The sequence below is a fragment of the Mesorhizobium sp. M1169 genome, from assembly GCF_040318345.1.
Lineage (GTDB): Bacteria > Pseudomonadota > Alphaproteobacteria > Rhizobiales > Rhizobiaceae > Mesorhizobium.
Genome location: NZ_JAMYME010000034.1, coordinates 1 through 57671, shown reverse-complemented (window position 1 = coordinate 57671; position 57671 = coordinate 1). Strand labels below are relative to the sequence as shown.

General features: G+C 61.3%; 48 protein-coding genes and 6 pseudogenes (1 of these 54 running past the window's edge). 22 read left to right on the top strand and 32 right to left on the bottom strand.

The window, feature by feature from the left end:
* Positions 1-1054: the 5' portion of a CHASE2 domain-containing protein gene (locus tag NKH41_RS25955; protein ID WP_352934562.1), read on the bottom strand. 896 nt of this gene lie to the left of the window's left edge; 1054 of the gene's 1950 nt are visible here — the first part of the coding sequence; it begins with the start codon at positions 1052-1054; its stop codon lies beyond the left edge, outside the window.
* Positions 1055-1257: 203 nt separating this feature from the next.
* Between NKH41_RS25955 and NKH41_RS25950 the strand changes: the two genes are divergently transcribed.
* Both NKH41_RS25950 and NKH41_RS25945 read left to right on the top strand, forming a co-directional pair.
* Positions 1258-1437: a hypothetical protein gene (locus NKH41_RS25950; protein ID WP_352541904.1), complete on the top strand. Its 180-nt coding sequence runs from the start codon at positions 1258-1260 to the stop codon at positions 1435-1437.
* A 495-nt stretch (positions 1438-1932) separates the two neighbouring features.
* Entirely contained in the window at positions 1933-3474 is a 1542-nt protein-coding gene (locus NKH41_RS25945) for a caspase family protein (protein WP_352541905.1), read from the top strand.
* A 57-nt stretch (positions 3475-3531) separates the two neighbouring features.
* On the opposite strand, the gene NKH41_RS25940 is transcribed toward NKH41_RS25945, so the two are convergent.
* Positions 3532-3924 carry a hypothetical protein gene (locus NKH41_RS25940; protein WP_352541906.1) on the bottom strand — a complete coding sequence of 131 codons (393 nt, stop codon included), beginning with the start codon at positions 3922-3924 and terminating at the stop codon, positions 3532-3534.
* Between the two features lie 212 nt (positions 3925-4136).
* Here NKH41_RS25940 and NKH41_RS25935 point away from each other — a divergent pair, with 212 nt between their 5' ends.
* Positions 4137-4523 carry a hypothetical protein gene (locus NKH41_RS25935; protein WP_352780217.1) on the top strand — a complete coding sequence of 129 codons (387 nt, stop codon included), beginning with the start codon at positions 4137-4139 and terminating at the stop codon, positions 4521-4523.
* A gap of 1092 nt (positions 4524-5615) precedes the next feature.
* On the opposite strand, the gene NKH41_RS25925 is transcribed toward NKH41_RS25935, so the two are convergent.
* Positions 5616-7301, bottom strand: coding sequence for a winged helix-turn-helix domain-containing tetratricopeptide repeat protein (locus NKH41_RS25925; protein WP_352780215.1), 1686 nt, complete (start codon positions 7299-7301; stop codon positions 5616-5618).
* A gap of 88 nt (positions 7302-7389) precedes the next feature.
* Here NKH41_RS25925 and NKH41_RS25920 point away from each other — a divergent pair, with 88 nt between their 5' ends.
* From NKH41_RS25920 to NKH41_RS25900, 5 genes and pseudogenes are all read left to right on the top strand, one after another.
* A complete protein-coding gene (locus NKH41_RS25920; protein WP_352503419.1) occupies positions 7390-7761 on the top strand; it encodes a hypothetical protein in 372 nt (123 codons plus the stop codon).
* 148 nt (positions 7762-7909) lie between these two features.
* On the top strand, positions 7910-8140 hold the full coding sequence (locus NKH41_RS25915; RefSeq protein WP_352780213.1) for a hypothetical protein: 231 nt from the start codon (positions 7910-7912) through the stop codon (positions 8138-8140).
* Positions 8141-9451: 1311 nt separating this feature from the next.
* The gene (locus NKH41_RS25910) at positions 9452-9739 is read left to right on the top strand and encodes a hypothetical protein (protein ID WP_352780211.1); all 288 of its coding nucleotides are present in this window, start codon (positions 9452-9454) and stop codon (positions 9737-9739) included.
* A gap of 376 nt (positions 9740-10115) precedes the next feature.
* Positions 10116-10430 carry a type II toxin-antitoxin system Phd/YefM family antitoxin gene (locus NKH41_RS25905; protein ID WP_352780210.1) on the top strand — a complete coding sequence of 105 codons (315 nt, stop codon included), beginning with the start codon at positions 10116-10118 and terminating at the stop codon, positions 10428-10430.
* Positions 10351-10735, top strand: a pseudogene (locus NKH41_RS25900) (type II toxin-antitoxin system VapC family toxin). Before NKH41_RS25905 ends, NKH41_RS25900 begins: the two are co-directional and overlap by 80 nt.
* Before the next feature lie 38 nt (positions 10736-10773).
* On the opposite strand, the gene NKH41_RS25895 reads toward NKH41_RS25900, so the two are convergent.
* From NKH41_RS25895 to NKH41_RS25830, 14 genes are all read right to left on the bottom strand, one after another.
* Positions 10774-11604 carry a BtpA/SgcQ family protein gene (locus tag NKH41_RS25895; protein WP_352474307.1) on the bottom strand — a complete coding sequence of 277 codons (831 nt, stop codon included), beginning with the start codon at positions 11602-11604 and terminating at the stop codon, positions 10774-10776.
* A complete protein-coding gene (locus NKH41_RS25890; protein WP_352780208.1) occupies positions 11601-12509 on the bottom strand; it encodes a ribokinase in 909 nt (302 codons plus the stop codon). Before NKH41_RS25890 ends, NKH41_RS25895 begins: the two co-directional genes overlap by 4 nt.
* Positions 12510-12512: 3 nt before the next feature.
* Complete coding sequence (locus NKH41_RS25885) at positions 12513-13283, bottom strand: glutamine amidotransferase (RefSeq protein ID WP_352775811.1); 771 nt, start codon at positions 13281-13283, stop codon at positions 12513-12515.
* Between the two features lie 27 nt (positions 13284-13310).
* Entirely contained in the window at positions 13311-14399 is a 1089-nt protein-coding gene (locus NKH41_RS25880) for a phosphotriesterase family protein (protein WP_352780207.1), read from the bottom strand.
* Positions 14400-14403: 4 nt separating this feature from the next.
* Positions 14404-15408 carry an ABC transporter permease gene (locus tag NKH41_RS25875; RefSeq protein WP_352503424.1) on the bottom strand — a complete coding sequence of 335 codons (1005 nt, stop codon included), beginning with the start codon at positions 15406-15408 and terminating at the stop codon, positions 14404-14406.
* Entirely contained in the window at positions 15405-16202 is a 798-nt protein-coding gene (locus NKH41_RS25870; protein ID WP_352775819.1) for an ATP-binding cassette domain-containing protein, read from the bottom strand. The genes NKH41_RS25875 and NKH41_RS25870 overlap by 4 nt, the downstream gene beginning before the upstream one ends.
* Before the next feature lie 74 nt (positions 16203-16276).
* Positions 16277-17215 (bottom strand): ABC transporter substrate-binding protein, encoded by a 939-nt coding sequence (locus tag NKH41_RS25865; protein WP_352449198.1) that lies wholly within the window; start codon positions 17213-17215, stop codon positions 16277-16279.
* Positions 17216-17331: 116 nt separating this feature from the next.
* On the bottom strand, positions 17332-17943 hold the full coding sequence (locus tag NKH41_RS25860; RefSeq protein ID WP_352685658.1) for a cupin domain-containing protein: 612 nt from the start codon (positions 17941-17943) through the stop codon (positions 17332-17334).
* Between the two features lie 1180 nt (positions 17944-19123).
* Entirely contained in the window at positions 19124-20305 is a 1182-nt protein-coding gene (locus NKH41_RS25855; protein ID WP_352780204.1) for an arabinose transporter, read from the bottom strand.
* A gap of 40 nt (positions 20306-20345) precedes the next feature.
* Entirely contained in the window at positions 20346-20774 is a 429-nt protein-coding gene (locus NKH41_RS25850; protein ID WP_352780203.1) for a lipocalin-like domain-containing protein, read from the bottom strand.
* A gap of 58 nt (positions 20775-20832) precedes the next feature.
* Complete coding sequence (locus NKH41_RS25845; RefSeq protein WP_352780201.1) at positions 20833-21849, bottom strand: zinc-dependent alcohol dehydrogenase family protein; 1017 nt, start codon at positions 21847-21849, stop codon at positions 20833-20835.
* A 25-nt stretch (positions 21850-21874) separates the two neighbouring features.
* The gene (locus tag NKH41_RS25840; protein ID WP_352780199.1) at positions 21875-22270 is read right to left on the bottom strand and encodes a (R)-mandelonitrile lyase; all 396 of its coding nucleotides are present in this window, start codon (positions 22268-22270) and stop codon (positions 21875-21877) included.
* A 19-nt stretch (positions 22271-22289) separates the two neighbouring features.
* A complete protein-coding gene (locus NKH41_RS25835) occupies positions 22290-22760 on the bottom strand; it encodes a cyclophilin-like fold protein (RefSeq protein WP_352771172.1) in 471 nt (156 codons plus the stop codon).
* Positions 22757-23947 (bottom strand): MFS transporter, encoded by a 1191-nt coding sequence (locus tag NKH41_RS25830; RefSeq protein WP_352780198.1) that lies wholly within the window; start codon positions 23945-23947, stop codon positions 22757-22759. Before NKH41_RS25830 ends, NKH41_RS25835 begins: the two co-directional genes overlap by 4 nt.
* A gap of 152 nt (positions 23948-24099) precedes the next feature.
* Here NKH41_RS25830 and NKH41_RS25825 point away from each other — a divergent pair, with 152 nt between their 5' ends.
* Entirely contained in the window at positions 24100-24993 is an 894-nt protein-coding gene (locus tag NKH41_RS25825; protein WP_352780197.1) for a LysR family transcriptional regulator, read from the top strand.
* A gap of 12 nt (positions 24994-25005) precedes the next feature.
* Here the strand turns inward: NKH41_RS25825 and NKH41_RS25820 are convergent.
* A pseudogene (locus NKH41_RS25820) lies at positions 25006-25284 on the bottom strand (NAD-binding protein); the annotation flags it as partial.
* 87 nt (positions 25285-25371) lie between these two features.
* Between NKH41_RS25820 and NKH41_RS25815 the strand changes: the two are divergent.
* The 4 genes from NKH41_RS25815 (at position 25372) to NKH41_RS25800 (ending at position 28714) form a co-directional block, all read left to right on the top strand.
* Positions 25372-26031, top strand: a complete 660-nt coding sequence (locus tag NKH41_RS25815; RefSeq protein WP_352771167.1) for a L,D-transpeptidase — start codon at positions 25372-25374, stop codon at positions 26029-26031.
* 10 nt (positions 26032-26041) lie between these two features.
* Positions 26042-26554 carry an OmpA family protein gene (locus NKH41_RS25810; RefSeq protein ID WP_352771165.1) on the top strand — a complete coding sequence of 171 codons (513 nt, stop codon included), beginning with the start codon at positions 26042-26044 and terminating at the stop codon, positions 26552-26554.
* 316 nt (positions 26555-26870) lie between these two features.
* Positions 26871-27428, top strand: coding sequence for an OsmC family protein (locus NKH41_RS25805; protein ID WP_023679231.1), 558 nt, complete (start codon positions 26871-26873; stop codon positions 27426-27428).
* Positions 27429-27469: 41 nt separating this feature from the next.
* On the top strand, positions 27470-28714 hold the full coding sequence (locus tag NKH41_RS25800) for an NAD(P)-binding domain-containing protein (RefSeq protein WP_352474324.1): 1245 nt from the start codon (positions 27470-27472) through the stop codon (positions 28712-28714).
* Positions 28715-28790: 76 nt separating this feature from the next.
* On the opposite strand, the gene NKH41_RS25795 is transcribed toward NKH41_RS25800, so the two are convergent.
* The 3 genes from NKH41_RS25795 to NKH41_RS25785 are packed head-to-tail and all read right to left on the bottom strand — an operon-like array spanning position 28791 to position 30969.
* Complete coding sequence (locus tag NKH41_RS25795) at positions 28791-29240, bottom strand: CoA-binding protein (RefSeq protein WP_352771286.1); 450 nt, start codon at positions 29238-29240, stop codon at positions 28791-28793.
* A 5-nt stretch (positions 29241-29245) separates the two neighbouring features.
* Positions 29246-29617: a 2Fe-2S iron-sulfur cluster-binding protein gene (locus NKH41_RS25790; RefSeq protein WP_352474288.1), complete on the bottom strand. Its 372-nt coding sequence runs from the start codon at positions 29615-29617 to the stop codon at positions 29246-29248.
* Entirely contained in the window at positions 29614-30969 is a 1356-nt protein-coding gene (locus NKH41_RS25785) for a selenium-binding family protein (RefSeq protein ID WP_352771163.1), read from the bottom strand. The genes NKH41_RS25790 and NKH41_RS25785 overlap by 4 nt, the downstream gene beginning before the upstream one ends.
* A gap of 348 nt (positions 30970-31317) precedes the next feature.
* Here NKH41_RS25785 and NKH41_RS25775 point away from each other — a divergent pair, with 348 nt between their 5' ends.
* Positions 31318-32988, top strand: coding sequence for an FAD-dependent oxidoreductase (locus NKH41_RS25775; RefSeq protein ID WP_352771161.1), 1671 nt, complete (start codon positions 31318-31320; stop codon positions 32986-32988).
* A 55-nt stretch (positions 32989-33043) separates the two neighbouring features.
* Here the strand turns inward: NKH41_RS25775 and NKH41_RS25770 are convergent.
* Positions 33044-33292: pseudogene (locus tag NKH41_RS25770) on the bottom strand (glutathione S-transferase family protein); the annotation flags it as partial.
* A 272-nt stretch (positions 33293-33564) separates the two neighbouring features.
* Here NKH41_RS25770 and NKH41_RS25765 point away from each other — a divergent pair.
* Positions 33565-34582: pseudogene (locus NKH41_RS25765) on the top strand (MFS transporter).
* 412 nt (positions 34583-34994) lie between these two features.
* Here the strand turns inward: NKH41_RS25765 and NKH41_RS25760 are convergent.
* The 4 genes and pseudogenes from NKH41_RS25760 to NKH41_RS25745 form a co-directional block, all read right to left on the bottom strand.
* Positions 34995-35407: pseudogene (locus NKH41_RS25760) on the bottom strand (curlin).
* A gap of 168 nt (positions 35408-35575) precedes the next feature.
* The gene (gene csgH, locus NKH41_RS25755) at positions 35576-35977 is read right to left on the bottom strand and encodes a curli-like amyloid fiber formation chaperone CsgH (protein ID WP_352771160.1); all 402 of its coding nucleotides are present in this window, start codon (positions 35975-35977) and stop codon (positions 35576-35578) included.
* A gap of 69 nt (positions 35978-36046) precedes the next feature.
* Positions 36047-36484, bottom strand: a complete 438-nt coding sequence (locus NKH41_RS25750) for a curlin (RefSeq protein WP_352452314.1) — start codon at positions 36482-36484, stop codon at positions 36047-36049.
* Positions 36485-36887: 403 nt separating this feature from the next.
* Positions 36888-37967, bottom strand: coding sequence for an alpha/beta hydrolase family protein (locus tag NKH41_RS25745; RefSeq protein WP_352781245.1), 1080 nt, complete (start codon positions 37965-37967; stop codon positions 36888-36890).
* 606 nt (positions 37968-38573) lie between these two features.
* Between NKH41_RS25745 and NKH41_RS25740 the strand changes: the two genes are divergently transcribed.
* From NKH41_RS25740 to NKH41_RS25725, 4 genes are all read left to right on the top strand, one after another.
* On the top strand, positions 38574-39515 hold the full coding sequence (locus NKH41_RS25740) for a hypothetical protein (protein WP_352780519.1): 942 nt from the start codon (positions 38574-38576) through the stop codon (positions 39513-39515).
* Between the two features lie 298 nt (positions 39516-39813).
* The gene (locus NKH41_RS25735; RefSeq protein WP_352773079.1) at positions 39814-40203 is read left to right on the top strand and encodes a hypothetical protein; all 390 of its coding nucleotides are present in this window, start codon (positions 39814-39816) and stop codon (positions 40201-40203) included.
* Between the two features lie 592 nt (positions 40204-40795).
* The gene (locus NKH41_RS25730) at positions 40796-45313 is read left to right on the top strand and encodes an nSTAND1 domain-containing NTPase (protein ID WP_352780523.1); all 4518 of its coding nucleotides are present in this window, start codon (positions 40796-40798) and stop codon (positions 45311-45313) included.
* A gap of 754 nt (positions 45314-46067) precedes the next feature.
* On the top strand, positions 46068-48287 hold the full coding sequence (locus NKH41_RS25725; RefSeq protein ID WP_352780525.1) for an adenylate/guanylate cyclase domain-containing protein: 2220 nt from the start codon (positions 46068-46070) through the stop codon (positions 48285-48287).
* A gap of 42 nt (positions 48288-48329) precedes the next feature.
* Here NKH41_RS25725 and NKH41_RS25720 read toward each other — a convergent pair whose 3' ends face one another.
* Positions 48330-48842, bottom strand: coding sequence for a YHS domain-containing (seleno)protein (locus tag NKH41_RS25720; protein ID WP_352540684.1), 513 nt, complete (start codon positions 48840-48842; stop codon positions 48330-48332).
* Between the two features lie 27 nt (positions 48843-48869).
* Complete coding sequence (locus NKH41_RS25715; protein ID WP_352663153.1) at positions 48870-49406, bottom strand: ankyrin repeat domain-containing protein; 537 nt, start codon at positions 49404-49406, stop codon at positions 48870-48872.
* Between the two features lie 345 nt (positions 49407-49751).
* Between NKH41_RS25715 and NKH41_RS25710 the strand changes: the two genes are divergently transcribed.
* A complete protein-coding gene (locus NKH41_RS25710; protein WP_352618725.1) occupies positions 49752-49904 on the top strand; it encodes a DUF1330 domain-containing protein in 153 nt (50 codons plus the stop codon).
* Positions 49905-50370: 466 nt separating this feature from the next.
* Here NKH41_RS25710 and NKH41_RS25705 read toward each other — a convergent pair whose 3' ends face one another.
* Positions 50371-50727, bottom strand: coding sequence for a hypothetical protein (locus NKH41_RS25705; protein ID WP_352773070.1), 357 nt, complete (start codon positions 50725-50727; stop codon positions 50371-50373).
* Positions 50728-50784: 57 nt separating this feature from the next.
* The gene (locus tag NKH41_RS25700; protein ID WP_352618722.1) at positions 50785-52227 is read right to left on the bottom strand and encodes a LuxR C-terminal-related transcriptional regulator; all 1443 of its coding nucleotides are present in this window, start codon (positions 52225-52227) and stop codon (positions 50785-50787) included.
* A 184-nt stretch (positions 52228-52411) separates the two neighbouring features.
* Between NKH41_RS25700 and NKH41_RS25695 the strand changes: the two genes are divergently transcribed.
* The gene (locus tag NKH41_RS25695; protein WP_352618720.1) at positions 52412-52792 is read left to right on the top strand and encodes a hypothetical protein; all 381 of its coding nucleotides are present in this window, start codon (positions 52412-52414) and stop codon (positions 52790-52792) included.
* A gap of 359 nt (positions 52793-53151) precedes the next feature.
* On the opposite strand, the pseudogene NKH41_RS25690 reads toward NKH41_RS25695, so the two are convergent.
* A pseudogene (locus NKH41_RS25690) lies at positions 53152-53726 on the bottom strand (dienelactone hydrolase family protein).
* 728 nt (positions 53727-54454) lie between these two features.
* On the bottom strand, positions 54455-56200 hold the full coding sequence (locus NKH41_RS25685) for an adenylate/guanylate cyclase domain-containing protein (protein ID WP_352773068.1): 1746 nt from the start codon (positions 56198-56200) through the stop codon (positions 54455-54457).
* A gap of 1158 nt (positions 56201-57358) precedes the next feature.
* On the opposite strand from NKH41_RS25685, the gene NKH41_RS25680 reads away from it, so the two are divergent.
* Positions 57359-57671, top strand: a 313-nt coding sequence (locus NKH41_RS25680) for a hypothetical protein (RefSeq protein ID WP_352934548.1), incomplete at its 3' end; no start/stop codon positions are given.

The following is a 57671-nucleotide window of genomic DNA, read 5'->3' as shown; positions in this document are numbered from 1 at the left end:
GCAGCAGCATCGACGGCGCGACCATAGGTAACAGAATTCCGGCCTTGGCAAACGCGGTTGCTTCTAAGATCAAAACCGAAACGACTGCGCCGATGATGACCACAGGTTTCACCAACACTGATATGCGGAGCCAAGCGACCCAGATGCAGAGCGCCGTCGCGAGAACGAAGGGCGCAAACGCCGCCACCGCCTCTGGCGTAATGATTTTGTCGCCCTTGATCAATCTCGCCAGCGCATTGGCATGAATAACGACACCCGGCAGCGCTCCGGCAACAGAGCCGTTCAGCACGGCAAAGGGGGTTGCATGACGATCCTGCAGCGGGAGGTCAACGCCGATCAAAACGAACTTCCCGGCGAACCAGGCCGGGGGCGCGAAAGCGGCGGCGTGCGCCGGATATATTGTAAATCGTGCCGGATGAATGCCTGTAGCCCGATAGTAGACCATCTTCTCCGCAGCCTGCGATGACGATATGCCGGCGGTCTGCGCGAGCGCTGATGCAAAGCTAGGTTGCCAGTTGCCATTCACCAGGCGCCCTGGAAATTCTTCCCGCACAACTCCGTCGACCCTATCATGAGACAGGGCCGCCAGTCCGCGGATGGCGCTTGGCGCGAAGCGACTAAGGTACGACAGTTGCTTGTCGGTAAGGTCGTCCTCGCGTGATGCAGATGCGACAATTACGGGACTTTCGGCCGCCTCGATAACCTCAGCCAGGCGCCGATCCTTCTCCGCCTCGGTTGGCTGATCGAAAAGCAAGTCAATGCCTATTGTTCTCGGATGAGCTTTATCGATTCTCTGCACGAGGTCGGCCAAGGCACCCCGATCCAGCGGCGATCTATAGGGAAATCTTTCCAAGGTCTGCTCTGTGATCGTCACGATCACGATGTCTGTCGGGGGCGCAACGAAGGGCGAGATGGTCGTCATCAAGACGTCGCGCAGCAGTTTCTCGCCCGAGGGAGAGAATGTGGCAATGCAGGCTCCCAGAATGAAAAAGAATCCGAGCGATGCGAGAAGGCGCCCTTTTTGAACCTTTCCGATCGGCGTGAAGACGGCCAAGCTGCGTGCAATCCGTTTCGGTGTCTATCGGCGTGAGTTTACACAGCATAGACCGCCGGCGAAGTGAGGGCTAGCGGTAGGCCCTTCGCTAAGTCCGTTGGATTGTCCAGTAGTGGGTCAGTTTGAAATTTGAGGGCCTCGACGCGGCCGTCGCCTTCGGACGTTGGCTCATATATGCTTAGCGGAACGCATGGGAGGGAAGGATGCGTGTCACAAGCCTGTTTTTCCTATTAACCGGTCTCACGATGCCAATTGCAGCCTTCGCTCAAGGCGAAGTATCGGTCGAACGAGGGTTGCAGGTATCAATCATCGGCGGGTGTCACGATTGCCATACCGAAGGCTACAGCGAAACAGAAGGCAAGATTGATCCTGAAAGGCTTTAATGGGCAACTCGGTCGGTTGGCGCGGTCCTTGGGGCACGACCTATGCGACCAATCTTCGGATAGATGCTTCGGTAATGAGCGAGCGTGGATTCGTAGGGATGCTGAAGCGCATTAGAACGTCTCCACCGATGCCTTGGTACAATCTTCGAGCGATGGAGGAGAGCGATATGCAATCGCTCTATCAATACATTAGGTCGCTCGGCAAACACGGGAAGCCGGCCCCCAGCCGCATTCGCCCTGATAAGGAACCGACGACGCCATATGTTCAACTTGTGCCACCCCAAATGCCGAAGAACTGACAAATATGCCCAGAGCTGAGGAAGAACGGCGCCCGGTAAAAAGCGCAGCGTCAGATTTCAAACTGATCCACTACCGACTATCCGTTGGACTTGACACTGCGAAGCACCGGGCTCAGTCTCGCAAGATTGCTCCGGTTTTGTCCAGTCTATCGACTGGTGAACCCGCTGAATGAGCCGAGACTAAGGATATACAGCCATGATGGCGCTTCGCTTCGCCATTGCGCTTCTTCTAGTTTCGCTGAGCGCCCAAGCGTGGGCAGAACGGCGCGTCGCGCTGGTCATCGGTAATTCTGCCTATAGATACGCGGTTCCACTTTCCAATCCAAAAAATGATGCGGTGGATATGACCGCAAAACTGCAGGCGTTGGGCTTTGAGGTGGTTGCAGGCGAGGACCTCGATCTGAGCGGGATGCGCGGCACGGTTCGAGATTTCATCGGCAAGCTGGATGGTGCCGACATGGCGCTTCTCTTCTATGCCGGCCATGGCGTCCAGGTGAACGGCACCAACTACATGGCTCCCGTTGATGCGCGGCTATCCACATATAACGACCTCGACTTCGAAGCCGTGCCCATGGACCTCGTCTTGTCGGCCATGGAGCGAACCACGAAGGTCAACCTGGTATTTTTGGATGCTTGCCGGGACAGTCCTTTCTCACAGAACCTTGGGCGCTCGATGGGTACGCGATCAGGGTCGGTCGGTCGGGGCTTGGCAAAGCTAGGCACGGGCGTTGGATCGCTCATAGCCTTTGCAACGCAGCCCGGGAACGTTGCGCTGGACGGCGAGGGAAGGAACTCGCCGTTCACATCTGCGCTGCTGAAGAATCTTGGTACGCCTGGCCAGGACATCTCCCGCGACCTCATCAACGTCCGTAGGGATGTGCTTGAAGCAACCGACGGCAAGCAAGTGCCATGGGACAACTCCTCGCTGACGGGCGACGTCATTTTGCAACCGTTGTCCGGAAACACCGCTGTCACGGCGGGTGCGAAAGGAGGGGACGTAGAAGTCGCCTATTGGGAGACCATCAAGGAAAAAACGGACAAGCGCTTCTTTGAGGCCTATCTCAGACAGTATCCAAGCGGCGCCTTTGCGGCGTTAGCCAGCTTGAAGATCGACGAGATCGAACAGGCAGCAACAGATCGTGGCAAAGCCCCCTCGATTTCCATCGCGGGCGTGGCGGTTGCAGAAGCTCATCCTGATTTAGATGTGACGCAAGCTTTGGCTGATCCGCGCGCGTTGACAAAGGCAACGCAAACAGAGCTAACGCGAGTCGGCTGCCTTGTCGGACAGGCAGACGGCAAATGGGGACCGGGAAGTCGGAAAGCTCTTCAAGCCTTTGCCGAGCAGCGGGGATTGAAGCTTGCCAGCCTGGAGCCGACGAAAGAGGTGTTGCGCGCAATCAAGAATATCCCAGAACGTGTCTGCGCTCCGGTCAAGGTAAAGGCTTTTGATGGCGCGTGGGCACTGACGCGGCGCGCAGGTAATTCCGCCTGCGATTACACCGAACAGTCAACGACAATCTTTATCGATGGAACGGAAATTTCCGCGATGGTGCCTTTGGCCGGAACAATCACCGCCGACGGGGCATTCGACATCTATTTAAGTTTCGTCGATGACGATGGTGCGCCAAGGCAAAACCATATCATCGGCAGGCTTCAAGGTGCGAAAGGCAGCGGTGAGTTTTCTCGAGTCGGAGGCGAGTGTGCAGGTGTCGTAAGACTTGACAAGCGTACTGAATAGGGCCGGCATTTGCGGGTCCGTGCAAACGCCGACCAAACCATTCGGACGTGGTCCGTCTCATTGAACCAACGTTGAAGTCGCGTGGACTTTGCCGTCGTCGCGCACCTCGTAAAATTTGTCGTCGTCAATGTAGATAAGATGACAAACTGGTTTACCTTGGTCTTGTGAACAGGCCTTGTCGCCGTCGAAAGTCAATGGAACTTTGACCTTTATCTTAGTTTTGTTGTTCACCAAAGCTTCGCCAATTATCTGTTTTTTCTTCCAGTTCCAGACAAGAGTGGCAGTTATGGCAGCTCCAGCGTCGTATATAATTACATTTACCTTTTTCCCATTAGCAAAAGTCTTAAATTCTTCCATCGATGCTTTCTTCGCGCTACTTGGTAGATCCTCGGCCCAAGCGGACATAGCAAGTGAAAACGTAGCTACGACAACAAGCGATAACAGTTTCATCCTATCCTCCCCATCCCCCGCCGGTTTGACTGAAATGTCTATATATTCTTAAGCGAGGAGACTGAAAATTATCATGATAACAAGCTTTCAAGAAGCGGAAATCAGCGCGTCCTAGATGTCGTTGGGGACATTTGCTCAAGTTGAGCGAAGCCGCACATTCTAGCATGTTCCCTAGGATTTGCGCTTAAGCCAACGCGTTCTCGGTGTTTACAATGCGCAGACCGCCCGAGCGTGTGATGCGTGGTGTTTGGATTGCGAGCCTCTTTGCACTTACCGCCGCGTATGTTGCCGACCAAGCGGGCCTTGAGGGCATCGTCTCGAAGCGCGCCGACAGCCCGTATCGAAGCGGCCCGACGACGAATTGGCTGAAGACGAAGAGCTTCACAGTCCAGGAATACGAACTATTGGGCGTCGAGCGCGAGCCGGGCAAGGCGACATTCGCCTTGCTGGCGAAGCCCGGTACCGGAAAATATGCCGGTTCGGCTTTCATCACCTTGAACCAGGAGATGCGCGAACGGCTGTGGAAGCGTGTCCAAGAGCACGCCGGGCCACCGCCGAAGGGCAAAAACGGCCGGCGACCATGGGTCAGGCCGGGCTGAAAGCCCACGTCAAGCATCTACGGGGCGAGTTCGGATTTCGCCACGCCTCACTGCAGGATTCAGAGAGGAGTGATACCTCCAGCGAACACGGCACGAATTAGCCGGCAAACCGCGGCGGGCGGGTGCCTTGGGGACAAGATGGTAGATTGCCAATGCGTTTGCGGGTGTGGCCTTAAGTCGCAAACTATTGGCTTCAGAAGCAGGGCGTCGGGCTTCATTGACGGTGCTGCCAATACCATATGGTGATCCATAGCCTCCCAAACGAGAGAAGCTCGCCCCTGACGGGTCGCACTGCGGCCGTCACCCGGCAATTGCTGTGAACTAGGAAACCATCATGCCTGAAAATATCAGACTAACTTCGAGAGATGTCCCCCTCATTCAGCTAGGCCTCTATCAATGCCGCTTCCCGGTGAGCGAAGACCCGTCAGTACCCGGTGGTTATCGTTTTTGTGCTGGGCCAACTTCGCCGGATCGCGTCTACTGCGATCACCACCACAACATTGTGACCGCCGTGGACCCTCGTCGAGCCCGTTCGGGTCTCCACCTCGCTCAACGACGCGCTGCGTAAGTCTGACTGGCGGCGGCCTCCCGGCCAGGCGCTATGCGCTCCAAGGCCTTGGCTACGACCATTCCGTCGGCTCGGTCTGGCGCATCCTCCCTTATGCCGTCTTCGCCGATGTATCCCCCCGTCGCCCGATTGAGAACGACGACTTCTCGCCGAAGCGATCGCTTCGTAGCCCGACTGGAAGCTCAGTGTGCTTTTGTAGAGGTCGAGGGTCCAATCCAACGTCTGGACTCCACTGGAGTGCCTGCACTCGAGAGCGATTGGCTCTGCGGCAGCCGATAAGGACCAAATGCGCCATCTGCGGAAGTTCGAGGCATCGCCGATGAACGGCAGCCATCGGGCCCGTCGCAGAAGTTGGGGTGCGAGCGCACTATGGCGCAAGTCGGCCCCATTGCCGACTTTCCCGCACCCAATATTCCTATGAAGGATGATCTTGCTTTGAGGGCAACCACCGTCCACAACACAAAGGCTTCAACGGTTTTTATGCGGCCAATCGGACTTCTGCCGGGCCACAACCGGACAGCCGTTCACTCCGGCAACCCCGCGAACCGCATGTGTCCGATCCAGCGATCGAGGGCCCCGGGGGCGAGGTAGTTTTTCTCCCATTGCCTGCGTTGTTTGCTGATGGAGTCGCCGGGCGAGTCTTTGAGGAAAACCGCAAGTGCTTCCTTTGCTTCCCGCTTGTTTCCCAGACAAGCGTGGATCCCGGCAAGCATGCGCTGTGCGCCGCTCGGGATTCTAGACATTTTCCGCATCGCCGTCAGCGCAGCCCCGCAATCGTTCTTTTCGTAGAGCGCCCAGCCCATCTGCCAGTGGAACCAGTCAGGGTGGAAGGGATCGATGCCCTTGGCCTGCTCGATCCGATCAATCGCTTCGTCCGTGCGGCCAACGTTCAGCAGCACGCCTGCACTCATGACGAGGATATTCGAGTCGCTGGGGTTCAGGGCGATCGCCTGATCGTACCGGGCAAGGGCCTGCTCCATCTCGCCGGCTTCGGTGTGGATGCTGGCGCGGATGTTATGCGCCTCGGAATCGTCGGGAGCGAGTAGAATAGCCTTGTCGGCGTATTCGGCGGCCCGCTTCAACGCCTCGTCGGGGTTATTTTCCTGCTTGTGCCAGAATACCGCGTCATTGCGATAGGACCAGGCCATCCCGATATAGCCGAACTGGGCGTTCGGATCCGCTTCGATCGCCTTGAGGCTGAACTGCCTTAGCAGATCGTTCCCCGCGGCAGAGAAATTGATCTCGGCCCTTCCCATCAACTCGGCCCTTCCCATCAGGTAGTAGCGGAGCGCGCTGACCTGCGCGGCGTCACTCCTTGGCAGCGGGCGCTGGATTCTCTGCCCGACCCGATCCGCAAGCGTGCGGATGATTTCCTCCTGGACGACGAAAAAATTGCCAATCTCCCGGTTGTAGGTGTTGGCCCAGACATGCGATCCGTCATGCGCATTCAGCAACTGGGCGGTCACTTTCAGCCGGTCTCCGACCTTCTGCTGGCTGCCTTCGAGCAGGTAGTCGACGCCGAGTTCATCTCCGATCTTCCTGGTGTCGACCGGCTGGTCGCGGTACCTGAAGCTCGAGTTTCGGGCGATGACGGCATAAGTCTTGCTCCGCGAAAGCTCGGTGATGATCCCCTCGGCGACGGCATCGCTGAGATATCCCTTATCCGCGCCGGTACTGAAGTCGTCGAAGGGAAGGATCGCAATCCTCGGCATGTCGCTCGAAGGAACTGGAGCGGCTCGCCATATTTCCGCGCCGTAGTATGCGCCGATCGCTGCCGGAGCGAGAACGATTGCAGCAAGAATGAAGCCGCGCTGCGAGAATCGTGTCTTGGCACGTTCCGTGTCGGCTGCGGCGTTTGCGTCCGCCGCGTCCGACGGATTGGCATTCAGCCGGTAGCCTCTCTTTGGGAGGGTTTCCACGATCACGTGCGCGTCGTCCCTCAATGCGCGGCGAATATCGGCAATGCATTGAGTGAGGCTGTCGTCGGTCACGAAGGTCTCGGGCCAAACCGCCTGCATCAGCGCATCCTTGGACACGATTTCGCCCGGTCGCGCCGCGAGCACCGAGAACACCTCGGCGGACTGGCTGCGAAGATTGACCGCTTTGCCTTCGACGGTTCGGAGTTCTTTGCTTTTCGTCAGGAAGGCAAAACCGCGAAACGTGATCGTTTCAGCAGATTTCAGGTCAATTTCAGGGGCCGTTCGGGACATTTCACCTTCCTGGCGCGCTTTCTAGTTTAGCCCATTCGGCCTTCGCCTCCAAGCGATCCCAGCAGCACCGGATGAAACGGAGGACGACATGAATCGCACCAAGATCATCATCGCTCTCGCTCTTCTTTTGGCAACGCAAACGGCTGCAAAACCGGATCCCCGCATCGCGAGATTCTGTGGTCCTAACCATGTCAACGAGGTTGCCTCAGACGACGTCCGTCCCAACCCCGGCGGTTATTGTGTCGCCAGCCTTAAATCGATGGATAACCGGGCCATGTTCACCGCCATCGCTGTCACAATCCTTCTGACCAACCAGGGGGAGCTAATCAGGCTCCCCGACGTGAAACCCATGACCTCCATGGCGGAGTGCAGAGCTTGGACCCATCAACAGGAGTTCATGCGCGTACTCCCCGGCTATCTCGCCACCTTCCATTACTGCGACAACGCATCAGAACCATGATTTTGCAAGGCCTGGCTGTTCACGCTCGGCCGAAGGATGGCACCACTCCTGCCGGGACCAAGGTGTCGAGATCGGGCCTGTTCCGCCGATCTGTGCGAGCGAATATTTGCTGCGCGTCAACCGTGCCGGTGGAGCGCCCGGTGCCAAGATGCCGATCCATACACATCCGGGACCGGAGGCCTTCTATGTGCTGGGCGGCAAGCTCGGCCAAAGAACGCCCCCCGGAGTGAGCTATGCCGAAGCCGGCACGACCATGGTCGGACAGGGGGTCGACATGCCGATGGAGGTGTTCAGCGCCGGCACAACCGCTCTTGATGAGCTGGCCATCTTCATGGTGGACGCCAATCGGCCGTTCTCGTCGCCGGCCAGCCTCGACTGAGGCGACGTTTCGCGGGGTGGCGCGCATGTTTGGTACGAACTGAGGCGGCACCCCAGCGAAGATCCGCAAGATTCGGGAAATTTGGATTTTCGCTTACACGCATCATCGAAGCCGTCGGGCGGCACTGGGCGCGGCGCTATCCGCATCTCAGCCGCAGCTCGCGCTGGCTCCCGGATCATATCGAGTCCGGCGGGACAAGAAAACAGTTCTCATGCTCTTGGGTCGGATGGAGGCATATATGATAGTCGCCGTCCTGCGACGGAATCTCATCACCATATGGGATGAAATATCGCTGTTGCCGCGTGATCTTCCGATGATCCCCGGTCCTCAGGATCACAACCCAGCCACCGAGACGAACATGAACCGCGCCGTTTGGGATTCGCTGACACTCGCCATGTTCGGCGTCGCCGTGACAGCAGGCCGGCGGATAGCTCCATCCGGACGGGGCATCATGTGCGCTCGAGGGAACCAAGAATCCTGACGACGAAAGGGCCGCAAGGACGACCGCGGCAGGGCTTGGCGCCGCGGCATTCCCTTTTCCGATTGCCGCTTCGGCCACATGTTGAAGCAATTACACGCCTTTATTAGCATTAGCTAACAAAAAGGTGCTGAGGCGTCATCTTATGCACCCGTTCTTGCGTTCCGTTTCGGCATGCTGTCTACCCGGTTCTATCCCGGTTGTGTGTCTCAGTTTGAAATTTCGCGTTCGCTTTCGTTACGCCGTTTCCTGCCTTTGCGTGACAACCGCGTCATCCAGAGGGCAGTGCAACATCACGACCGATGCGGAATCCGTCAAAGCGGTGCGAAACTTCGTAGGAGCAAGGTCTTCGCGAGTGCCGGGCAGGGGATATTTGTCACCACCGCCTCTCGTTCTCGAAAGTAGAGCGAGCGCTACCGAGGAAGGCCCGAGAGACGAAGTCAAGGCAGCATCTGGAGCTGATCGACGGAGAGCAGTTGCTTGAGATGCCTTACACAACCAACACGCCGAAGCCTGCCCTGCCTCCGCCGCAGGTCAAACTCGACCAGGAATGGCGGGGCGTCCATGGCCCGGGCCATTCTCGCACCCGACTTTTACCGATTACATGAGCGGATGGCCCCGTTGGGGGAGCCGCAGACGCGCTCGGCCGAAAGTGTCTGGCATTTGGTCTGAAATCGATCGGGTCGAAGCCAATTTCCGCCTGCCGCGCTTCACGCTATTGCAAGACATTCAAATTTGAGCTTCCGCACTCATGCTTTGTCGAGGGTATCTCCGTAGGTTTTAGCCGTTCTGAATCGCCGTCGGCGACGATGACGACGAAATAGGAGAACGCAATGGCTCGCAATCACGTTGAACGTCTTGGAGAGTTTAGGGAAATCTTGGTCGCGACTCGACGCGAAGGAGTCCGTAACGTGCACCACACTCGCGACGCAATGCGGGCAAGTGGCTTTCAGATCGGGGACAGCGACGGCTCCAGCTACGGAGCCGAGCTGAAGGTGCTCCAAGAGGAAATTGAGGCAGTCGATCGCGCTATCGAAGACGAGAAGCGGTTGGCCCTGGCCCTCGACAGCGCGGCTCAATCCCGCCGACCGACTAAACCGAGAATCGTGAAGGGAACATAGAGTCCGGTAAGGCCCTTGGCGCCCGTCGCGTCGATCGCCTTCGGTCGGGCCCGTCGCCGCCGTGGTGCAGTGCCCTAAGCGGACGTTTCGCTTTCGGCCCCTAGTGCGACGTAGAGCATTTGCTCTGTAAAAATCGCTCCTGTGAACTCCGACCTCGTATGGCGGACCAACAGGTTCGGCCAACATCAGGTGAGACGTAGTCCCAACAAACATGCAGTTCAGACAATCGATTACGCGTCTTTGTTGAAGTCGTGCCATGCGGCCGATCCGAAAGGATCGGCCGCATCCGGCATCCTTCACCTTCACTGACTGAAACACGCTTAAAAAAATCGGGCCCGAGTAGACTAAGTTCCATGGACTAAGTCAGAGGCCCGCAATGCGCACCGTCAATATCCACGAGGCCAAGACATCTGTCTCGTCTTGTCGACAGGGGGCCAAAGGCGAATCCTTCATTATCGCCAAATCCGGCAAGCCGATGGTCAAGGTCGTTGCCATAGACGCACCTGCGGCCGGCGAAATGCGTCGGGTGGGGTTTATGGCCGGGCGGTTTTCAGTTCCGGACGATTTTGATCGCATGGCCGATGACGAAATCGAGAAGCTGTTTGGCGGCCATGAAACTTCTTCTCGATACCCATCTTCTGCTCTGGGCGGCGGGCGAGCCCGAAAAGCTCCCGCCCGCCGCCCTCGCTGAGATCGAGAATGCCGACAACCACTTGACATTCAGCGCCGCAAGTCTCTGGGAGATTGCCTTTAAACGCGGTCTGGGGCGCCCTGACGTCAGGGTCGGTGTGCGTCTTTTGTGTCGGGCCTGATGGACAATGGCTATCATGAGCTGCCAATCATCGGCGAGCATGCCATCGCGGTGGATGGGCTTCCACCATCCACAAGGACCCCTTCGATCGGATCCTGATTGCTCAATCGATTGTGGAAGGCATTACTTTGCTGACCGTCGACGATCTGGTCGCGCAGTATCCTGGGCCCGTCCGTCGTCTCTGATCAAGCTAGGCCCCAAGCCCCTCGGTAGGGTAGTCCAGCTATCGCTTCAGACCACCCATGAACGCCTTTACTCGAGCAGAGTCGACTTGGTTCCACCAGACGCCGTCGTGCTTCAGCGCGCTGGCGATGATGACCCCGTCGACAATGGCGAGGATATCCTTGGCATTGTCCGGCGTGACACCGCTGCCGACCAGCGTCGGCAGGCCGGCGGCCTGCTTGATCATACTTATGTAGCCCAAATCCGCGGCGTGGCCGGTGCGCTGGCCAGTGGCGATGATGGCGTCGGCGTCGAAGAAGACCAGGTCCTTGACCAGTTCCTCCACCGGGCGGTCGGCGACGATGGCGTGTGCGCCGTGCTTGACATGCGCATCGGCGAAAATGCGGATGCCGTTGGCACGCAGCCTGGCGCGGTAGCGTGCCGCGCGGCCCGATTCGCCTTCGACAAAGCCCTCATTGGCGACGTAGGCATTCGCCCATTGATTGACTCGCACGAAGCCGGCGCCGGCTGCGCTGGCGATCGCCAGGGCCGGGATCGCGGCATTGGCCAGCACATTGATGCCGATCGGCCTGCCGAGTTCGCGGCGGATGCGGTCGGAAACCACCGCCATATAGGCCGCCGTCTCCGGGCCGATATCATCAGGCTTGGCGAACGGGATGTCGCCATGGTTCTCGACGATGACGCCGTCGCAGCCGCCGTCGAGATAGGCCTTGGCGTCGTCAAGCCCGCGCTGGTAGATCGCCTCGATAGCCTCGCCGTCATAGCGCGGCGCGCCAGGCAGCGGCGCCAGATGAACGACGCCGATCACCACCTTTGTGCGGCCGAAAAGGTCCACGAGCGCGTCGCCGCCGGATTGGCCGAGCTGGGTCATGAGAGCTCCATTTGATCGATGAGCGCCGCCATCTCGGAGGCGGAAGGACAGGATGCCAGCGTGCCCGGCCGTGTCACGGCGATTGCGGCGGCGGCGAGCGCCAGCTTCAGCGCCGAGATGACCGGCATGCCCCGGGCAAGCCCACCGGCCAGACAGCCGCAGAACACATCGCCCGCGCCGCTGGTGTCGAGCGCTTCGACTCGCGGCGCCGGCAAACGAAGCGGCTCTTCATGGCCCGGGCCAAGCAGGAGACAGCCTGCGGCGCCGAGAGTGATGACGACGGTGCCTGCGCCTTTGGCCACCAGCGCATCGGCCGCCGCCGCGATGTCATCCCGGCCGGTCAGGGTTTTCGCCTCAGATTGGTTGACCACCAGAACCTCCGCCAGGCCGAGATCGGGCAGCGAGGCCGTGTCGATCGGGCTGGCGTTGAGAACGGTGCGCGCACCGTTTTTCTTTGCTGCTCTGAGGCAGGCATTGGTCACGGCAGTCCGCAAATTTCCCTGGCAGACGAGGATGTCGCCGGGAGCGATCCAGCGGACAAGTGCTGTCTGCGTCACCGGATCGAAGGCTTCGCTGCAGGCGACGCCGCTGACAATGAAATTCTCTCCGCCTTTATCGACGACGATGGTCGAGCGGTCGCTCGGCAGCTCGAATTCGATCACCTCAAGGTCTGACAGCTCGCCGTCGAGGCGGCTCCTGATCCATGCGCCTGCGGGGTCCTTGCCGAGCGCCGTCCAGAACGTCACTTCTGCACCAGTCCGTGCTGCTGCGACCGCCTGGTTGGCGCCCTTGCCGCCGAGCCCGTCGGCATAGCTCACGGCATTCAAAGTCTCGCCCGCGGCAGGGAAGCGGCCGACGCGAAACACGGTATCGACGCAGGCATTGCCGACGACGTGGACATGCATGGCTCAGCTCTCACCGGTCGCCCAGCCCAGCATCTGTTCGAACAGGGTCTTGTAGCCTGGCCAGGCGATGAATTGCGGCGGCAGCCAATGCGGCCCGACATCGGATGTCCAGGCCACGGTGCGGCCCTTGCCGTAACGGCCGGTGACAAGCAGCGGCAGCGAGCCATAATCCGACGACACGCTGGCCAGGACCTCGGCCCCGTCCTTCAGCGTCACCTCGTTAAAACCGAGCAGGATCGGCCAGTCCGAGCCGAGGCCCCTGAGGATGGGATGGCTCGACCCTGGTTTTGGCACCGGCGCAAAACCTTCGGGAACCTCGACGCGGTCGTCGTAGGCCAGGCAGTTCACCGGCAGCACGTCCTCGACCGGGGTCTTGTGGTAGCGCGCGCCGCCATTGATGCCCTGGAAGCTGTAGTAACCGCCGAACATCAATAGACCGCCGCCGCCGCTGACGTAATCGCGGAGCAGGCGCAGGCGGTTCGGCGTCGGTTTGGAGTGGACCCAGGTGTCGGGATGCAGCAGCAGCGTGTTGGCGCCGATGTCGGAGAGCACGACCGCGTCATAGGCCGACAGCGCCTCCATGGTCTGTGGAAAGCCGCGCTGCGCCTCATGCGCCGGCATGAACGTGACGTCGAAGTCGGTCGCCTTCAGCGCGCCCAGCAACTCGTCTGCGCCGGTGTGGTAGGTAACGGTCGGAAACTGGTCGAAACCCTTGATATGGGTCGCGGTCGACACCCAGGATTCGCCGGCAAGCAGGATCTTCTTCTTGGACATTTGAACTCCAGTGTAATTCCAGGCCGCTTAGAGCCGCGCGAATACGCTTTTCGGATTGGCGATCAGCATGCGGTCGATGGCCGGCTGCTCGACGCCATGGCGTTTCAGGCGCGGTATGAAATGCTTCAGGATGTAGCCATAGCCGAAGCCGCCGAAGCGCGTCAGCATGATCTTGAGGAACACATCCTGCGACAACAGCAGGCGGTCGCCGAAGCCCGCCTCGACAAGGGCGGCGACGGCGCGTGCGTTCTCTTCGTCGGAGGGCGATTGCGCGTCCTGGTCGGCATAATAATAGTCCATGCCGATCATGTCGTATTCGAGGAACGCGCCGCGCCGGGCGAGGCTTTTCTGGTAGTCGGGATCGTCGTGGCTCGGGTTCATGTGGCAGAGCACGGTGTGGCGAAGATCGGCGCCTTCGGCCTCGACGATATCGAGCACCTCGTGCGCAAGCCGCTCCCAGCCGGGCAGATGGATCGACAGCGGCACGCCGGTTATGCGCGAGGCGCGTGCCGAAGCTCGCAGCGACTTTCGTTCCTCGGCGGTGAAATCCTTGCTGACGCCGACCTCGCCGATCAGCCCGGCCATGATCGGCGGCTGCGTCTCGCCGCCGCCGACATCGTTGACGATGAACTCGGTCACGGCGTCCACATCCATCGCCTTCAGCCATTCGGGATGGGTGTGCTCGAGATAGAAGCCGGTGCCCATGACGATCTTCAGGCCGGACATGCGGCTGATGCGAGCGAGCTTTTCGGGGGCGCGGCCGATGCCGATATTGGTGGCATCGACGACGGTGTGGCCGCCCAGCGCGCGATAGCGCTGCAGCTCAGACAGCGCCAGGTCGGCGTCGTCGAGCGAGACGTTGTCGCGGTTGACGTATGGGTTCATGCGCAACTCGCCGATGATCTCGATGTTCACCGGCTGCTCGGCGATCGCCATGTCGTCGGGATGGCAGGGGCATTTCCAGCTGCGCGCGCCATCGAGCAAGATGTGCTCGTGCATCAGCGTGATGCCCATGTCGTCGACCGGAACTGGGCCGAGCACGGTCATCACATGGCCTGTTTCGACCCCGATCGCCAGCCGCTGGCCCGGCACTGCGTCATCGAACAGACCGCTCATCGGCTCAACGGCTCCGCACGGCGCCGCGAAACAGGCGGAAGTTCAGCCAGATGGCGATCAGGATGATCGTTCCGGTGACTATCGGCGTCAGGAAAGGCGACAGATGCGCCAGGATCAGGCCGTTGCCGATGACGGCCACGGTCAGCGCGCCGAGCACCGTGCCGATGATCGTTCCGCGGCCGCCGAACAGGCTGGTGCCGCCGAGCACGACGGCGGCGATGACTTCCAGCTCGAAACCCTGGCCGGCATTCGAAGATCCCGATCCAAGCCGGGCAGCAATGATGATCCCGGCAAGGGCTGCCGCGGTGGCGGAAATCACATAGACGAAGAGCGTCGTCTGCCGCGTGTTGACGCCGGCGCGCCGCACCGCCTCGGCGTTGGCGCCAATGCCGGTGACATAGCGGCCGAATGGCGTCTCGTTGAAGGCGAGATAGGCGATGGCCAGGATCGCCAGCGCGATCAGCGCCGGCACCGGCACGCCAAGAAACCAGGCGCGGCCCAGCACGGTGAAAGCGCTTCCGGGCTCGATGGGGATGGAATAGCCGCCGGTGATCAGCAGCGCCACGCCACGGATCACCGAAAGCCCGGCAAGCGTGACGATGAAGGACGGGATGCCCTCATAGGCAATGAAATAGCCCTGTACCGCCCCAAGTAGGGCGCCGAGCGCTAACATGGCGAGGATAACGACTGGCCACGGCAGGCCAAACTGCAAAACCGTCGCCGACAGCGTCGCCACCAGCGCCAGCACGGAGCCGACCGAAAGATCGATGCCGCCAGTGGTGATGACGAAAGTCATTGCCGCGGCGACGATCAGCAGCGGCGCCGACTGCCGAAGGATGTTCAACAGATTGGGCGATGTCAGAAACGCGTCGGTCGCAACCGAGAAGATGATGCAGACGACCAGAAAGAACAGCGCGATTGAGACGACGCTGCCATTGGCGAGCAGCGCATCGCGCCAGGTGCCCCTGCGTACTCGTGAGGGCTGGGCGGTGTGGATCGCGTCGCTCATGCCGGCGCTCCACCGCGATAGCCATTGGTGGCGGAACGCGCACTGAACTTGCGGCCGACGATCAGATTGACCACGTCTTCGATATTGGTCTCGCCGATCAGCCGCTCGGCGACATTGCGCCCTTCATACATGACCTGGATGCGATCGCAGACGAGGAACAGATCCTGCAGCCGGTGGGTGATCAGGATGACGCTGACACCGCGCGCACTGACCGCGCGGATCAGTTCGAGCACCGCCTCGACTTCGGCCACGGCAAGCGCTGCCGTCGGCTCGTCCATGATCAGCACGGCCGGCTCGAACGAGGCGGCGCGGCCGATCGCGATCGACTGGCGCTGCCCGCCGGAGAGGTTTTCGACCTTGAGCCGCGTGTCGGCAATGACGATGCCAAGCCGATCGAGCATCTGGCGCGTCTCGTCATGCATGCGCTTCTTGTCGAGAAAGGAAATGCCTGCGATGCGGCGCCGCGGCTCGCGGCCAAGAAACAGATTGCCGGCAACATCGACCGTGTCGCACAGCGACAGGTCCTGGTAGACCATCTCGACGCGCGCCGCACGTGCGTCCGCCGGGGAGCTGAAGATCATCGGCTTGCCGTCGATCTCGATGGTGCCGGCGTCGGGAACCACTGCCCCCGACAGCACCTTGCTCAATGTCGACTTGCCGGCGCCATTGTCGCCGACCAGCCCCAGCACCTCGCCCGGCTTCAGCGTCAGCGACACGTCATCGAGCGTCTGGATGGCGTTGTAGCGCTTTGAGATGCCGCTCATCCGCACCCGATAGGTCTGGCCACTGCTCATCTGGAATTCCACGCGATTGCAAGGGATCCGCGGCGCAGCCTCGGGCGGCGCCGCGGCTCGGTCGCCGACGCAGTTTACTTGAACATCGCGCGATATTGGTCGACATTCTTCTTGGTCACGATCGTCACCGGGATATTGATGATCGGGTCGATTTTCTCGCCCTTCTTGATCTTGCCCAGCGCTTCGACCGCGGCCTTGCCTTCGCCGGCCGGATCCTGCTGCACGACCGCCACCACCCAGCCGTCATCGATGCCCTGAACGGCCTGCTTGGTCAGGTCCCAGCCGAACACCTTGACGTCGCCGGTGCGGCCCTGGCTGGTCACCGCCGAAACGGCGCCGAGCAAGGCCGGCTCTCCGGTCGCATAGAGCGAGTTCATGTCCGGATTGGCCGTCATCAGGTTTTCCGAAGCGCTCAAGGCGGTCTCCTGAACGTTCTGGCCATCGACTGTGTCGAGGAAGGTGACGGCCTGGCCGCTTTCGGTCACCGCCTTCTTGAAGCCGTCGAGGCGCTGGTTCTGGATGAATGAATTGAGTGCGCCGACGATACCGATCTTGGCCTTGCCGGCCATATCGGTCTTCACATAGTCGGCGTAGAATTTGCCGATGTCCTCGCCGGCCTTGGTGTTGTCGACGCCGATGAACGAAATATTGTCGCCGTCGGGGATCTGCGCGTCGATGGCTATGACGGGAATGCCGGCCGCCTTGGCTGCAGTGATCGCCGGCTTGACGCCGTTGACGTCGATGGCGACCAGAATGATGCCGTCGACTTTCTGCGTGATGTAGTTCTCGATCGCGTCGTTCTGCGCGCTCGGCACATTGTTGGCGTTGAAAATGACCAGCTTGGCGCCAGCGGCGTCGGCAGCCTTTTGCGCGCCCTCGTTGATCTGGTTGAAGAACAGGGCCTGCTGGTTGATGTTGACGAGAGCGAACGTATCGGCAAGCGCCGATCCCATGGCTGCCGAGCCCATGGCAATGGCGGCGGCACAGCCGGCGAGAAGTTTGAACAGACGCATTTCGGTTCCCCTTGCTTGCGGACCAGACCTCGGCTGGTCCCGTTGGTGCTACAGGCACGAGGCAAGCATTCAAGAGACTTGAATATTTGTCAATCCAAATGAACGCACAGCGTTGCTCAGAAAGTCGCCGGCGTGTTGACCCAGAAAATGCTAGCGCGTTCCTCGCCGATGTTGCGGTAATGATGCGGCAGCTCCGACCTGAACACGAAGGCATCACCCGTGGCGAGAGCATGGCGCTTGCCGTCGACGATCAGTTCGACCCGCCCGGCGAGCACGTACCCGACTTCCTCGCCGGCATGCTGGATCGGACCTTCGCTCGAGCCCTCTGCCTCGATGTGATGGATGTTGCATTGTAAGAGGTGGCCAGGCGAATACGGGATGATGCGTTCGAGCGAAATTCCTTCGCCACGCCGTAGCGCGTCGAGCGCGATCAAAGGCCTTGCGCCCGCCCGGAATACGATCGCCTCGTCGTCGTCGACTTGTTCGAACATCCAGCCGATGTTGGTGTCGAGAACCTCGACCAGACGGTGAAGCATGGGCAGGGACGGCGAAGCCTTGCCGTTCTCGATCTTGGAAAGCAGGCTTTCCGAGCAATTCGCAGCCGCGGCCAGCGTCTTCAGCGTCATGCCGCGTGTCTGGCGGGCGAGGCGCAGCCGAGTTCCAAGTCTTGCGGCATTTACTGTGGCGTCCGTTTCTGATTCTGGCCGCCGTCGATCGATTTTGTTCATCTGTTCGCCAACCATTCAACGGTCAAGGGCAACTATCGCGCGAGCAAAAGACCTCGGCTGACGATTTGCAAGTGCTGATGCGTCAAATTCGAGGCCGCAGCCGCAGCTGCCTCATCCGGCGAATGCCGCGCCCGCATGAACCGTGCTGATGATCCCGCGCCAGTTATCCCCTATCGCTTGGCTGTCCATCGTGGTCGAAATCGCAAGCCGTTACCGCGTTTGCGTCACGTGGCGAGTGGACTTGGAACGACAATGCGGGCAAGGCGGGCCACGCAGCCAATCTACACAACACGGCCGCGCCGACACGATCAAATCTGGACTGTCACCGAATTGCGGAGCGCGCCCAGAAGTCACCTGCGGCAGCGCCCATGGAGTTACGCCCAGGGGCGCAGGCTCTCGATAGCCGCGACGTATCCAATGAAATCCCTGAGGCAGTCGCGCACCGCTTGAGCTTCGGCAATTTTGAAGAAAGTCCAACAGAATTAATTGGACTAGCACATTGCATATGTAAGTTGCGGAAGCGACGCGCGGTTAATGCGTTAGAAGTATAGATACATCGACACGAGGCGCGAAGAAGCAACGCCAATACAGCTGGTTGGTTACAACATATTTATTTTCGCAGATATGGTATTGCCCGTCCGGGGATTCCTGTACCCGGTCCCGTGGGATGGTGAAATTATGCGGCAAATAAGTGTACCCGCCGTCTACCCTGGACCGCACCGAAGACCGAGGTATGGCGCGGCAATCTGAACCGCCGCAGCACTTGAATTTGGTCTGTGGGTCAATCTTATCTTCGTACCAATCATGGGCGTTAGCGGCTGTTGCGGCGGCGATACACATCGCCGTGAAGATGAGCCTTCGCATGGCATTCCTCAGGTATCTGGCAGGCGCTGCTCGTTGGGTTTCCATGCATATTAGCTTTCCATTGAAAATACCATTGGCCTCCGACCGACTTAACGCAGCTCCAGCAAGCGACGCTCGCAACGGAAGACGCATTGGGTCACGTCAGGACGACACTTGCGCCGACCAAAGGTCAGCTCTTGTCGCTCCGGGTTGGAAACCCGACCGTCTGCTCTGCGCCCTATGTCGGCCGTAGACGTCGGTCTTGTCATTGCCCGGAAGCAGACGTCGCCCAAAGCGGGAGCGATCGTGGTTGCGCGACATCTCGAGCACAGACTAGCTATAGTGGAGCGTTACGGCGACCCAGCAGCAGAGCGATGCCCAAGGCCGGAAGCGTTGCCGTCGCAACGACGAGGAAGACGAATTGCAGCCCGGCCGACCCAGCGACCAAGCCGAGCGCCGGACTGCCGAAGCCGAGCGCCACGTCGAGGAAGACGGTGTAGAGTCCCATGGCCAGGCCGCGGCTGCGTTGCGGAAGACGGCTTACGGCCTCGGCACCGAAGCCGGGATAGACCAGGGAGTAGCCAAGGCCAGTCAGGCCCGCTCCGATGGCGGCGAGAACAGGCCCGGGCGCAAGCCAGGTCAGCATCAGCCCTGCCGCCTCGACCGCCACGAAGATCACAGCGACGCGCGCGCCCCCCAACCTGTCAGGCAGGTGGCCGAAGCACAGCCTTGCCGCGATCAGCGACGCGGCATAAGCGGTGAAGGGAAGCCAGACCGGCTGCCAGCCGCGTTCGGCAAAGAGCAGCGCGCCAAAGGACAGGATCGCGCCATAGCCAAGGCTGCTGAAAGCAGCTCCGACGCCGGGAAGCCAGACCGCTTGCGCCACGCTCGTCCATGACTGTCGCGCGGCGCTCGCGGCGAGGCTGGTGCCACGCATAGGCAGGATGGCAAGCAGCGTCGCAAGCGGCAGGCCGACCGTCGCGAGTGCGATCGCGGCGAAGCCGCTCGCCGCGTAAAGCGCAGATCCGATCGGCGCGCCTAGCCCGAGCGCCGCAAACATCGCCGTCCCCACCCAGGCTATGACCTTTCCGGAGTTCTGTCCGCCCGCAAGGGAGAGCCCCCAGGCGACGCCGCCGGTGATGATGAAGCTCTCAGACGCGCCCAGTACCGCCCGGCCGGCGAAGAGCGCCGATGCGGACGCTACCGGCCGGTCGAGCAATGCCAGCGAGCCGAGATAAATGAATCCCGCCAGGGCAGCGGCAATGAGGCCGACGATGACGGCCCGCTTGCCGCCGCGCCCATCGGCATAATTTCCGGCTCCAATGCGCGACAGCATCGAGGCGACGAACTGGCTGCCCGTCACCAGCCCGACTGCGAAGGGGCCGAAGCCGAGCTGCTGGTGAAGATGCAGCGGCAGGACGGGTAGCGCCAAGCCGATCAGGAGGAAGCAGGCGAAGACAGCCGCCATGATTGGCACCAGTTCCGCCATTGCGCCATTTCGGTCAGAAGTCCGCGCCATTGTGGCCACCGGCGACATGTTGACAGTCGGGCTGTTCCGATCAGTAACGTTCGTAGGTCACGCGCCAGCCTTCGGCCGGATTGTCCGGGGTGAGGACCAGTTTGTTGTCCAAGACTTCGAATTTGCGTTTCATGCTCTTCCCGACAAGATTGCGGACCACGGAGGACTCGATCGTGATGACGAAGGTCTTGTCCTGGTCGTTGATGGCGACCGGCCCGTAATAGGCTTCGTAGCCATTCGCTGTATAAGGCGTGTCCGGCGCCTTGGCGTCGGGGTTCTGGGCCTGCACCGAGAGGGTGCCGGCCTCGGTGAAGATGAGCTGGCCGGAATATGGCACGGGCTTGAGGTTTCCATCGGCACCGGCTTCGAGCGACCTCATGCGCCATGCGCCAATGATCGGGGACTCTTGGGCCAAAGCCGGCGTGGCGACCGAAAGCGCAAGCGCAGCGATCTTCAATCTCATCGTCATATGTCGTTGTTCCTTTTCTGATTTGTGGGTGCGAACAGGCCGTCCGCCCTATCTTCGCTCACACCGAAAGCATGACCTTGATGGCGCGCCGCTCGTCCATGGCGCGGTAGCCTTCAGCGACCTCGGCCAACGGCAGCTTGAGGTCGAAGACCTTGCCGGGCCTGATCCTGCCCTTGAGCACACGGTCCATGAGGTCGGGCAGGAAGCGGCGCACCGGCGCGGGGCCGCCCAGCATGCGCTTCTGGCCGAAGAAGAGATTCTGGCCATCGAAGCTCACGCCATGCGGCACGCCGACATAGCCGATGGTGCCGCCGGGGCGAGAGCAGGCCAGCGCCTGGTCAAAGGATTCCGCCGTGCCGACGCATTCCAGCACGGAGTCCGCGCCGACGTCCTTAGTGAGCTCCTGGACGCGCGCGACGCCTTCCTCGCCACGCTCGGCCACAATGTCGGTGGCGCCAAACTCGCGGGCGAGTTTTTGGCGGCTGACGTGCCGGCTCATGGCGATGATGCGCTCGGCGCCCATCTCCTTGGCCGCAAGCACGCCCATCAGGCCGACCGCACCGTCGCCGACCACCACCACTGTCGATCCTTCTCGGACCTCGGCTGCGTCGGCCGCATACCAGCCAGTACCGAGCACATCGGACACGGCCAGCAGGTCGGGGATGAGTTCGGCCGGCGGCACCTCGGCGGTGGCGACCAGTGTGCCATCCGCCAACGGCACGCGGGCATAAGGTGCCTGCGCGCCCGACATGAATTCGCGTTGCACGCAGGACGACTGGAAGCCGAAGCGGCAGTGCGGGCAGGTATTGTCGGAGAGACAGAACGAGCCGACGACGAACTGGCCGGGACGGACCGTGCGCACCTCTGCGCCGACCTCGACGACGATGCCACAATATTCGTGGCCCATATGCATCGGGCCGTCGACCGGCTGCAGCCCGCGATAGGGCCACAGGTCCGAGCCGCAGATGCAGCTTGCCGAGAGCTTGATGATGGCGTCCGTCGGCCGCATGATTTTCGGATCGGCGATTTCCTCGCAGCGGATGTCGCCCGGTTTGTGAAGAACAGTTGCGAGCATTTTGGTTCCTTTCGAGTGGAGAAGATCAGGCGCCGTAGTCGGCGTCGCTGACATGTTCCAGCCAGTCCACGACCTTGCCGTCTTTGACCTCCTGGACGGCAATGTGGGTCATGGCGGTCTGAGGCGACGCGCCGTGCCAGTGCTTTTCGCCGGGCGCGAACCAGACGACGTCACCCGGACGGATTTCTTCGACCAGGCCACCCTCGAGCTGCACGCGGCCAAGGCCCGAGACGACGATCAGCGTCTGGCCGAGCGGATGCGTATGCCAGGCGGTGCGGGCGCCGGGCTCGAAGGTCACCTGTGCGCCTTGGACCCGCCCGGCATCGAAGGGATTGAAGAGCGGATCGATCCGCACCGTGCCGGTGAACCAGTCAGGTGGCCCCTTGCCGGAAGGTCTCGTGCCAGCGCGAAGAATATCCATGGTGCTCTCTTTTGCGTCCTCAAATGCGTTCGACGCGAAGCGGGAACTCGCCGCGAATGTGCAGGGCCTGCTCGCCATCGTCGAAGCGGCCGAGCCTGATCAGCCCGGGATGGCGATAGTCGGCGTAGAACATGGCCAGGTTGCCCCAGGGCATGAAATAACACAGGTCATAGGGCTGCTCGTTGGCGAACGGACCGCTTCCCTCCTCAGTCAGCTTGCGCGGCAGATAGGCGATCTTCTCGTTATGCGCGTAGTCCTCGATCTTGAGGTCGAGCGGCAGCATGGAGAAGAAGTCCCGCGCCGACGGATTGTCGTAGAGCGTGGCGGTCATGGTGCGGCCGTTGAAAATCATCCTGATCTTCATGTCAGTTGGCTCCTGGCTTACAGGGGCTTCGCCTTCTTGGCTGGCGGCTGCGCGAGGCAGGGCCGCCACCGCGAGCGCGGCGCCAAGCAATGTCCTGCGGCTGAGCGGCGCACGCTCGATGGTCATGGCAAAGATCTCCGGGCCGAATGCGATGCGGCAAAGGCGGCGAGCGCTGATCCGCAGAGCAGCACCGCGCCTAGAGTGAACGCTCCCCACCAGCCGACCGTATCGAAGAGCGTGCCGCCGATGGCGGCACCGCCGGTGATGGCGAGCTGGATGACGGCTACCTGCAACCCGCCGCCGGCCTCCGCGTCGTCCGGCAACGTGCGGCTGAGCCAGGTGCCCCAGCCAACCGGCGCGGCCGTGCCGAAAAAGCCCCAGGCAACGAGCAGCGGCGCTGTAGGAATTGGCATCGTACCGAACGCGATGAGCGCTACGGCCAGCGCGGCCATGACAAGCGGGATGACGATGAGGATGCTGAACAGGCGCGTGCGCAAGAGCCGGCCTATGCAGAGGGTGCCGAGCACCCCGGCCAGCCCCATCGCCAGCAGGATCGCCGAAAGCTCGGCGATGTCGAGCTGAGTGACGCTCTCGAGGAAGGGCCGCAGATAGGTGAAGAGGGCGAACTGACCCATGAACAGCATCATGATTGACGCCATGCCGGTGGCGACAGGAAGACGGCCGAGGAGCGCCAGCGGATTGCCAGGACGCTTCCTCCGGCGCGGGGGCAGCGCCGGCAGGCTTGTCCACTGCCAGACCAGCGCCAGGACCCCAAGCGGCACGACGAGGAAGAAAGCGCCGCGCCAGCCGACATAGGCGCCAAGAAAACTGCCCAGCGGCGCGGCGAGCGTGGCCGCAATGGCATTGCCAGCGTTTAGCATGGCGAGACCCTTCGGAACCATGTCTTGCGGCACGAGGCGCATGACGATCGCGGTCGACATCGACCAGAACCCGCCGATCGCAATGCCGAGTAGCGCCCGGCCGACCATGAGGAACGCGTAGTTCGGCGCGAAGGTGACAGCGAGCCCGGACACGATGAGGAGAAGGGTAAAGCCGGTCACGACCAGTCGGCGGTCGATCCGGCGCGTGAGGCCGGCGACCAGCAGGCTGGTCACGACGGCGAAAGCGCCCGAAATCGAGATCGCCTGTCCCGTGCGGCCCTCGGTGATGCCGAGATCGGCCGCTAGCGGCGACAGCAGGCTGACCGGCATGAATTCCGACGCGATGAGCACGGAAACACACAGCGCCATCGACAGCACCGCGCCCCATGCGGCGCGGTCTTCGACAAGCCTTGTGTCGTAGGTCGTTTCCATAGTTTGGCATCCTTGCAAGACGACTGGGGCGGATCAGCCGCCCATCCCCGTCGCCATGCCGGAAGATATTGCAGAGGAACCCATTCTATTAGACTAAGTAATTCGCATGGACTTATCTGCTCATGATATAAATGTCCGACCGGAGGTGCCCTATGCAGCGCGATGGCATGAAGGATCTGCTCTGGTTCGTGGCGGTCGCGCGGGAGCGCAGCTTCACCAAGGCGGCGGCCAAGCTCGGAACCTCGCAGTCGACCCTGAGTTCGACAATCAAGGAGCTTGAAGCTCGTCTTGGCGTCCGCCTGCTGACACGTACGACGCGGAGCGTCGCACCGACCGAGGCCGGCGAGCGACTTTTCCAATCTCTTGTTCCCCGCTTCGAGGAAATCGAAGCCGACCTCGCAAGCCTGGTGGCCTTTCGCGACAAACCCTCCGGAACGGTCCGTATCTCGCTGTCCGACCATGCGCTCCAGACGACCGTCTGGCCGAAGCTGCAGCCCTTGCTCGGCGACTATCCTGACGTGTGCGTCGAGCTCTACAGCGACAACGGCATGCAGAACATTGTGGAGGAGCGCTTCGACGCAGGCGTGCGGCTTGGTGAGAGCATCGACAGGGATATGATCGCAGTGCGCATCGGGCCGGATTGGCGGCTCGTCGCCGTGGCTTCGCCGGAGTACTTTTCCCGCCATCCGGTTCCGACCGCACCGCAGGATCTGGTCGATCATGACTGCATTAATATGCGGCAGGCGACGTTCGGCGGATTATATGCCTGGGAATTCGCCAAGGATGGCCGCGACCTTCGTGTGCGGGTGGAAGGCCAACTCACCTTCAATTCGTCCATTCCCATGATCGAGGCTGCGATAAGCGGTTTCGGGATCGCCTATGTCCCGGAAAACCTCGTCAGCCACCAAATCGCCAACGGATGCCTTAGGCTCGTGCTTGATGACTGGAGTCCGCCGTTTGCGGGCTATCACCTCTACTACCCGAGCAGGCGACAGCTCTCGCCTGCGATGGCGGTGATCGTTGAGGCGCTCCGCCATCGCATCTGACGGGAGGTCGGGCAGTTTGCGTCTCAGCGCCGCAAGAACCGATTTGGCTGCCTCGGGGTCGTCCAGAGTGATCGCCAGGGCCTTTGCGCTGTCAATTTTCGCGGCGGCCACCATCTCCTCCTGCGAAGCGTTGCCGAAAAAGACCGGTAGACGTTCTTTCCGGGACCGCTCTACATTTTTGGCGTCGAGGTCGACTGCAACCCACCTGTATCCACGCTCGTCGAGCAATCTGCCGATCACCCGGTCTACCCGCCCGAACCCGGCAATGACGAATGTCCGGACACGGCGCACTGAAGCAACGCAGCATTTTCCACTTTGAGGCGAAGTAATTCTCAACTATGGTCCGCCATGCTTTTGGCATGAGGGGGAATATTGCCGATGGTTTTATCACGCAGGGGTGTCGTGCTCGGCGGCCTGGCGCTGGTCGCGATGGGTGCAACCGGCAATATTGCTCAAGCAGCGGCGGCAAAATCCTTTTTCGCCGGTACCGCCAGCGACAACAATTTTGTGTATCGCAAGACCAACTTCGCGAAGATCGACAAGAGATGGCATCGCCAGATCGTCAAGTATTTCAGTAGCGAGCCGGTCGGCACCGTCGTGGTCGATACCCGCCACCATTTCCTCTACGTCATCATGGAAAACAAGACCGCCATCCGCTACGGCGTCGGCGTCGGCAAGGACGGCTTCAAATGGTACGGCCGCGCGACGATCGACCGCCGCGCGCTGTGGCCGGACTGGGTCCCGCCTCCCGAAATGCGCAAGCGCAGGCCGGAGCTACCGGACACGATCGCAGGCGGCGCGTCCAACAATCCGCTCGGGCCGCGCGCGCTCTATCTGCACCGCGACGGCGCCGACACTGGCTACCGCCTGCATGGCACGCTGGAGCCATGGAGCATCGGCACTGACGCTTCCAGCGGCTGCATCCGCATGTTCCCGGAAGACATCATCGACCTCTACCAGCGCTGCCCGATCGGCACCGCGGTGCAGGTCCTGCCGCACATCGCCGACCAGGCGCCCGCTTCCACCACTGTCGAATGATTGGCGCCTCATGAACCGCATCATTGAAAACACGCGCCGGCTGCTCGCCGCAGGCCTGCTGGTGCTGGCCGCATCCTGCTCGACCAGCAACACGCTGGCCCCTTCCACGCCCGACGTCACCAACACCGAGGTTGCCGGCTTCCAGAACGTGCAGCCGGGCAGCGAGGAGGATTTTATCCTCAATGTCGGCCGCCGCACCTATTTCACGCAAGGTTCGGCCGCGCTCGATTCCGTCGCCAAGGCCACCCTCGACACCCAGATCGCCTGGTTGGCAAAGCATCCGCGCTGGCTGCTCAAGCTGCAGGGTTTCGCCGACGATCCCGGCGCAAAGGAAATGGCGCTGTCGCAGCAGCGCGCCGATGCGGTGATGGACTACCTCGCCGCCGGCGGCATAGACCGCAACCGCATGTGGGCCAAGGGCTACGGCAAGGACAGGCTCGTCCGCGAGTGCCCCGACACCGCCTGCAGGTCGCAGAACCGCCGCGTTGTGTCTAATTTGCGCGATGAGAGGGACGAGCCGTAGGGGGCTGCTGTTCTGCTTGTGACCCGAAGCAGAGTCTCGCACGCGACGGCGGTATGGCTGCTTTGCGCCGCAATGTCGGCCATAGAGGCGAACTTTGCCTCCCCCGGAAGCAGACACTGCGATTGACCGCGCTGAAGGTCGTGATCGCGCCAGAGCCTGCAAAGGCACAACTCGGCACACGAGGGCGAACATTCCGCTGCGGAAACAACTTGAAGAAACGCTTCGCGACCCATAGCATGCCGCGCCATGGTGAAATCTGAGGTCAGTGAGATCGGTCGGGTTTTTGAGCCAGTGCAAGGTAGGGAGGATAATAATTATGGCTTCCGAAGTACAGGCAAACAACGGTGTTAACGTAGAGGCGCTGCTCGGCGCACGCGAAGCGCTCACCAACGCCCCGGAGGCAGCGCAGTTCAAGTGGCGCGCGGCCTGCGAATGGAAGGATGGCACCCACAGCCACTCGTCGGTCGAGAGCTTCTACGGTCTCGGCGAGGATCAGCATCGCAAGACCACCTTCACATTCGACGCAGACCATCCGGAGGTCTTCGCTTCCCAGGACAAGGGCGCCACGCCCGTCGAATACGTGCTGGTCGGACTGGCGAGTTGCCTGACCGCCGGCATCGCCGCGGTTGCCCAGAACCGGAACATCCAGTTGAAGTCGGTGAAGGCGACCATCGAAGGCGACATGGATCTCGCCGGAATTCTCGGCATCGACAGCGACGTGCGCAACGGCTTCAGCGGCATCACGGTGAAATACAACATCGACGCCGACGCAAAGCGCGAGGACATCGAGGCTATCGTCGCTCAGTCGCAGAAGCGGTCGGCGGTCTATGACATTGTCACCAATCCGACGAACGTCACGGTCGTGGTGAATTGAAAGGCGCTTCGAACCGTAGACTCTCCTGATGAGAGGGTGCGATTAGTTCCGTCACCACAGCGATCGTCGGCGCGGGGCACGCGGGGCTCGCGATGAGCCGCTGCCTCGCGGAGCGCTCTATCGACCATGTGCTGCTGGAGCGCGGCGAGATCGCCCATACCTGGCGCACCGAGCGATGGGATTCACTGCGGCTGCTCACCCCGAACTGGCAGAGCCGGCTGCCGGGCTTTCGCTATGACGGCGACGATCCCGACGGCTACCGGACGATGCCTGAGGTGATCGACTTCCTCGGGAACTATGCCAAGGCGATCTCGGCTCCGGTCAGAACCCACACGACCGTCACCTCGGTTCGCAGCGACGGGGCGGGATATCTTGTGCGCACGGACCGCGGCGAGTGGCGGTGTCGGACCGTCGTGCTGGCGTCGGGCGCGTGCAACATCGCGCGCCTGCCCGACGTCGCCAGCCGCGTGCCGCCGTCGGTCGCCATGCTGACGGCACAGTCCTACCGCAATCCGGGTCAGGTCGCCGACGGTGGCGTGATGGTGGTGGGCGCGTCGTCGAGCGGCACCCAGATCGCACAGGAGCTGCAGCGTTCGGGGCGTCAAGTGACCCTGTCGGTGGGCGAGCACATCCGGGCGCCCCGCGTATATCGCGGCAAGGACCTGGAATGGTGGATGGACGCCGCCGGCGTGCTCGACGAGCGTTACGACGAGGTGGACGACATCAGGCGGGCGCGACGGGTTCCTTCGCTACAGCTTGCCGGCACGCCCGACCGCATCACCCTCGACCTCAATGCGCTCGACGACCTCGGCGTCCGGCTCATCGGTCGTCTTGCCGGCATCACCGAAGACGGCAAGGCCCAGTTTGCGGGGTCGTTGCGCAACATGTGCGCGCTTTCCGATCTCAAGATGGCCCGGCTGCTCGACCTCATCGACGAATGGGCGCGCGCCAACGGCCTGGACGCTACGGTCGGGCCGCCGGATCGCCCGCCGCCGACCCGTGTCGAGGACAACCCGCCGCTCGGCCTCGATCTTGCCGGAGGCGCTATCAGGACGATCATCTGGGCCACCGGCTACCGGCCGGACTACTCCTGGCTGGAACTGCCGGTCCTCGACCGCAAGGGCCACGTCCGTCACGACGGCGGTGTAGCGGAACATCCGGGCCTGTACCTGATGGGGACGCAGTTTCTGCGCCGCCGCAAGTCTGCTCTAATCGACGGCGCTGGCGACGACGCGCGTGATCTCAGCGATCATCTGGCATCGTACCTCGGGCAAAATTCAATCTGATAGCAGAATCAACGTCTGAGACTCCAGAGGGAACAGGTTGGTTGCCGCGACAACCCCGAATTCTGCGCCCCTGCAGTCATATTCCCAAATGCAGCTTTGGCTTCCAGAAGGGGCGGAACAACTCAATCTTTGGACAGCGGTTCATCACCACTTTCAAGCCCGCTTTCTCCGCCAACTGGGCGGCAGCGTCATCGCGCACCCCAATCTGACCCCACAGAACCTTGGCGTTGATTGCGATGGCCTCCTGTGCAACTTCCAACAGATCTTCGGAGCGGCGAAAAACCTCAACCATATCCACAGGCCGGTCGATGGCCGCTAGTGACGCGTACACCTTAAGCCCTCGAATCTCATCCAGACCGGGACTGGGGTTGACCGGGATCATGTCGTAGCCGATTTCGTGCAGCACCCTGAGTACCCCATAGGAAAATTTAGTTTTATCGGGGCTGGCCCCAACCATCGCGATGGTTTTGACCGATTTCAGAATGTCTTGCAGATAAGCCTCCGAATAGGGCTCATCATGATTCATATGGGTCATTTCTTTGCTTCCAACGGGGTCGCAATATCGGCTTTCAATTCATGAGCGGCCAGCGGGTCAAGGAAGGGGTTGCGATAGAGCTTGTCGTGGCTCTCAACGCCGACCTCCAGCGTGCAGTCGCTCAAAGGGCGGGCGACGCAGAGGATTATATAGCCATTGTTGATCTGGCGGTTGTTCAGCGCCCGCTGCGCTTTTTGATCGACTTTGCCGCTGATTATTTTGGCCGCACAGGTTATGCAGCCGCCATACTTGCACCCATACGGCAGATCCACGCCCTGCTCGCGCAAGCTTTGCAAGAGGGGCTTGCGGTGATCGACGTCAAAGGCCGCACCGCCTTGATTGGCGAGAATGATGGTGAAGCAGGTCATACCCAGATGTCACTCGTGCAATCACCCCCGGGATAACGGGTTTCGTGGCAGCGGCTTGGTCCATTTGGTTCCTTACCAAAATCAACAACGAATAGCGGATCGATTTCCATGCCGCCGTTTTCCGTATTGCAATTGACCATCAGCATGCATCCGCCATTGGTGCGGATTTCCGGATAGAACTGATTATCCCACGTCGAGAAGAGTGAGGTCGTCACATAAAGGCGCTTGCCGTCGAGGCTGAGCTGTATCATCTGAGGCCCGCCAGTCACTTTCACGCCATTGACCTCAGGCGCACGGCCGAGAAGTCCGCCCATCCACACTTGTCCGGTAAGCTTGGCGTTGTGAGGGTCCGAGATGTCGTACTGACGAATGTCGCCATGCAACCAGTTGCACAGATAGAGGTATCTATCGTCCATGCTGAGCAGAATAACCGAGATCACGCCCGGTATTGGTATCGGCCATGCGGGATGCGGCTCATTGCCGACATCGACAATTTTTTCCCATTGCCAGTCACCCGCCGCGTTCTTCCACCAATGGATGATATTTGCAGAAAGGGCCGCGCCAACAAAGCCGTGACTGCTGTCGGGGTTATGATGGAATCGCACTTCCAGTGGGATCAAGCCATCTTCACCGAGATAGAATGTTTGCTTTGGCTCCTTCTTTTCAAAATCCCACAAATGGATCTCTCGGCCATATTTCAGATGACCAACCTCTTCCAGGTCAAAGCCAGGCATGAAGGTATTGGGCGCGGCCCATTCCGAGCTGACCATTACGTTGTGTCGCGGCTGGTACCAGAAATCATAACCAAACTTGATCCTGCCCATGGAATTTTCCCAGCGGCCGACAATCTCGAACTCCTTGCTGAGTTGCAAATAGCCGCCGGGGGCATTGCCCTGGGCGTCACCAAGCATGGAAACGATGATGTCCGAGCCGAGGCAATGCACCGTGTGTGGCGCCGACAGGTTAGTCCTGGCTTTGATTTCAGCGCCGTCTATCACCTTGAACAGTGTCGGGCTGCGCGGATCGGTACCGCAATCGACAATATGCAGATTTGACGAGCGCACACCCGGCACGATCAGATATTTCCGCTCCATGCTCGCATCGCCATGGCACGACGAACAGGCATTCCAGCCCGAGTGATGAAGCTCATCGCCAATACCCGGCATTTGCAAACGCGAAATCACCTGGCTGTAGGTCGAACTCTCCGGGTCGACATCAATCGTGCACAGATAGTCCGGCTTCTGAATGCCCGTGCCGGTGTAGATGGCAATCGTATAGAGCAGCTTTTCGCGAGGTGCCGTCATCGCCTCGGCTGGAGAAGCATAGCCCGGTCCACAGCAATGATTGGTCATGGGTACTTCCCTTTGAACAGATCACTCGCCAGCCCCAAAGGGGCAAGCTGGAATGTTAGTGCATGCTTGGCATTGGCGCTATGGCCGGGGAGGCGGAGGCGGCATAATAGGCGCGCCCGACGGGGTTGACAGCCAGATGATCGTGGGCGAACGGCTCGACGATCATCCACCTGCCGTCCGGATTGAGCGAGCTACGAGCATGCGTGACATGGCGTCGAGGCTGCCGATCTCCCCCACAACAACGGTACAACAACGGGGAAGTTGCGCTCTCTCCCAAAACGCGGCTCCGCCTCGCTTTTTTATTGATCACGGCAAAAAAACAACGCTAACTGGCTCCCGCGAGGGGCCATGCTGACAAGTGATGAAGTGGGAGCAATCCCGTTGTTTTCGGGTTTGCCGGCGGCAGAGCTGGAGCGGCTGGCGCGGGCAGCGGCCGATCTTCACCTCAGCCCCGGAGAGTTCGCGATTCACGAGGGTGGAGAGGCCGCGCTGTTTGCGGTTCTCGCCGGCAAGATCGAAGTCGTAAAGACCTTCGACGGCATCGAGCGAACGCTGGGTTGGCGTCTGCCGGGAACGATCTTCGGCGAGGTGCCGATTGCGCTTGGCTCGGGTTTTCCCGGTGGCTATCGCGCCGCCGAATCTTCCCGCGTCATGCGCATCGACGTTCAGCAGTATTATTCCATCGCCGCGGTGTCAAAGGACGTGGCCCAAAAGGTCAGCGCGCTTGCCCGCGAGCGGATGGGCGGGCTGCAAAGCGTCACTGCCGAGCCGCAGAGGCCGCGCGTCACATTGGTCGGCCATCGCTGGGACACGGCGTGCGGCGAACTGCGCCGGTTTCTGGCCCGCAACCAGATTTCGTTCACCTGGCTGTTGCCCGACACGTCGGATGCCGAGGCTTTCTGGTCTGCCCTCAGCAGGCCGGCTCTCGATGGTCCCGTTGCCCGGCTGGCGGACGGGGAGATTATCGAAGCACCCGCCGTGCGCGATCTTGCCATCCGCCTCGGGCTGCAGACGCGCCCGCGCGGCGCCGAGTACGACGTCGCGATCATCGGCGGCGGACCGGCCGGTCTTGCGGCTGCGGTCTATGGCGCCTCCGAGGGGCTGCGCACCATCGTCGTCGAACGCGAGGCGCCCGGCGGGCAGGCGGGAACATCCTCGCGCATCGAGAACTATCTCGGCTTTCCAAGCGGCATTTCCGGCGACGAGCTTGCCAGCCGCGCGCTGCAGCAGGCAAAGCGGCTCGGCGCCGAAATCCTGGTCACCCGTTCGGTCGCCGGCATCGACCCGACGACGCACGAGGTGGTGCTCGACGGCACCGATGTCGTGCGCGCCCGCAGCCTCATCCTGGCAACCGGCGTCGCCTGGCGCCGTCTTGCCATCGACGGGTTCGACCGGTTGATCGGCAAAGGCGTTTATTATGGCGCCGCGCGCAGCGAGGCGAGCAGCACGCATGGGCAGGATGTCTACCTGATCGGCGCCGGCAATTCGGCCGGCCAGGCGGCGATGCATTTTTCCGGCCATGCGCGCAGCGTGACGCTGCTGGTGCGCGGCCCCTCGCTTGCCGACAGCATGTCTCACTATCTGATCGAGCAGCTCAGGGCGAAATGCAACGTAAAGGTCCAGCTTCACTCCGAAGTCCAGGCCGTGCACGGCGAGACGCACCTGACGGCGATCGACATTCTCGACAAGACCGGCAACGAGGTGAGCCGGCACCAATGCGGCGGGCTGTTCGTGTTCATCGGCGCCAACGCCGAGACCGAGTGGCTGCCGGCCGACGTAGCGCGCGATGCACGCGGTTATGTGCTGACCGGCGACGACGTGAAGAAGGCCGGGCTCTGGTCGCATGGCCGCGACCCCTACCTGCTCGAGACCAGCGCGCCCGGCATCTTCGCCTGCGGCGACGTACGCCTGAGCCCGGTCAAACGCGTTGCCTCGGCGGTCGGCGAGGGCAGCATGGCCATCGCCTTCGTCCACCAGTATCTGGCCAATGAAGAGAAAGTAGACCGCAACCAAAGCTAGAGGGTCAAGTAACCAGAATGTCATCAGCCGGTCGATGCGGCGTGAAAACCGCCAATTAAGCATCGAAAGCACGCTTGACGGCTGGCCGCACGTCGCCGCGGGCTACATAAGCGGAGAGGTTCGGATATTCGTCCAGTATACCCGATCCGTTCAACCTGCGCAGCACCGCCACCATCAGAAGGTCACCGGCCCTGAACGCACCATCGAGCCAGTCGGCATTGCCCAGGCGATCGGAAAGTTCGCCGAGCCGGCCACGGATGCGATCCTCGACCATGGGCAGGCGCTGCTTATGCCAGGTCTCGTCGCGGGTCGTCAGCGGCCCCAAGGCTGGCGGGCGGCAATGCGCCCCTTCCTGGACATTACCAAAGCAAGACCACGGGGAATTCTGACCCACGTCCCGAACTTCATGGCCTTCGCCTCGCTGGAATGTCTAACGCGACTCCGTCATGATCTTCCGGCCCTGTCGAGCGACGCTGCCAAAGCCGTTGACGCCAACGCAGGTGATGGGGGCAGGCTAGACCAGTGCAGCAGATCCGCCCGGCGACTTTTCTTTTTGCGGCCCGAGCCTTGCGCGACATGGGCGACGGCTTCGTGGCCGTTCTGTTGCCGGTCTATCTCCTCGCATTAGGCTTCGCGCCTCTGCAGGTCGGCATCATAGCAACCGGATCGCTGCTCGGTTCAGCGCTCTTGACCATCGCCGTCGGACTCCTTGGTGCCCGACGCGATCACCGCCAACTCCTGCTTGCCGCCGCCAGTCTGATGGTGGCCACGGGTGTGGCCTTTGCTGTGGTCCACGACTACGCGCTGCTTTTGATGATCGCCTTCGCAGGCACCATCAACCCGTCGGCCGGCAGCGTCAGCGTGTTCGTGCCCTTAGAGCATGCCGTCCTCACACGCGAAGTCACCGACGCCGCGCGGACCAAGATGTTCGCGCGCTACAGCCTTGTGGGTGCGCTCGCAGCCGCGGTTGGCGCGTTCGCTTCGGCAACCCCTGATCTTCTGGCTCCAGCCGGCCTCGACCAACTCACCGGCATCAAGGCGATGTTCGTGCTCTATGCGTTGCTGGGCCTGCTCGGCGGTCTCCTTTACGCGCAGATCCCGCGGCGCCGTCCAACGTCGGACTCCGGCAGCACGTCCGCGCTTGGCCCCTCGCGGAATATCGTTTTCAGGCTTGCGGCCCTTTTTAGCCTTGATGCCTTTGCCGGCGGCTTCCTCGTCCAGTCGCTGCTTGCCCTGTGGCTTTTCGAAAAATTCGACCTGTCGCTTTCGGAAGCGGGCTTTTTCTTCTTCTGGTCCGGGGTGCTTTCGGCGTTCTCATTCCCCGTTGCCGCCTGGCTGTCGCGGCACATCGGACTCATCAACACGATGGTGTTCACACACATTCCGCGTCACCGAGGCGGAGCGGGCAGCCGCCGCAAGCTTCACATCGGTACCGCGCAGTTTGGCTGCCGCAGCCAGTCCCGCCCTGGCGGGCGCTCTGTTCGCTGCCTCGTTCCGGGCTTGGCCCCTGATCATCTGCGGTGCACTGAAGATCGCTTACGATCTGCTGCTGCTGATGCAGTTTCGGCACCTCAAGCCGCCGGAGGAACGGTGATGCAGCCGCCGGTTTGGGGTGTTTGACCAGGATGGGTCAATCGCGAAGCAAAACGTTGGAAAGTTGTCGATCACTTCCGGCTGTCGCGGAGCGTGAAATGTCGCCTCGCTTCCTCGTGACATTGTCTGCCGCACTTTATCTGATATCATCGGTGTTTGCCGGGGCAGGATCACCCGTTCCGTCGAACGTCTGCTATGCGTGGAAAAGCCGCTGCAGAAGGTCCGCATCGGTGAAGGTTTTTCGATGTGGGCCGCAGCGCGAGGGGTGCGGCTGGGTCGACATCGGCCCGCGTTGAAAAACCTCCCAAGGAGGAAGCCGCGGGGTCATCTTCGGCTCTGCCGAGATGTTCGGCCCGAATGATTGGGTCGCGCGCAAGGGGATCGAGTCCCGCTCGCGCCCCGATTATCGGCCGTTACCAGCCGTAGCTGAAGATGGCGCCGCCACCACCGTCGCCGTTCTGCACGACATTCGCCTCGGTGTTCCTTCCGAACTGGAAAATACCGTAGGCGTTGTCGTTGCCGTTCTGCCTCAGGATGGCGGAATGGCCGTTGCCCTCCTGATGGATGATGCCCAGATTGCCGCGGCCGTTCCGGCCGAGGCCAGCAGCATTACCGTGTCCGGACTGACGGATTCTGGCGCCGTGCAGGCCGCGATACTTCGAATAGACGCGCAGGCCGGTCGCCAGGGCGCCGGCGTCGCGAGCGTTGGCAGGAGCAAATGTCACCGACACCCGGCCTCCTGCGTAGGTCGGTGCGGACAGCGCCACCTGGCCGATGCTGCCGCAACGAGAGCGGCAGTAAGGGTTATGAACATATTGCGGGTCATCTTGGTCTTCATTTCTGGCTGCCTCAGCCTATGGCCAACCTTCCCGAATTGCGGCTGAACCATCCCGGAACCCATCGTTCAGCTGTCGTTCATTCATTTTTCCCGGCTCGGCACACATAGAAAAGGCGCCGAACGCCGACGCCCTTTTTCGTAAACTGGCCGGTGCGATCAGGTCGCGCCGCCGACCCGCGCGGCGCAGCCGATGCTCTTGCCATCGACCGCAACTTCGAGCTTGGCGTCGTAAACGCCGCCCTTTGCGTCGAGCGTGATAGCGCCGAGCGTAGCTGGCTTGCCGGGCGCGGCGTTGAAGGCGCCGCCCTGCTCGATGCTGGTGCCGTCGGTGCGACCGGTGCTTTCGACATGGAAGGAATAGGTGCCACTCACGTTTCTGTCAGCATAGGCAAGCGCCTCAAGCAAGACCATGCCCCCTTCCGGCGTGGCGCGGATCTCGCAGCGCACCGGCCCAACGGACTGGTCGGCGTTGGCCATGGTCGCCAGCGCGCCGGCCGGGACCAGGACCAGGGCGAGTGCCGCCATGACGCGGCGGGAATGCTTGACGATGCGGGGCATGGTTCGTCTCCTTGGCTTGGCTAGCGGCGGCCGCGGAATCTTTCCGCGGCCGTCTGGCCGTTGCCGTGTTTATGGGCAGGCCTGGACGAAAGCTGCGACATTGCCGCTGCCGCCCTGGCTGACATTGGCATCGCAGCCGTGGCCCACCTGTACGCCGGCAGCAATGTTGCCGTTACCGTCCTGGGTCAGAATAGTGGTGTGGTTGGAGCCGAACTGGCCGACGCCGGCCACGTTGCGGTTGCCGTTCTGGTAGGTGGCGCCGTAGTTGCCGGCCCCGTCCTGGCCGATAGCCGAAAGGTTGTGGCGGCCGCGCTGCTGGCCGATCACCTTGTTGAAGCGGCCGTTCTGATACACCCGGATACGGTTTTTGAAGCCGTTCTGGGCGCCGCCGGCCGAGTTCGACCAGCCATATTGCTCGATGCGCACGTCATTGGCCATGGCCGGAGCGGCGGCAGTGATACCGACAAGAGCGGCAAGCGCGGTTGCGATGAAAGAATTGCGGATCATGAGAGCGTCTCCTTTGGCGGACGGGACCGCGGTTGAACGGCTTCTTTTTAGGAGATGCCGTTCGAACTAAGGCTGAAGGCGGCGTTCAGCTGGGGTTCAGGAGGGCTTGCGCGGGTCGTGGCTGCGGCGGTCAGGCCGCTATTCGCTAGGGCAATGGGTGGAGCACACTCGCCAAGGGCGGCCGGTGTTGGGTCATTTCTATACTTGGGGTTGGCCGCTTCCGGCCCACAGGCTGCCGGACGGCAATGCGCCTCATGTCGGTCGTCAAAGTTAGCTTTGCAACTGCCTTAAAGAGGACATTACCGGCCACCGCATTGGTGATCGCGGTTGCGCCACAAGCGGACCACGTGTTGCCGTTGGCCACACGAGCGCCTCCACCTGTCCAGCAACGAGTCCGGTCGGCTCAGTGGAAGGTCGTTTTATAGTGGAGGCCCGGAAACGACGCCTCGCCGGGTCGCAGCGCCGCCTGCCCCATGGGATCACCTTTTAGAATACTGAGGAAGAATGCCGCGGTCAGCGTCTTGGCTTGATCGAACTGCGGACCGGAACCGGAACCGTATGCGAACATCATGTGCCCACCCTTGTCGAATACGGCCAACGCCTTATCTCGACTTCCGATGCTATCATGCGCCCATAGGGCATTGAATTCCGGCTTCACCATCTCGTCGTCAGAAGTGACCAGTATGAGCGTCGGCACTTTGACAGCCGCAATGCCAGTGGCGCCGAATACCTGCAGCTCGCCGCCCGGAGCTGCGAGAACGAGCGCCGCCACGCGGCTATCCCAAATGGGTGGCATCGGCTCCGCAAACGGGTCCGCAGCGCCGTAGAGTTTGGCAATCGTTGGCTCGAAACCTACAAATTGGCATGAGTCGCCATACTTCTGGGCCTCATTTGCAGCGCACCAGCTATCCAGGGCTTTAAAGTCGACCCGAGCGCCTCCCGCCTGGAGCGCAGTCGCTCCGCCCGATGAATGCCCCCAGACGCCGATGTGGGAGGTATCTATGAGTCCAGCGAGTTTGCCACCCGGGGCTGTCATTGTATCGGCGTAGCCGATCACACGAAGCACGTTGGCAGAACGATAATAGAGCAATCGGCGAACGTCGAATCCGGTATCATAGCTCGAAGCGAAGACAACGAACCCGTAGGTCGCGAGAAACTGGCCCCAGCGGGTGTAGGCTATGCCCGGCATCGAGGATCCGGGGATCAGCACAAGCAGCGGATAGGGACCGGTCGTTGCCGGCGGTGCCTCCGGCGTCGTCTTCAGGATTGCGCCGGCGGGAGCTGGCGCAGGACCAGCAGCGGGATACCAGACCCATGTTTCCAGCGGGTGCTCACCAGTCACGTCAGGTATCGTGAACTTCTGAATACCGATCGCGAAAGGACCGGGCTGGCTGAAATCGGTTGCGATCGCGGGTGTCACTGCGATCAGGGGCAAGATGACAAGCCAAGGCAGCAGAAGAAAACCCAAGACAGCCTTGATCATAACGTGCCTTCCTGCGCGGTGCCAGGCTGCCGCTACCGTTCACCCATGACGGCAAGACGTCAAGCCCGAGTGCTGCCCACAGTCCATCTATATGGTACGTTCGATCGTTTTGCTGCCCTGAGTCTTCGCTTGAGTGGACTGAGAGGAGTTGCAGCTTTAGGAACGTGCGGAACGGGTCAGTTCGAGACTCGGACCCACCGGATTGAATGTCTGCATTCTCACGCGTTCATACCAGAACCGGCCGGACCGCTCCCGGCCCCACAATGGTCGGGGCATTGTCACTTCAGACCGCTGGGCTTCAGGCCGCCGTGAGGGGACCGGAGAATTGTTTGGACTTTGAAGGTGGTAGCGGGAGACCGTTCTCTCCGCTTTCAACACTGCCACCAATCCCCTTCGAACTAAATGTCGCCGCATAGCGGACACCAGGCCATGGCGACGGCGCAGTGATGTAGCGAGACACGGTTCTCACGCGAGGGACCATTCGCAACCGCGTATCCCCTCACTACGGTACTTGGAGAAGAGCTTATGCATCCCATAGCTTGAGGACGATCCCGAGACACCGGCGACGGACGGGTGCTGCTCGATCCCGCGGTGGCGGGAAAGCCCATGGCTGTCAATCGACACCCACGTTTCAGGCGCAATCTGGCCGTCGCCATTGGGGTCCTTGTTGTCGCAGTCGGGCTTGCAGCAGCGTGGTGGAGACCCTGGGAGCCACCGCTTCGGCCCGCCGCTCTGACAGCCAATGCGAAAGCCGATCCCCGGCCATCCCTCGTCGTACTTCCATTTGACCATCTCAGCGACGACAAGGCGCAAGGTTATCTGGCTGACGATTTCACCGAGGACCTGACCACAGAACTTGCACGGGTGCCCGGCCTGTTCGTCGTATCGCGAAACGCGGCTTCCACCTACAAGCACAAGGAGACCAAACCCGCTGAGGTCGCCGCAGCGCTTGGTGTCCGGTGCATTCTGGAGGGCTCGATACGCCGGGTCGGCGACGACATGCGTATCAACGCGCAATTGATCGACGGCTCGACCACCGGTCATCTCTGGGCAGAACGTTTCGACGGCCAATGGACGGATGTGTTTGCGCTGCAGGACAAGGTCGTCGTCAGCATCGCAGGCGCGCTCAAGCTCCGTCTCGTCAGCGTTCAAGGCAAGGCAGATGTCGCGGGCGGCACGCGCAATCCTGCAGCCTACGAAGCTTACCTCCAGGGCATGGAAATCTACAATCGTTGCAAGGCTCCAGACGAGTTTGCGCAGGCGGTGAGGTTTTTCCAGCAGGCGCTGGAACTCGATCCGGATTTCGGCGCAGTGGCAGCCTCGCTCGCGTGGGCCTATTGGGACATGGACGGGCCGCGGATCAAAGCTTTAACCGTTTCGGATATCGGTGCGCTGTACAACGCCTACAAGTACCTGGGGGAGGCGGCCAAGCATCCTTCGCCGTCCTACATCAGCTCGTCGCCAGTTTGCTGGTTCGCGAGCACCGGTCCGACGAGGCAGTTGCGGTTATGTTCAAGGCAGTGGCGCTCGACCCGAGCGATCCCCTGAACTATGTCGGGCTGGCAGAGGCCATGAATTTCAATGGCAGGCCGAACGAGGCGCGCAACTATCTCGTCGCAGCCGACCGTGTAGGCCCAGGCGGCAATGACCATCGGCACTACCAGGCTGGGCTGGCTGCATTTGGCCAGGGTCGTTCGAGGAAGCTGTCGACTACCTTGAAAGGATCGATCTCCAATCGCCTGATCCATCGCCGAAATTCTATGGCCTGCAGGTGTTGGTTTCGGCCTACGCACATCTCGGGCGCGGTGACCAGGTCGCGGCCTATAGGGACAGGCTCAGGAACGTCATGTTGGAGCGAAAGGATGGAGGGGCAAATCAGCTGGTCACGCAGAGGTATTTTGTGTTCAAGAACTCGGCTGACATCGGGCGTCTGCTGGACGGCCTGGACAAGGCCGGGTTGCCGGAGTTGCCGGAAGAGGTCAATCTGGATGCGAAGGACCGGCTTACCGGTTCGGAGATCAGGTCGCTCATCCTCGGTCGTGAGCTGCGCGGGGGAGGCGCATGGATAGATAAAGGAACCAGTTGGGTGCAGCAGAACTTCCTGTGCGACGCCATTCCGAAAGATCAGACAACCTGCGGTGCGATCTTCCGCAATCCTGCCGGGACGCCGGAGCGACGCAACGAGTATACGGCAGTCTTCCGTTTCGATCGTTTTGAGTTTTCGACCGTCAAATAAGACCACCCCGGACCTGCCGGCGATATTCCATTCCGAACCAAAACTGCTTGCGGACCTTTCTGCCCGCTGATCGCGCCACGATGAGCGCAACGCAACGGTTTCGACCGACGCAAGGTGATGATGCACTAAATGACCGCCTCAACGCTTCGCCTTCGGTGCCTCCGCCCGGAAGTGGACATCGGGGGTGACAATGCTGGAGGTCATGTTCGCGCCAGAAGTGGCCGTCTATGGGTAGGTTCGCTTCCAAATGGCGGCTTTGGGATCAAAAGTTCGCGTTCGCGACAGGCCGGATCGCGCGCCCATTCCGTCATTCGTGCGAAATTCTTTGCTGCTAAAAGCCGCCATTCGGTCATATGGCCGGCGACTTCGCCGGCGACCTGGCGGTCGCGGTCGAACGGGAAGCAGCAGTTCGGCTGCAGCAGAGCGAATGACCGCATTCGGCCGGAAGCGACACCGATACCTAGATTCCGGGCAGGACTGGGCACTCAGCCTCAAACTTCCTAGCACTCCCTATTTGCTGTTTTGTAGCCTAGAGTGGGCCCAAGATGTCCGACGGAGAGCGGCAGTGGTAGTGGACCGCGTTCAGAGAAGAATGGCTGCCATCCTTGCAGCCGACGTGGTCGGCTATAGCCGGCTTATGGGCAAGGATGAGGAGGCTACGCTTGCGGCGCTGAAGGCCCACCGTGAGATCATCGACGGGCTGATTGCTGAGCACGGTGGCCGAATTTTCGGGAGCGCCGGCGACAGCGTCATCGCCGAGTTCGCGAGCCCAGTGGAAGCGGTGCGGAGCGCCACCGAGATCCAGTTGGCAATCCACCACCGAAACTCGGGCTTGCCCGAGCGGGAACGCATGCTGTTTCGCATAGGTATCAATCTCGGGGACGTCCTTGCCGACGGCGACAATCTGATGGGCGACGGCGTAAACGTCGCCGCACGCCTGGAGGCGCTCGCGCCGCCAGGGGGTATCTATGTCTCCGAGCCAATTCATACGCATGTCCGCGACCGGCTCTCGCTCGATTTTCTCGACATGGGCGAGCACAGGGTAAAGAACATAGCCCGCCCGGTACGAGTCTATCGCGTTCCGCTCGCCTCGGAGGATCAGGCCAGGTCGCCATTCCGCGGACTGGACGTCTTTGATTTCGACCATGCTGATATCTTCTTCGGTCGTGCGCGTCCGATTGCCACCTGTGTCGACAGGGTGGAACAGCTAGTCGCGAGTGGCAGAGCGTTCCTTCTAATCTATGGCATGAGCGGCTCGGGCAAATCCTCCCTGCTTCGCGCTGGACTGCTTCCCGCCATCTTGCGGCCCGGCGCGACTGCCGGGATCGTGCTTTGGCGCCGCTGCCTCATCCGGCCGTCGGAGGGATCTGACACGATCGCATCTTTCGTCGCTGGACTCCTTCAAGAAAGTGCCCTGCCAGAGCTCGCGAACGAGAGAACAGCCGCCGAGCTGGCGGAGCTCATTCGCGGCGCGCCCGACCGAGTTCCGGCGCTGATCCGCGCCGCGCTTGCCAAAGCCGCCGCTGCTGCGAACGTCTCCGCCGCGCAAGCACGCTTGGTCCTCGCTGTAGACCAGATGGAGGAGTTGTTCACTACACAAACGGGGCCGGCGCGCGAGGCATTCATTCGGCTGCTCGCTTCGCTCGCCACTAGTGGCCTTGTATGGGTGATCGCGACAATTCGGGCTGACTTCTTTCACCGCTGCGGCGAAGTTGCGGGCTTTTCGGCCCTCAAGGACGGCTTGGGCAGTTACGAGCTACTGCCGCCGACCGGTGCGGAGATTGCGCAGATCATCCGCGAGCCAGCGCGAGCTGCGGGTCTTCGCTTCGAGGAGACAGCCGACCAAGGCCGTCTCGATGATGTGCTCCAGGCAGCTGCGGGGGCCGATCCGGAATCGCTGCCGCTTCTCGAGTTCGTGCTCGATGCGCTGCACGATGCTTGTCGGGATCGGCGGATCCTCACTTTTGCCGCCTATCGTGCGCTGGGTGGCCTCGAAGGTGCGATCGCTCGGCGCGCCGACGAAGTGGCCGATGCACTTCCGGCACATGTGCAGGACACGCTGCCGGCGGTTCTCAGATCTCTGACCACAGTGCGCCTCGGCGACGAGTCAATAGCTGCGGTCCCGGCTCTGGCAACCGACGTCGCGGGCACGCCCGCCCAAGCGGAGCTGGTCGACGCATTGATCGCCGCCCGGCTGCTGGTCAGCGACGAGGATGCGGAGGGACGTGCCGTCGTTCGCGTCGCACACGAGTCCCTATTGACCCGCTGGCCGAGGGCACTGAACCTCGTCAATGCCAATAGGGAGTTCCTTGAAACCCGCGCCCGCGTCCAGACGGATGGCCGGCGATGGCATTCCGACAAGAGGAACCCGGATCTTTTGCTCCCTGCGGGCAAGCGACTCGTCGAGGCAGAGGAACTGCTTTTGTCGAGGCGAGATGAAATCGACGGCCCTACCGCGGACTATATTCAGGCGTCCTCGCTCGCGGTTAGGGAGAACGTCAAAAGAGAGCAGAACGCAGAACGAGCGCGAATGGAGGCCGAAGCTGCTGCTGCGACACTGCTTGCCCGCCGAACACGCTACGCGGCGGTCGCTGCAATTCTACTCGCGGCAATCGCAGGCGTCGGTGCTGTCGCAGGGTTCCTCGGACAGCGCGAGGCGGAGCGGCAAGCCGTCGAGGCAAAAAACAGCGCGGACCAGGCGAGAACCGCAGAGGGGCAGGCGCTGGAGGCGCGGCAGAAGGCCATCGAGGCACGTGACGAGGCCCTCCGCAGTCAGTCCCTTGCCCTGGCATTTCTCTCGCAGCAGACCGCGGCGAGCGGCGACATCGAGGCCGCCATCCTTCTTGCGCTGGAGGCGTTGCGGCCGAAAGACACTCCACCCGGACAACGCCTGGTCGAAGCCGAGGCTGCTCTCTACAACGCTCTGCTGGCGCACCGTCAACTCAGGATATTTCGCCATGATGCTGGTGCAACCTGGGTCGCCTTCAGCCCAAAGGGCGATCGCATTGTTACGGCATCCTACGATAAGACCGCTCGCATCTGGAACGTGTCGGACGGGTCGGCAATAGCCGTTTTGAAGGGGCACGAAGGGGCCCTCGAAAGAGCTTCTTTTAGCCCCGACGGAAACCGCGTCGTTACTGCCGCTCGTGACAGCACGGTGCGCGTATGGGATGCCAAGTCGGGAGCGCAGCTTTTTGTTGTTCAGCAGCCCGGTGGCTTTCCAACTGCCAAGTTCAGCCCAGACGGCACGCGAGTGCTCACTGCATCTGACGACAACAACCATGCCATGTCGATCTGGGATGCTAGAAACGGTGCGAATATCCTGACCTTGAAGGGTGGTGGAACGTCGTTCGCGGACTTCAGTCCCGATGGGTACAGCTTCGCGGCCGGACAAGGTAATAGTCGCACTGTTGGGATCTGGATTACCGAGACCGGAGAGCAGATCAAAAACTGGCGAATTCCAAACTGGCCAGATGAGGTCGTTTTTAGTCCGAACGGGAACAGGCTCCTCGTGACTTCGTGGTCGCCTTATACGTACGCTGAAACTTCAGGCCTTTGGGACGTAACGAAGGGCACCGAGATTGCTGCTCTCGGCGGTCACAAGAGCGACACCCACAGCGGGACCTTCAGCCACGACGGCCGCCTCGCCACGACGGTGTCGATCGATGGCACCGCACGGCTCTGGGATGGCGTAACCGGGAAGTTGCGCAATGTGCTTGGAGAAGAGACACCTGGGCTAAGATTGACGGATGTTACGCCGCACACGAATGATCAGGAAGTGAACAGCGCATTCAGTCATGACGACAAGCTCCTGGCTACCGCATCAATGGACGGTGGGGTGCGTGTTTGGGACGTGGAGAACGCTTCGCTTCTTACTTCTTTGAGCGGCCACCATGCCTTGGTAGAGCATGTTGAGTTTAGCCCCGTCGACAACACCTTACTCACGGCGTCGCACGATGGTACGGCTCGGCTCTGGGACATCGACGGGATTCTCACAGATGAGCTGCTTCACAAGTATTCCCCCAACTTTGCTGTCTTCAGCCCCGACAACATACACCTTGTTACCGGAGGCGGAGACAGCCTCGCGCATCTGTGGGATGTCGCCGGCGCCCATGAGACGGCTGAGCTTGAAACGCATGAGCCGCTTCAGGCGACGGCGTTCAGTCCGGATGGCCATCGCCTCGCCACTGCGACCCTCAGCGGCGAGATTCTGATTTGGGACGTTGACAGCGGGCGGCAACTCAGGCGGCTCGAAATGGGACGCGCCGCGGTCGCGAGTGTTCAGTTCAGCCCCGATGGAAAGCTCGTTGGATGCGCATCGCTTGCAGGGGTGGCACAGCTGTGGGGCAGCGATGGCGAGACGGCCACCCTCAAAACGAGTGCCACTTTGCCGAATGCTGTCTTTAGCCCTGATGGGCGGCTCGTTCTCACAGCGACCAGCGACAATATTGTGCATCTGTTGCGGACCGATGGGACCGAGGTTCGCACTTTCGTGGGGCATCGGAACGGCATTACCAGTGCCGCCTTCAGTCAGAATGGTTTGCTCGTCGCAACCGGTTCGCTGGACCAGACCGCGCGCATTTGGTCGCTTAAGGATGGAAGTACTGTCCAGGTGCTACAGGGGCATGACGAACCCCTGACTGATGTGGCTTTCAGCCCTGACGGTCAGTCGTTGTTGACTGCCTCGCGTGACAGCACCGCCCGCATCTGGAACGTTGCTGATGGAACCAGAAAGGCAGTCCTCAAAGGCCACCGAGGCGCCGTAGAGAGCGCGCGATTCAGTCCGAACGGCATCTATATCGTTACGACATCATCGCAGGATCGGACAGTCAGGGTTTGGGCTACGGCGTCTGGCCGTGAGATAGCAACGATTTCCGAGCGTCAGGATAAGCTCAATCGACCGAAGGTGACCCGCGCCGCGATGAATTCGAAGGGCACGGCGATCGCCGTCGTTTCAGGCGATGAACGGGTGCGCATAATCCGAGCGTTTCCGACATCCAACGATCTCATCGACTATGCAAAAACCGTCGTGCCGCGCCAGCTCACACCATGCGAGCGCCGGCGCTTCTTCTTGCCCGGCGGGAGCGACGTTCCCGACTGCCCAGGATAGCGACAAACACTCGCAAAGGAGAACACGGCCACGCTCAGGCCGGCGCGCGTGTTCCCAGACGACCAGCGCAGGCCGTGTCGGATCTGGTCATCAGCCATGGCCAGAACCATCTGATCGGATCTCCTTCAGACTTGTTCGCATCAAGAGAGAGTTACCAAGATGCGCAACCCGCTGAAAGGTACACGGCATATCGAACTTGGAACGCAGGCGACCATTCTAGCTAACCGCTGTCTGCACATTAGCAGAGGCATAGGCAGCCAAAGGAAGCAGTGTGATAGGCGCTGCTCAAAAATGGGCAGGATGTCCCAATTGGGTCACGCCAGGACGTGCCTACACCAACCTGAATGTCCGCTCCTGAAGATTCGCAGACCGAAGCCGCCATTTCGCTCTCGGACCCGCTGCGGGCCTTGCCGCTGGCAAGACAGCTCTGGCTCCACTGCGGCGCGATACGGCATCCTGACCAACGAGCTGTATGCCAGGGTGAGGGTCTTCCCAATACTGGCAGGCGTCTAGCGGATCAATCCGCCGCAGGATCAGCGGTCTGACGCGGGCCTGCTTGAGATCGGCGATATCGGATCCGCGTTCGCGATCCCTGCAATGCCGCACAAAACCTGTGTGGTACACGATTTGGCGCAAAGGTTTCCCGCACTGGGCGGTTTCAAAGACTTCAGTGCTCGACATGCAGCATCCCAGGTTCCGGCTCCTTGGCCGCGCATATGGTCTTGCCATGGAGCTTTCCCTATAGTCATGCCCAGTGGAACAGGTTCAACATCTCGAACGGAAGCTGGTCGCTATCCTCGCCGCCGACGTGGTGGGGTACAGCCGGCTGATGGGGCTGGACGAGACGGGCACCCTCTCGCGGCTCAAGGCGCTCCGGCGCGAACTCATCGAACCGTCGATCGAAGGGTACCATGGCCGCATCGTCAAGCTCATGGGCGACGGTGCTCTGGTCGCGTTCGAGAGCGTCGTCGATGCGGTAGCCTGCGCCGTCGAAATCCAACGGGTCACCGCGCAGCAGAACCTCGGTCTTCCCGAAGATACCCGGATCGTGTTCCGCATCGGGATCAACCTTGGTGACGTGATCCCCGACAAGGACGACTTCTACGGCGACGGCGTCAACATCGCGGCCCGGCTGGAAGGACTGAGCGATCCTGGCGGCATCGTCATCTCGGGAACGGCCTACGATCAGGCTCACAACAAGCTCGGCCTGACCTTCAAGTCACTCGGCGAACAGCGTCTCAAGAACATTCCAGAGCGGGTCCGCGCCTATCGGGTTCTGCTGGAACCGACCGCAGGAGCCAATAAGTCGCGCTCTCGGCGATGGCCTGTGATCGGCGCCACGGTGCTCGTTCTGGCTCTGATAGCGGGGATTGCGGTGATTCTCTGGCCGCAAGCGATTGCCCTGCTGCCCGGTCATGGTTCCACCCCGGTCGGTTCGTCGGTCGGCAAGCCCTCCATCGCCGTGCTACCGTTTACCGATCTTAGCGAGAAGGCAGGCCAGGATTATTTTGCGGAAGGGCTCGCAGACGATCTCATCACCGATCTCTCGAAGATCTCGGGGCTCCTCGTCATCGCACGCAACTCCGCGTTCTCCTTCAAGGATCGATCCCTCGACGTCGACGAGATCGCTGCGCAGTTGAACGTCCGTTACGTGGTCGAGGGCAGCGTCCGGCGGGAGGAAGATCTAGTCCGCATCAATGTCCAGCTCATCGATGCCCAAACGGGGAGCAACATCTGGGCCGAGCGATACGACCGCGACTACTCCAGGATATTTGCACTTCAAGACGAAGTGATCGGGCGTATCGTTGAGGCACTTTCGGTGCGTCTGACGGAAGGCGAACGAGCGCAGATTGCTCGCCTCCCCACGCGAAGCCTGGAGGCATACGATTTCTACACCCGAGCCGAGCAGAAGGTTTATGTGGTCGACAACAGGTCTCTCGGAGAGACCCTGTCCCTGTATCAAAAGGCGATCAAGCTCGATCCTACGTTTGCAGATGCTTACTCGGGCTATGCCCGCGCCACGGTGGACGTGCTCGGCTTCGACTACCAGGTGCTCATGCTCAGCGCCGTCGCTCGCCAGCGCTCCTACGAAGCGGCAGGGCGGGCGCTGGAGCTCAATCCGCAATCTGCGCGCGCCTATGCCGTGCTCGGCATCCTGCAGATGCTGGACGGCGAATGGGACCAGGCGATCGCGTCGGTCCAGAAAGCCGTCGCGCTGGACCCGAACGGCGCGGAGGCGGAGCTCAATCGGGCGATCGTGCTGACCTACGCAGGACAGAACCTGGAGGCGCTGGCAGCGATGGAACGCGTGTTGCGGCTCGATCCCAAGCCGCGCGCTCAGGTCTTCGACTATTACGGCTTCGTGCTCTACATGAACCATCAGTACGAGAAGGCTTTGCAGGCGCTGAGCAAGGTCCAGCCGGGAGAGCGCAGCGACCTTGGTCTCGAAACGCTGGCCATGGCAAATGCGCGGCTTGGCCGCATGGCCGAGGCGCACGATGCGGCTGCAGCAATCCTGAAAGAGATACCCGAACAGAACCTCGCTGGTTATCGTGTCGTTTACGCCCACCATCGGCGGCAAGAGGACCTCGATCACCGGCTGGGCGCCCTTCGCGCCGCGGGGATTCCCGAGCGGAGCTTCGATTTTCGCGGGCGGGAGGAGGACCGCCTGGGCGGCGCCGCGATCCGAGCCCTAACGGGCGATCGGACATGGGTAGGACATCAACACAATGGCGCAGCGTTCGTCATGGAGCTGAGTGCAAATGGAGATGTCGCACTGAGCTCGCAAAGCAGCATCATCACCGGCACGTCCAGCGTGGATGGCGACCTCTTCTGCACGCAATCCACCGCGACCTTGCTCGGCCGCAAGTTCTGCGCCCCGGTCTATCGCAATCCCCAAGGGAGCAGCGATACGCAGGACGAGTACGCTTGGCCGGACTCCGTCACAGTCTGGTATTTCTCGGTGTCTCCGTGACGGGCGCCATTCAACTTGCGGGCTCACGACATCGCGCCGGAGCTAGTTGGCGGCCGCTCTAGCCTCGAATTCCTTCGCCTCCACTGCGGGCCATTCGGCTTCCCCTTTCGCAATGACAGGCGCCGGGTTGGCATCGAAGTCTTCCTCCAGGCCCTCCTTTCCGGAGAACAGGAAGAGCTTGCCATTGACGATGCGGAAGGCTTCCGGGTCAAGGTTCGCGGATGCCTCCTTAACTGACATTCCCCCGGTGCAGAAGCCGCCGAACTGAGGGGCATAGCGCACCGGCTCGGAAACAAAGGCATCCCGGTGTTGGACGCTGGCGAAGTACCACGTTGCTCCGAGCCACTTCCTCGAGATCTTGGGCGAACCCATCGTCGCGCGACCGTCGGTGAAATATGCTACCGGATCATAACCCAGGATGGCGACATTGCCGAAGTATCCGGTGTTCACTCCGTCGCCGGCGTGGGATCCACCGGTGCCGAAGAGGAGGAGGGAGGCGGCGGCTACTCCCGCGCATAGCAAACTGTCAAACGTTCTGGAACGGTTCTCTGTCATGTTCTCCTCCAGTAGCCTTTCTCGATGTCAGTTGCCGAGGGCGATGCACACCTTGTACGACGACCCCATCGTTTCCTTGGGTTGGCATTTTGCGCCGTGCTTCTTGAGCAAAACCATCACGTCGGTGCTCTGATAGAATGTCGCGCGGCTGAGAGGCGTGTACCCGTATTCCTGGATTGCCTCGACCTGTGCGCCGTGCGAGATCAACAGCTCCGCGATGGCCGTCTGGTTCTCTTCTGCTGCCACATGCAGCGGCGTGATCTTGTGCGTGCTCAACGCGTCGACCTCGGCCCCGTGGTCGAGCAGCAATTTTGCGATGTCCAGGCTTCCTGAGTAGGCTGCCGCATGTAGCGCGGTGAAGCCGCGATCGTTGCGGGCTTCGATGTCCGCCTTGGCCCCGATCAACGCAATGGCGACCTCGGTCTTGCCGGCAAGCGCCGCATCGATCAGCGGGGTCTGACGGCTCTCGTCGCGATCGTTCACATTGGCGCCTTGTGCCAGGAGTTCGGCAACCTTTCCGGCGTCGCCCTCCCGAGCAGCGTCGTTGAGCGGCCCGGCCGTCACCGCACCGACGGCAAACCAAGAAATGAAAGCAACGACCAGAGCCCGACTGACAAGCCGAAGCCAACCGGTTTCGAAAAGCCTGACCCGGATCGGGAAGGCCCTCGCCAGCAACAATCGCCTGTAGACCGTCATCGTCTAACCCTCCGGGCGCGCTCGCCCGCGGATGGACGTATATGAGATCAGTCTAATACATTTGGCGCAGCGGAGCCATAGGGTGTCCGGCTTATGCGCGAGTCGAAGTCGCGCGAGGCGCCCTGTGTCACCCCCGGCAGCGGGCTATCCGGGCACCAGCACCACGACCGCTAGAATGGCCATCAGCAGGTAGGCGGCCATGCCGATCATATCGTGCTGCCGGAAGCGCCAGATCGCGGACACAGCCATATTCCTTCTCGGTCGGCTGCCGAAGCCTGGTATGGGTCGCCGGGCTATCAGGCAATCCTACCGCTTCGCCTGCAGAGCATGACTTGCAATGCCATCATTGTTGATGGGGCAGATTAGCGCTTAATCCTTTGTTGCGGCTAACCCCTTCAACGGAGATCGCCAAATAGTCAGAACCAAACTTTCCAAGCAGCTTTTACAGGCTGAATTCGGCCGCTTTATGATTGAGGCGGAGCGGCTTCAGATCTTGGTCCCACCCGGCTGAACGTCCGCTATCATTCTTCGGACGCCAGAAGCCGCCATTCCGCTGTCGGCCTCGTTCTAGTCATTCCAATCCATCCGTGCGATGATCCGCAGTCAACGCTGCTCGGCCACTGGGCCGAACGGGCGAAAGCAACGTGCGCCGTGAGACGGCGTTGCCCACCCATTAATCCGCTACGACGGGGCCCTCGCAGGCTCCCGTTTTCCGCGTCCGAAGTCATCGACCGACTCGGCTTCCATCGGCTTTGGCAAGACTAATAGTCGAGCCCACGTACATCAATGTTTTCAGCTCGCCACTTCTCGACAGAAGGGCTGTCGATTGTGGTCATTGTCCTATTCTCAACATGACCTTGCGCCCGTCGGAAAGGGTTCCCGTTCCTGTGCCAGCCGGGGGTTGTCTGCTGGTCAGCGAGAACACGAACCGGGACGAGAGTTGCCCGCAAACGATCGTTCCTTCTCCATGCGAGAACGCAATATTGACGGTAGCCGTCCCTCGGCATTCGACCCCGGCATTGGTCTGTCCGCTAATGGTTCCGAGCCGTGTAATGCTGTTGACGGAAGCCGTCCCGGAAAAGGAGAGCGTCCCATCAACAGTTTGACCAGAGACTGGTGCAATGATGGTGAGCGGATACTGCGCCTGCGCGTAGCCGACAGCGTCTACGACGCCATAGGCAATCAACATTGTCGCTAAGACTCGCTTGGTCGCGCCGAGGGCTCCGCAATGGTATCTCAATTGAAGCTAGGCCAGCCCCGCGCGGCGGGCGCCCTCCCGGATCGCGGCAATTGCAGGAGGACTGGTGACTGGATAGGAGCCGATAAATCCTTCGGCCGAAATGTCTGGAAATTCTCTCGCCAACCGGTTGGCAATCTTTATTGCCTGAGGTGTTTCGCCGAGCATGGCGTGCGCCATGGCTTGGAACAGCAGCGTTGCAGGCGAGTCCGGCGGAGCTTGGCTGAACGCGGTCAGGCACTCCCTGTGGAGACCTACAACGAAGCTCGACCGGCCCAGCATGCTATAGTACCAGGAAACATGTGGATTGAGACGGATCGCGCGCTTCGCCAGTTCATATCCTTCCTGCGGGTCGCCTGTCACGAATGCCTTTCCTCCGGCAAGCAAGGCAAGGGTATCGGCATCGTGCGGGGCGGCCGCCAAGGCAAGATCATGTTCTCTTGCTGTGGCAACGAGATCGCCCTGCAAGGCTCGAAGCTCGGCTAGACATATGCGCGCATGGGTATCACCCGCGTCGAGCGCCAAAGCTCGTTCGAGGCACAGTTTCCAGCGCTCCTTTGCGGCGGAAGGGTCATTGGTAAACGCATTGATGGCGGCGACGGCATGCGCCAGCCCCAAGACTGTCCAGGCTCTGGCAAGATCCGGGTCCAGCTCGATGGCACGCGTCAGAAGCCGCACCGCTTCCGCATTCGAAGCGTGCGTGTACAAATTGTGCTGCTCGACGCCGAGCAGATAGTAGTCATAGGCACGAAGGCTGGCGGGGTGTTTTCGACGGACAACATCACGTCGAAGTTTTGCGAGCTTGCCGCAACAGCTAGCAAGGACATTGACGACGTTTTCGGTGACTATGTCCTGCATCGCAAACAGGTCTTCCGCAGATCGATCATAGCGGGCCGTCCACAAATCGACTCCAGTGCGCGCGTCGACGAGTTGGACGCAGATCCGCAGCTGCTGCGCTGCCGCCTGCAAGGTCCCCTCAAGTAGATAATCCGCATTCAGTTCCCGCCCGATGGATCGCACGTCATCGCGCCGTCCCTTGTACGAGAGCATGGTCTGGCGGGCGATGACCGCAAGGTCGGGGTAGCGAGCGAGGTCGACCATGATGTCCGCCGACAAGCCATCGGCCAAGCGGTTCCATGCTTCGTCCGCGCTCAGATTGTCGAAAGGGAGAACCGCAACGACTGTTGGCCCTGAGCCCTCTACCGAAAGGCCACCGGATGGTGCCTGGCCCGTGTCTTGCTCGTGTTGGTTGGCAAGCAAGGTTGCAAGCGCCACTTTGTTGCGAATATCGAGTTTCCGATAGATGGCCGACAGATGGGTCCGAACGGTAGTCGGCGCTATGAAGAGCGTCTCGCCGATTTCACGATAGGTCATCCCCTCGGCGAATTTTGCAGCGACCACCCGCTCCCGGTCCGACAGACTGGTCAGAGGATTGCTTACGGCGCGAAGCATCGCTTCAAGTCTCCGATCCGCTACGAGTTGTGGCCGACCCGGCACGGCAAAATACTACAGATGCGATCCCGAAAACACAGCATTTGCACGATGCCATCCGACCGCCAGCAATTCTAGGCTTTCCTGTCGATACGGTTTCGTAGGGTCGCAGAGCCCCCAATCCATTCTGTAACAGGAGGTATCCATGACAAAGTCCTCAATCTTTGCCGCAATGCTGGTGCTGCCTTTGTCGGCTGGACCATGCTTGTCCGAAGGCATGCAATCTGGTGGCAAGCTGATTTCCGAAGATGCCACGAGAGCGGTTAGTGCGGAATTGTATTCCGATATTCTCATCCGAGCGTGCAGGAATGGATGGCGCTATCCTCGGAGCCAAATCGAGAACGGCTTCAAACGGCATCTCTGGGAGCTGAAATTGCAACTGGTCGATCAGGGTTACACGATCGTGCCTGGTGCGAAAGCGAACAACTCGCCCCGGAGTCTCTCCGCAACGGCATTTGTCGCCAAGCGCCAATCTGTCGCGTCGCGCCAGTTCGGCTGTTCCCGCCAATACTGGCTCGACGAGTGATCGTTCTGGAGCGCGCAACCGGGGCAGCATATCAGGCAAGTATTGTGGTCAATTGGCTTCCTAGTCCGGTCGTATCGGCTCGGTGGCTCCCTTTGAGTTCCAAGCTACATGTTCGGTCTAGGATCCGACGGATGTCTGGAATGGGTCAGGGGCGCGATTCGGCCAAGGGCGAACGAGCATCCGCCTGGGGTCGTGAGCTGAATGACTGCTTTTGCCAACGGGATGCTCGAAAGCTGCCGATCTGCTTGCGGCCCCGATTCGGTCATTTTGAAATACAGCCTTTGATGACTGCATGTGGCGCTCCTTGCTCCTCCCGATGGACGGGACGACCGCACTCAATAAGGCCCTCGCCGACATGGTTAGACACGGTCCAGGAACTCGAGCACCCGCCGCGTGAGCAGTGCGCTGGCAGCCGCGTCGTAGGAGGGGAGCGAGCTGTCGGCGAAGTAGTGCTGGTCGCCGGGATAGAGGAACAGCTCCGCGTCCTCGACCTTCTCCACGATCTCGCGAGCGGCGTCGCCCTCGCCGATGGAGATCGGGTCGTTATCCATACCGTGGATCTGGACCGGGACGCCGTCCGGCCAGGGTCCGAAGGCCCACTCGCCGCTAATCGGCAGACAGGAGTGGAAGAGCAGGGCTCCGCAGGCACCGGATCGTGTCTGTGTGAGCTTCTGCGCCGGCAGTACGCCGAACGAGAATCCGGCGTAAACGAGCTCGGGGGTCAGTTCGCCGGCGACGCGGACGCCGCGCTCCCGCATGTCGTCGAACCCGATCTCACCGATGTAGGCGAGACCCTCGTCAATACTCTGGAATGTGCGTCCGTCGAACAGGTCCGGCGTATGCACGGTGTACCCGGCTGCCCGCAGGTCGTCAGCGAACGCGCGCACGCCGGGAGTCAACCCTTGTGCGTGGCGAACAGCAGGACCTCGGCCATGGGAGCCTCCAGGTGGGACGTGGATTGCGGCAATAATTGCGAATCGCTTCGCAGAACTGCAAGCGATTTCGCTGTGCATCGAAGAACTTCCAAAACCTCGGCGCATCGTCTTTTCCCGGCGTGACGACGCGGGGGCCGATCTACACCAACAGATAGGCGGCGACGAAAATGCTTCGGCGTTACCCGCGTCCGCCAGACGGACGCACCGCGGCGGTAGTGTCTTGGTTCGAATTTCCGCCAAGGTTGACTCCGGCCGATGCGCGAAAGGCAGCTTGAATGAGCGCCATGAAAGTCGCTTTGAGCGCGTCCATTCGTTCAAGAACCCTAAGCTGCCGAACGACCGAAATCGACGGCGAAGGACTGGCTGGGTGGATACTGTTGAAAAAGTCCGGCGCACCGCAAATCGCCACCGATCTTAGAATCCAGTTCACCCTGGCGCATTGCATGGAATCAGGATTCAATTTTGGGGTCTCTACGAAACGCCATCCTACGAAAGTGCCACGGGCGACCGCGACGCGGACTATTTTGAACAATATCGGTATGGTGGAAACCGGAAGTTCGACGCGAACCCAACAGAGAGCTCGCCGGCTGTTCACAGCTGCTCTACGGGCTCGGTCCTCGGACAAGCCGGCCAGAGAACTATCCTTCCAGAAGCGGCGCGGGATCAAGGGGCGCGTCGCCTGGCCGGACGTGACGCGCAGGAGAGGGCACCTTTGCAGCCGCGACGATCACTCCGGCACGCCGGCAATACCCAACGCTTCGACGTAGTGCTCGGCGAACACCTTGTCCCGCCACGGGTTGATCTGCCTCTGCAGGCCGAGCGTGTAGGTCGGGAACGCCTCCATCAGCCGCCGCGCCGCCGCCTGCGCTTCGTCCGGCCGGTTGAGTTTGACCAGCGCCATGATCACCACCCGGTGCGAGGAGCCGTAATTCGGCATCTCGCGCAGCGCTCGTTCTCCCCAAGCCAGCGCTTCCTCGTAGCGTTCGAGCATCAGGTAGGTCATCCCGATGCCGGAGAGCGCGATGCCCTTCTCGGGGTCGACCGGACTCAGCCGCATCGCCCTGTGGAAGTGCTCGATCGCGACGAGGGCGTGGCCGGAATGGGCGTTCACCCAGCCGCTGCCCGTATGGCCCTGCGCCGAATTGGGGTTGAGGAGCAGGGACCTTTCGATCGTGTCCAGCGCCGTCTCGTAATCCTTGGCGCTGTAGGCGATCACCTGCGCGGCGAAACGCAAGCTTGTCGGGTCGTCTCGCGCGTCCGCCAGCACCTCGCGGGCCATGCGCACGGCGACGCGGATATCGTCGGGCTCGTGCCAGCACTGACTCACCGACAGGCTGCGGATATAGGCACCGAGTGCCTTCGCCAGGGTGAAGTCTGGGTCGATGCTGAGCGCCTCGTTGGTGAGCCGGCGCACGTCGGCGAAGCCTTCGCGCGTCATGCTGTAGAAGCGCGGCAGCGCACGAAGGTAGAGGTCGTAGGCACCGATGTAGTCGGTCGGCTTCATGCGCGCCTGCTTGATCTCCTGCAGCCGGATGCTCGGTTCGACAGCGCCGACGACGCTCTCGGTCACCTTGTCCTGCAGGTCGAAGATGTCGCTCACGTCGCCCTCGAAGCGGTCGGCCCAGACATGGTGTCCGCTGATCGCGTCCACCAACTGCCCACTGATGCGCACCCGCGATCCTGCTCTGCGGATGCTGCCTTCGAGCACGTAGCGGACGCCCAGCTCGCGCCCGACCTGGCGCAGGTCCACCGCCCGGCCCTTGTAGGTGAAGGACGAGTTGCGGGCGATCACGAAGAAGGAGTTCACCCGGCTCAATCCCGTGATGATGTCCTCCACCAGCCCGTCGGCGAAGTATTCCTGGTCGGGATCGCCGCTCATGTTGGTAAAAGGCAGAACCGCGATCGAGGGTTTCGCGGGCAGCGGAGGCGATGCAGCCACCGAGGCGCCCGCGTCGGTCTCGACGCGGTAGGCGCGCACCGGCCGCTCGATGTTCTTGAGGCGCAGATTGCCGAGTGGCGTGAAGCCGCAGTCGAGCTTGCCCTGAAGGTGGTCGTAGGCGGTGCCTGAGACGACCACGGTGCCGGGGTCGGCGATGCTGTCGAGGCGGGCTGCGATGTTGACCCCGTCGCCGTAGAGGTCGCCGTCCTCCTCGCAGACCACGTCGCCGAGATTGACGCCGATGCGGAAGCGAATCCGCTCTTCCTCGGGCATCTCCGCCTCGTGTTCTGCCAGGGCCTGCTGGATCGCCATCGCCGAGGCCACCGCGTTGACGACGCTCGCGAACTCACACAGCATGCCGTCGCCGGTGAGCTTGACGATCCGACCCCGGTGCTCAGAGACCAGCGGTGCGAGGAGGTCCTTGCGGTAGATCTTCAGCCGCTCGAGCGTGCCGCGCTCGTCGCGCTCCGTCAGGCGCGAATAGCCGACGACGTCGCACACCATGATCGCTGCGAGGTGGCGCTGCGTGGTCATTGCACCGCTCGGCCAAGCGCCTGCACGCGGGCCGCCCCGCGTCCATGTCCTGCCAACTTCCTGACTCCCCGTGTGCATGGTATCCATCTCTCCCAACCGTCGCCCGTCGCCGATAGAGAACGGAAAACGCAGCTCGACCTTGCCTTCACGAGATTTCGCTATCCCGCTTGCGAGGCGTGGAGCGATCCAGTCGCCGCGCTAACAGCCAACCGGCGACACGCCCACGCAGCCTCTGGGGACGCTGACACGCCACTCCCAGAAGGCCGGAGATATTTACTGCCCTTGGTAACCGGTTGACGCCACCGTGGCGGTGCTTTTGTCACCGCGATGTAACAGTGAGATGCCTACGAACGTGCGCATCGGGCATCACACCAGACGTTCACGCTTAGAGGTGGTGAGGTCGGAAAGTGGCGCGATCGAGGCGATGCGGACTTCGCCTACTCGGCAGCTGCCAGCGTGGGTCAAACGGCTTGGTTGGATAGAAACTTGCCGCATGGCGCGGCCTGTCGGAACAGCGTGATTGCGGCAAGGAGCCGACATCGAGTGGCCCCGCGTTGAGGCTTGCTCAAACTAGTCGCTCGCGGGCCGTTGAATCGAAATCACGAAGCCTAGACCTAAGGGCAGACGTTAGTCCTCCGGAATTTCGGTGACAGTGCACTTTGTGTCGCGTTCGCCCGACCGTCGTGTGTCGATTGACTGCGTGGCGGCGCGCTCGCCAAAGTGCTGCGTAGGACTATCCAACGCGCGGCAAAAGAGCACTGGGCATGTTTTACAAGCCGCTTCGCGAAGTTGCCACGGACGATGATGACCTAGGAGCCTTAGGACATCCGCCCGCAATCACCAAAATCCTCAATCAACGATCGGCACGTGAGGTCGCCGCCACAAAGCTGTGGCTAACCGACCTTCCACGTTCTCGCCGATACCCTCGTCACACCAGTCGCTGGCTCAGGCACGCGTCGCCATCGCCCTGTGACGCGCCGACTACAATCCTGTTTCATAACACCCATCTGTCTATGTCGTTGAAGTGAATAGGTTTTGCTGATCTGGATGCGATCCCGTGGGGTATTTTGGGTTTTGCCGCGCGCGATGAACGATGCGCTGTGCCGCAGGTTCGCCAAGCGTTGATCGGCTGAAGACCCATGGACCATCCGGCAGAGGATGAACGCCTTCGATCTCGCCCGCCTCGGCGGCGAGCCTGAGGGTCTTCGGTGCAACGCCGAGAAGGCGCGCCGCCTTGTTCAGGTTAAGCCATGGCTCTTTGCCGTCCGCCGCTGGCCGGAAGACAGGGATCTTATGATGCGACCTGTGCGCGGTGACCCGTTCGCGTGTCCATCGATTGCCGTGGCCGGTCACCAGTCCATTGCGGTTGAGGATGCCAGCAATCAGATCATCATTGGCGATGAGCACCAGTTGGCGGACGGCCGCGATGATATCGCCGGACGTGCTGTTGCGCTGTCCACGGCGCCGCTTC

Bases quoted from the DNA above. Each gene is read 5' to 3' on its own strand.
- NKH41_RS25950 (WP_352541904.1), top strand. From the start codon at position 1,258: ATGCGTGTCACAAGCCTGTTTTTCCTATTAACCGGTCTCACGATGCCA.
- NKH41_RS25945 (WP_352541905.1), top strand. From the start codon at position 1,933: ATGATGGCGCTTCGCTTCGCCATTGCGCTTCTTCTAGTTTCGCTGAGC.
- NKH41_RS25940 (WP_352541906.1), bottom strand. From the start codon at position 3,924: ATGAAACTGTTATCGCTTGTTGTCGTAGCTACGTTTTCACTTGCTATG.
- NKH41_RS25935 (WP_352780217.1), top strand. From the start codon at position 4,137: ATGCGCAGACCGCCCGAGCGTGTGATGCGTGGTGTTTGGATTGCGAGC.
- NKH41_RS25925 (WP_352780215.1), bottom strand. From the start codon at position 7,301: ATGTCCCGAACGGCCCCTGAAATTGACCTGAAATCTGCTGAAACGATC.
- NKH41_RS25920 (WP_352503419.1), top strand. From the start codon at position 7,390: ATGAATCGCACCAAGATCATCATCGCTCTCGCTCTTCTTTTGGCAACG.
- NKH41_RS25915 (WP_352780213.1), top strand. From the start codon at position 7,910: ATGCCGATCCATACACATCCGGGACCGGAGGCCTTCTATGTGCTGGGC.
- NKH41_RS25910 (WP_352780211.1), top strand. From the start codon at position 9,452: ATGGCTCGCAATCACGTTGAACGTCTTGGAGAGTTTAGGGAAATCTTG.
- NKH41_RS25905 (WP_352780210.1), top strand. From the start codon at position 10,116: ATGCGCACCGTCAATATCCACGAGGCCAAGACATCTGTCTCGTCTTGT.
- NKH41_RS25895 (WP_352474307.1), bottom strand. From the start codon at position 11,604: ATGACCCAGCTCGGCCAATCCGGCGGCGACGCGCTCGTGGACCTTTTC.
- NKH41_RS25890 (WP_352780208.1), bottom strand. From the start codon at position 12,509: ATGCATGTCCACGTCGTCGGCAATGCCTGCGTCGATACCGTGTTTCGC.
- NKH41_RS25885 (WP_352775811.1), bottom strand. From the start codon at position 13,283: ATGTCCAAGAAGAAGATCCTGCTTGCCGGCGAATCCTGGGTGTCGACC.
- NKH41_RS25880 (WP_352780207.1), bottom strand. From the start codon at position 14,399: ATGAGCGGTCTGTTCGATGACGCAGTGCCGGGCCAGCGGCTGGCGATC.
- NKH41_RS25875 (WP_352503424.1), bottom strand. From the start codon at position 15,408: ATGAGCGACGCGATCCACACCGCCCAGCCCTCACGAGTACGCAGGGGC.
- NKH41_RS25870 (WP_352775819.1), bottom strand. From the start codon at position 16,202: ATGAGCAGTGGCCAGACCTATCGGGTGCGGATGAGCGGCATCTCAAAG.
- NKH41_RS25865 (WP_352449198.1), bottom strand. From the start codon at position 17,215: ATGCGTCTGTTCAAACTTCTCGCCGGCTGTGCCGCCGCCATTGCCATG.
- NKH41_RS25860 (WP_352685658.1), bottom strand. From the start codon at position 17,943: ATGAACAAAATCGATCGACGGCGGCCAGAATCAGAAACGGACGCCACA.
- NKH41_RS25855 (WP_352780204.1), bottom strand. From the start codon at position 20,305: ATGGCGCGGACTTCTGACCGAAATGGCGCAATGGCGGAACTGGTGCCA.
- NKH41_RS25850 (WP_352780203.1), bottom strand. From the start codon at position 20,774: ATGACGATGAGATTGAAGATCGCTGCGCTTGCGCTTTCGGTCGCCACG.
- NKH41_RS25845 (WP_352780201.1), bottom strand. From the start codon at position 21,849: ATGCTCGCAACTGTTCTTCACAAACCGGGCGACATCCGCTGCGAGGAA.
- NKH41_RS25840 (WP_352780199.1), bottom strand. From the start codon at position 22,270: ATGGATATTCTTCGCGCTGGCACGAGACCTTCCGGCAAGGGGCCACCT.
- NKH41_RS25835 (WP_352771172.1), bottom strand. From the start codon at position 22,760: ATGACCATCGAGCGTGCGCCGCTCAGCCGCAGGACATTGCTTGGCGCC.
- NKH41_RS25830 (WP_352780198.1), bottom strand. From the start codon at position 23,947: ATGGAAACGACCTACGACACAAGGCTTGTCGAAGACCGCGCCGCATGG.
- NKH41_RS25825 (WP_352780197.1), top strand. From the start codon at position 24,100: ATGCAGCGCGATGGCATGAAGGATCTGCTCTGGTTCGTGGCGGTCGCG.
- NKH41_RS25815 (WP_352771167.1), top strand. From the start codon at position 25,372: ATGGTTTTATCACGCAGGGGTGTCGTGCTCGGCGGCCTGGCGCTGGTC.
- NKH41_RS25810 (WP_352771165.1), top strand. From the start codon at position 26,042: ATGAACCGCATCATTGAAAACACGCGCCGGCTGCTCGCCGCAGGCCTG.
- NKH41_RS25805 (WP_023679231.1), top strand. From the start codon at position 26,871: ATGGCTTCCGAAGTACAGGCAAACAACGGTGTTAACGTAGAGGCGCTG.
- NKH41_RS25795 (WP_352771286.1), bottom strand. From the start codon at position 29,240: ATGAATCATGATGAGCCCTATTCGGAGGCTTATCTGCAAGACATTCTG.
- NKH41_RS25790 (WP_352474288.1), bottom strand. From the start codon at position 29,617: ATGACCTGCTTCACCATCATTCTCGCCAATCAAGGCGGTGCGGCCTTT.
- NKH41_RS25785 (WP_352771163.1), bottom strand. From the start codon at position 30,969: ATGACCAATCATTGCTGTGGACCGGGCTATGCTTCTCCAGCCGAGGCG.
- NKH41_RS25775 (WP_352771161.1), top strand. From the start codon at position 31,318: ATGCTGACAAGTGATGAAGTGGGAGCAATCCCGTTGTTTTCGGGTTTG.
- csgH (WP_352771160.1), bottom strand. From the start codon at position 35,977: ATGCCCCGCATCGTCAAGCATTCCCGCCGCGTCATGGCGGCACTCGCC.
- NKH41_RS25750 (WP_352452314.1), bottom strand. From the start codon at position 36,484: ATGATCCGCAATTCTTTCATCGCAACCGCGCTTGCCGCTCTTGTCGGT.
- NKH41_RS25745 (WP_352781245.1), bottom strand. From the start codon at position 37,967: ATGATCAAGGCTGTCTTGGGTTTTCTTCTGCTGCCTTGGCTTGTCATC.
- NKH41_RS25740 (WP_352780519.1), top strand. From the start codon at position 38,574: ATGGCTGTCAATCGACACCCACGTTTCAGGCGCAATCTGGCCGTCGCC.
- NKH41_RS25735 (WP_352773079.1), top strand. From the start codon at position 39,814: ATGTTGGAGCGAAAGGATGGAGGGGCAAATCAGCTGGTCACGCAGAGG.
- NKH41_RS25730 (WP_352780523.1), top strand. From the start codon at position 40,796: ATGGCTGCCATCCTTGCAGCCGACGTGGTCGGCTATAGCCGGCTTATG.
- NKH41_RS25720 (WP_352540684.1), bottom strand. From the start codon at position 48,842: ATGACAGAGAACCGTTCCAGAACGTTTGACAGTTTGCTATGCGCGGGA.
- NKH41_RS25705 (WP_352773070.1), bottom strand. From the start codon at position 50,727: ATGTTGATTGCCTATGGCGTCGTAGACGCTGTCGGCTACGCGCAGGCG.
- NKH41_RS25700 (WP_352618722.1), bottom strand. From the start codon at position 52,227: ATGCTTCGCGCCGTAAGCAATCCTCTGACCAGTCTGTCGGACCGGGAG.
- NKH41_RS25695 (WP_352618720.1), top strand. From the start codon at position 52,412: ATGACAAAGTCCTCAATCTTTGCCGCAATGCTGGTGCTGCCTTTGTCG.
- NKH41_RS25685 (WP_352773068.1), bottom strand. From the start codon at position 56,200: ATGACCACGCAGCGCCACCTCGCAGCGATCATGGTGTGCGACGTCGTC.